Origin of the sequence: Dyella sp. 2YAF14 (assembly GCF_052114725.1) — a bacterium.
In the GTDB taxonomy this organism is placed as follows: Bacteria; Pseudomonadota; Gammaproteobacteria; order Xanthomonadales; family Rhodanobacteraceae; genus Dyella.
In genome coordinates this window covers 1-56,926 of record NZ_JBFRFH010000010.1, presented here as the reverse complement: position 1 = coordinate 56,926, position 56,926 = coordinate 1, and the positions used below count along the sequence as shown (strand labels likewise).

The 56,926-nt window shown below is 64.5% G+C and carries 48 protein-coding genes (1 of these 48 cut by a window edge); 24 read left to right on the top strand and 24 right to left on the bottom strand.

Features of this window, described 5'->3' with window-relative positions; genetic code table 11:
* Nucleotides 1–479, bottom strand: partial view of an alpha/beta fold hydrolase gene (locus AB4Y82_RS14585; RefSeq protein ID WP_441602863.1) — the 5' portion only. It extends 301 nt beyond the left edge of the window; 479 of the gene's 780 nt are visible here — the first part of the coding sequence; the start codon lies at nt 477–479; the stop codon falls past the left edge of the window.
* 721 nt (nt 480–1,200) lie between these two features.
* A complete protein-coding gene (locus tag AB4Y82_RS14580; protein WP_441602864.1) occupies nt 1,201–2,757 on the bottom strand; it encodes a S53 family peptidase in 1,557 nt (518 codons plus the stop codon).
* Nucleotides 2,758–2,944: 187 nt separating this feature from the next.
* Between AB4Y82_RS14580 and hemB the strand changes: the two genes are divergently transcribed.
* Complete coding sequence (gene hemB, locus AB4Y82_RS14575; protein ID WP_441602865.1) at nt 2,945–3,937, top strand: porphobilinogen synthase; 993 nt, start codon at nt 2,945–2,947, stop codon at nt 3,935–3,937.
* 565 nt (nt 3,938–4,502) lie between these two features.
* Here hemB and AB4Y82_RS14570 read toward each other — a convergent pair.
* The gene (locus AB4Y82_RS14570; protein ID WP_441602866.1) at nt 4,503–4,832 is read right to left on the bottom strand and encodes a hypothetical protein; all 330 of its coding nucleotides are present in this window, start codon (nt 4,830–4,832) and stop codon (nt 4,503–4,505) included.
* A 69-nt stretch (nt 4,833–4,901) separates the two neighbouring features.
* Here AB4Y82_RS14570 and soxR point away from each other — a divergent pair, with 69 nt between their 5' ends.
* Nucleotides 4,902–5,372: a redox-sensitive transcriptional activator SoxR gene (gene soxR / locus AB4Y82_RS14565; protein ID WP_441602867.1), complete on the top strand. Its 471-nt coding sequence runs from the start codon at nt 4,902–4,904 to the stop codon at nt 5,370–5,372.
* Here soxR and AB4Y82_RS14560 read toward each other — a convergent pair.
* Genes AB4Y82_RS14560 through AB4Y82_RS14550 form a run of 3 tightly spaced genes read right to left on the bottom strand, consistent with a single transcriptional unit; the run spans nt 5,369 to nt 6,462 of the window.
* A complete protein-coding gene (locus AB4Y82_RS14560; protein WP_441611429.1) occupies nt 5,369–5,749 on the bottom strand; it encodes a tautomerase family protein in 381 nt (126 codons plus the stop codon). The genes soxR and AB4Y82_RS14560 overlap by 4 nt on opposite strands.
* 21 nt (nt 5,750–5,770) lie before the next feature.
* The gene (locus AB4Y82_RS14555; RefSeq protein ID WP_441602920.1) at nt 5,771–6,307 is read right to left on the bottom strand and encodes a DUF4865 family protein; all 537 of its coding nucleotides are present in this window, start codon (nt 6,305–6,307) and stop codon (nt 5,771–5,773) included.
* 5 nt (nt 6,308–6,312) lie between these two features.
* Nucleotides 6,313–6,462 (bottom strand): hypothetical protein, encoded by a 150-nt coding sequence (locus AB4Y82_RS14550; protein WP_441602869.1) that lies wholly within the window; start codon nt 6,460–6,462, stop codon nt 6,313–6,315.
* A gap of 105 nt (nt 6,463–6,567) precedes the next feature.
* Between AB4Y82_RS14550 and AB4Y82_RS14545 the strand changes: the two genes are divergently transcribed.
* The 3 genes from AB4Y82_RS14545 to AB4Y82_RS14535 all read left to right on the top strand — a co-directional run bounded on the left by AB4Y82_RS14545 (nt 6,568) and on the right by AB4Y82_RS14535 (nt 10,740).
* Nucleotides 6,568–7,458: a LysR substrate-binding domain-containing protein gene (locus AB4Y82_RS14545; protein WP_441602870.1), complete on the top strand. Its 891-nt coding sequence runs from the start codon at nt 6,568–6,570 to the stop codon at nt 7,456–7,458.
* Between the two features lie 91 nt (nt 7,459–7,549).
* Entirely contained in the window at nt 7,550–9,394 is a 1,845-nt protein-coding gene (locus AB4Y82_RS14540; RefSeq protein ID WP_441611427.1) for a monovalent cation:proton antiporter-2 (CPA2) family protein, read from the top strand.
* A gap of 176 nt (nt 9,395–9,570) precedes the next feature.
* A complete protein-coding gene (locus tag AB4Y82_RS14535) occupies nt 9,571–10,740 on the top strand; it encodes a glycosyltransferase family 9 protein (protein WP_441611425.1) in 1,170 nt (389 codons plus the stop codon).
* On the opposite strand, the gene AB4Y82_RS14530 is transcribed toward AB4Y82_RS14535, so the two are convergent.
* Both AB4Y82_RS14530 and AB4Y82_RS14525 read right to left on the bottom strand, forming a co-directional pair.
* Nucleotides 10,659–14,123, bottom strand: a complete 3,465-nt coding sequence (locus AB4Y82_RS14530; RefSeq protein ID WP_441602873.1) for an ankyrin repeat domain-containing protein — start codon at nt 14,121–14,123, stop codon at nt 10,659–10,661. The genes AB4Y82_RS14535 and AB4Y82_RS14530 overlap by 82 nt on opposite strands.
* Nucleotides 14,124–14,194: 71 nt before the next feature.
* Nucleotides 14,195–14,497, bottom strand: coding sequence for a YcgL domain-containing protein (locus AB4Y82_RS14525; RefSeq protein WP_441602874.1), 303 nt, complete (start codon nt 14,495–14,497; stop codon nt 14,195–14,197).
* A 324-nt stretch (nt 14,498–14,821) separates the two neighbouring features.
* Between AB4Y82_RS14525 and AB4Y82_RS14520 the strand changes: the two genes are divergently transcribed.
* Nucleotides 14,822–16,261: an OmpP1/FadL family transporter gene (locus AB4Y82_RS14520; protein WP_441611423.1), complete on the top strand. Its 1,440-nt coding sequence runs from the start codon at nt 14,822–14,824 to the stop codon at nt 16,259–16,261.
* 210 nt (nt 16,262–16,471) lie between these two features.
* Here AB4Y82_RS14520 and AB4Y82_RS14515 read toward each other — a convergent pair whose 3' ends face one another.
* The 4 genes from AB4Y82_RS14515 to AB4Y82_RS14500 all read right to left on the bottom strand — a co-directional run bounded on the left by AB4Y82_RS14515 (nt 16,472) and on the right by AB4Y82_RS14500 (nt 22,820).
* Entirely contained in the window at nt 16,472–17,884 is a 1,413-nt protein-coding gene (locus tag AB4Y82_RS14515; RefSeq protein WP_441602876.1) for a coniferyl aldehyde dehydrogenase, read from the bottom strand.
* Nucleotides 17,885–17,900: 16 nt separating this feature from the next.
* A complete protein-coding gene (locus AB4Y82_RS14510; RefSeq protein WP_441602877.1) occupies nt 17,901–20,363 on the bottom strand; it encodes a TonB-dependent receptor in 2,463 nt (820 codons plus the stop codon).
* Nucleotides 20,364–20,424: 61 nt separating this feature from the next.
* On the bottom strand, nt 20,425–21,570 hold the full coding sequence (locus AB4Y82_RS14505) for an SO2930 family diheme c-type cytochrome (protein WP_441602878.1): 1,146 nt from the start codon (nt 21,568–21,570) through the stop codon (nt 20,425–20,427).
* An 11-nt stretch (nt 21,571–21,581) separates the two neighbouring features.
* Nucleotides 21,582–22,820: a parallel beta-helix domain-containing protein gene (locus tag AB4Y82_RS14500; RefSeq protein WP_441602879.1), complete on the bottom strand. Its 1,239-nt coding sequence runs from the start codon at nt 22,818–22,820 to the stop codon at nt 21,582–21,584.
* 297 nt (nt 22,821–23,117) lie between these two features.
* Here AB4Y82_RS14500 and AB4Y82_RS14495 point away from each other — a divergent pair, with 297 nt between their 5' ends.
* Nucleotides 23,118–23,549, top strand: a complete 432-nt coding sequence (locus AB4Y82_RS14495) for a tetratricopeptide repeat protein (RefSeq protein WP_441602888.1) — start codon at nt 23,118–23,120, stop codon at nt 23,547–23,549.
* Between the two features lie 77 nt (nt 23,550–23,626).
* Here the strand turns inward: AB4Y82_RS14495 and AB4Y82_RS14490 are convergent, their stop codons facing one another.
* Nucleotides 23,627–24,700 carry a LysR family transcriptional regulator gene (locus tag AB4Y82_RS14490; RefSeq protein ID WP_441602889.1) on the bottom strand — a complete coding sequence of 358 codons (1,074 nt, stop codon included), beginning with the start codon at nt 24,698–24,700 and terminating at the stop codon, nt 23,627–23,629.
* Nucleotides 24,701–25,024: 324 nt separating this feature from the next.
* Here AB4Y82_RS14490 and AB4Y82_RS14485 point away from each other — a divergent pair, with 324 nt between their 5' ends.
* Complete coding sequence (locus AB4Y82_RS14485) at nt 25,025–25,789, top strand: SDR family oxidoreductase (protein WP_441602890.1); 765 nt, start codon at nt 25,025–25,027, stop codon at nt 25,787–25,789.
* A 136-nt stretch (nt 25,790–25,925) separates the two neighbouring features.
* The gene (locus AB4Y82_RS14480) at nt 25,926–26,747 is read left to right on the top strand and encodes an alpha/beta fold hydrolase (RefSeq protein ID WP_441602891.1); all 822 of its coding nucleotides are present in this window, start codon (nt 25,926–25,928) and stop codon (nt 26,745–26,747) included.
* A gap of 51 nt (nt 26,748–26,798) precedes the next feature.
* Here the strand turns inward: AB4Y82_RS14480 and AB4Y82_RS14475 are convergent, their stop codons facing one another.
* Nucleotides 26,799–27,701: an RNA polymerase sigma-70 factor gene (locus tag AB4Y82_RS14475; RefSeq protein WP_441611422.1), complete on the bottom strand. Its 903-nt coding sequence runs from the start codon at nt 27,699–27,701 to the stop codon at nt 26,799–26,801.
* 388 nt (nt 27,702–28,089) lie between these two features.
* Between AB4Y82_RS14475 and AB4Y82_RS14470 the strand changes: the two genes are divergently transcribed.
* Nucleotides 28,090–28,971 (top strand): hypothetical protein, encoded by an 882-nt coding sequence (locus AB4Y82_RS14470; RefSeq protein ID WP_441602893.1) that lies wholly within the window; start codon nt 28,090–28,092, stop codon nt 28,969–28,971.
* A 139-nt stretch (nt 28,972–29,110) separates the two neighbouring features.
* On the opposite strand, the gene AB4Y82_RS14465 is transcribed toward AB4Y82_RS14470, so the two are convergent.
* The gene (locus AB4Y82_RS14465) at nt 29,111–29,887 is read right to left on the bottom strand and encodes an SDR family oxidoreductase (protein WP_441602894.1); all 777 of its coding nucleotides are present in this window, start codon (nt 29,885–29,887) and stop codon (nt 29,111–29,113) included.
* Nucleotides 29,888–30,270: 383 nt separating this feature from the next.
* Between AB4Y82_RS14465 and AB4Y82_RS14460 the strand changes: the two genes are divergently transcribed.
* Complete coding sequence (locus tag AB4Y82_RS14460) at nt 30,271–30,693, top strand: cupin domain-containing protein (RefSeq protein ID WP_441602895.1); 423 nt, start codon at nt 30,271–30,273, stop codon at nt 30,691–30,693.
* A gap of 33 nt (nt 30,694–30,726) precedes the next feature.
* Here the strand turns inward: AB4Y82_RS14460 and AB4Y82_RS14455 are convergent, their stop codons facing one another.
* From AB4Y82_RS14455 to AB4Y82_RS14435, 5 genes are all read right to left on the bottom strand, one after another.
* Complete coding sequence (locus AB4Y82_RS14455) at nt 30,727–33,312, bottom strand: ATP-binding protein (RefSeq protein WP_441602896.1); 2,586 nt, start codon at nt 33,310–33,312, stop codon at nt 30,727–30,729.
* Nucleotides 33,313–33,389: 77 nt separating this feature from the next.
* Nucleotides 33,390–33,740 carry a DUF4242 domain-containing protein gene (locus AB4Y82_RS14450; protein WP_441602897.1) on the bottom strand — a complete coding sequence of 117 codons (351 nt, stop codon included), beginning with the start codon at nt 33,738–33,740 and terminating at the stop codon, nt 33,390–33,392.
* A 316-nt stretch (nt 33,741–34,056) separates the two neighbouring features.
* Complete coding sequence (locus tag AB4Y82_RS14445; protein ID WP_441602898.1) at nt 34,057–35,343, bottom strand: c-type cytochrome; 1,287 nt, start codon at nt 35,341–35,343, stop codon at nt 34,057–34,059.
* Nucleotides 35,340–37,616 carry a molybdopterin cofactor-binding domain-containing protein gene (locus AB4Y82_RS14440; RefSeq protein ID WP_441602899.1) on the bottom strand — a complete coding sequence of 759 codons (2,277 nt, stop codon included), beginning with the start codon at nt 37,614–37,616 and terminating at the stop codon, nt 35,340–35,342. The genes AB4Y82_RS14445 and AB4Y82_RS14440 overlap by 4 nt, the downstream gene beginning before the upstream one ends.
* Before the next feature lie 41 nt (nt 37,617–37,657).
* Nucleotides 37,658–38,137: a (2Fe-2S)-binding protein gene (locus AB4Y82_RS14435; RefSeq protein ID WP_441602900.1), complete on the bottom strand. Its 480-nt coding sequence runs from the start codon at nt 38,135–38,137 to the stop codon at nt 37,658–37,660.
* Between the two features lie 211 nt (nt 38,138–38,348).
* On the opposite strand from AB4Y82_RS14435, the gene AB4Y82_RS14430 reads away from it, so the two are divergent.
* Together AB4Y82_RS14430 and AB4Y82_RS14425 are read left to right on the top strand one after the other, a co-directional pair.
* Nucleotides 38,349–39,446: an XdhC family protein gene (locus AB4Y82_RS14430; RefSeq protein WP_441602901.1), complete on the top strand. Its 1,098-nt coding sequence runs from the start codon at nt 38,349–38,351 to the stop codon at nt 39,444–39,446.
* Nucleotides 39,443–40,075, top strand: a complete 633-nt coding sequence (locus tag AB4Y82_RS14425) for a nucleotidyltransferase family protein (protein ID WP_441602902.1) — start codon at nt 39,443–39,445, stop codon at nt 40,073–40,075. The genes AB4Y82_RS14430 and AB4Y82_RS14425 overlap by 4 nt, the downstream gene beginning before the upstream one ends.
* Before the next feature lie 13 nt (nt 40,076–40,088).
* Here the strand turns inward: AB4Y82_RS14425 and AB4Y82_RS14420 are convergent, their stop codons facing one another.
* Nucleotides 40,089–41,165, bottom strand: a complete 1,077-nt coding sequence (locus tag AB4Y82_RS14420; RefSeq protein ID WP_441602903.1) for an AraC family transcriptional regulator — start codon at nt 41,163–41,165, stop codon at nt 40,089–40,091.
* A 129-nt stretch (nt 41,166–41,294) separates the two neighbouring features.
* On the opposite strand from AB4Y82_RS14420, the gene AB4Y82_RS14415 reads away from it, so the two are divergent.
* Together AB4Y82_RS14415 and AB4Y82_RS14410 are read left to right on the top strand one after the other, a co-directional pair.
* A complete protein-coding gene (locus tag AB4Y82_RS14415) occupies nt 41,295–42,101 on the top strand; it encodes an acid phosphatase (protein ID WP_441602904.1) in 807 nt (268 codons plus the stop codon).
* 61 nt (nt 42,102–42,162) lie between these two features.
* Nucleotides 42,163–43,632, top strand: coding sequence for a flavin-containing monooxygenase (locus tag AB4Y82_RS14410; RefSeq protein ID WP_441602905.1), 1,470 nt, complete (start codon nt 42,163–42,165; stop codon nt 43,630–43,632).
* Nucleotides 43,633–43,905: 273 nt separating this feature from the next.
* Here AB4Y82_RS14410 and AB4Y82_RS14405 read toward each other — a convergent pair whose 3' ends face one another.
* The gene (locus AB4Y82_RS14405) at nt 43,906–44,640 is read right to left on the bottom strand and encodes a TlpA family protein disulfide reductase (RefSeq protein ID WP_441602906.1); all 735 of its coding nucleotides are present in this window, start codon (nt 44,638–44,640) and stop codon (nt 43,906–43,908) included.
* 54 nt (nt 44,641–44,694) lie between these two features.
* Complete coding sequence (gene putA / locus AB4Y82_RS14400) at nt 44,695–47,850, bottom strand: bifunctional proline dehydrogenase/L-glutamate gamma-semialdehyde dehydrogenase PutA (protein WP_441602907.1); 3,156 nt, start codon at nt 47,848–47,850, stop codon at nt 44,695–44,697.
* 509 nt (nt 47,851–48,359) lie between these two features.
* On the opposite strand from putA, the gene AB4Y82_RS14395 reads away from it, so the two are divergent.
* The 5 genes from AB4Y82_RS14395 to AB4Y82_RS14375 all read left to right on the top strand — a co-directional run bounded on the left by AB4Y82_RS14395 (nt 48,360) and on the right by AB4Y82_RS14375 (nt 52,627).
* Nucleotides 48,360–48,800, top strand: coding sequence for a DUF2244 domain-containing protein (locus AB4Y82_RS14395; RefSeq protein ID WP_441602908.1), 441 nt, complete (start codon nt 48,360–48,362; stop codon nt 48,798–48,800).
* A 19-nt stretch (nt 48,801–48,819) separates the two neighbouring features.
* Nucleotides 48,820–49,794 carry a cytochrome c oxidase subunit II gene (gene coxB / locus AB4Y82_RS14390; RefSeq protein ID WP_441602909.1) on the top strand — a complete coding sequence of 325 codons (975 nt, stop codon included), beginning with the start codon at nt 48,820–48,822 and terminating at the stop codon, nt 49,792–49,794.
* A gap of 41 nt (nt 49,795–49,835) precedes the next feature.
* Nucleotides 49,836–51,452, top strand: coding sequence for a cytochrome c oxidase subunit I (gene ctaD, locus AB4Y82_RS14385; RefSeq protein ID WP_441602910.1), 1,617 nt, complete (start codon nt 49,836–49,838; stop codon nt 51,450–51,452).
* A gap of 50 nt (nt 51,453–51,502) precedes the next feature.
* On the top strand, nt 51,503–51,634 hold the full coding sequence (locus AB4Y82_RS14380) for a hypothetical protein (protein WP_275586833.1): 132 nt from the start codon (nt 51,503–51,505) through the stop codon (nt 51,632–51,634).
* A 105-nt stretch (nt 51,635–51,739) separates the two neighbouring features.
* Complete coding sequence (locus AB4Y82_RS14375) at nt 51,740–52,627, top strand: cytochrome c oxidase subunit 3 (RefSeq protein WP_441602911.1); 888 nt, start codon at nt 51,740–51,742, stop codon at nt 52,625–52,627.
* A gap of 388 nt (nt 52,628–53,015) precedes the next feature.
* Here AB4Y82_RS14375 and AB4Y82_RS14370 read toward each other — a convergent pair whose 3' ends face one another.
* Nucleotides 53,016–53,231, bottom strand: a complete 216-nt coding sequence (locus AB4Y82_RS14370) for a twin transmembrane helix small protein (protein ID WP_046971617.1) — start codon at nt 53,229–53,231, stop codon at nt 53,016–53,018.
* A 59-nt stretch (nt 53,232–53,290) separates the two neighbouring features.
* On the opposite strand from AB4Y82_RS14370, the gene AB4Y82_RS14365 reads away from it, so the two are divergent.
* From AB4Y82_RS14365 to cyoE, 4 genes are read left to right on the top strand one after another with little or no spacing between them, the layout of a single operon-like run.
* The gene (locus AB4Y82_RS14365; protein ID WP_441602912.1) at nt 53,291–54,028 is read left to right on the top strand and encodes an SURF1 family protein; all 738 of its coding nucleotides are present in this window, start codon (nt 53,291–53,293) and stop codon (nt 54,026–54,028) included.
* Nucleotides 54,025–54,594 carry a hypothetical protein gene (locus tag AB4Y82_RS14360; protein ID WP_441602913.1) on the top strand — a complete coding sequence of 190 codons (570 nt, stop codon included), beginning with the start codon at nt 54,025–54,027 and terminating at the stop codon, nt 54,592–54,594. Before AB4Y82_RS14365 ends, AB4Y82_RS14360 begins: the two co-directional genes overlap by 4 nt.
* Nucleotides 54,594–55,760, top strand: a complete 1,167-nt coding sequence (locus AB4Y82_RS14355) for a COX15/CtaA family protein (protein WP_441602914.1) — start codon at nt 54,594–54,596, stop codon at nt 55,758–55,760. The genes AB4Y82_RS14360 and AB4Y82_RS14355 overlap by 1 nt, the downstream gene beginning before the upstream one ends.
* The gene (gene cyoE, locus AB4Y82_RS14350; RefSeq protein ID WP_441602915.1) at nt 55,757–56,671 is read left to right on the top strand and encodes a heme o synthase; all 915 of its coding nucleotides are present in this window, start codon (nt 55,757–55,759) and stop codon (nt 56,669–56,671) included. Before AB4Y82_RS14355 ends, cyoE begins: the two co-directional genes overlap by 4 nt.
* Nucleotides 56,672–56,926: the final 255 nt, after the last annotated feature.

Here is a 56,926-nt window from a genome sequence, read left to right as displayed (position 1 = left end):
TTTCCTCCACCCAGCAGATGCAGGGAGCGCACCCAGGCGGGGCCGGGCCGGGCGGCTGCCAGGGCGGCGGCGTCCGCCATGTCGCGGGGTGGTACCGGGGCGGCTTCAATGATCAGGCGACGGATGCGCTCGGGCTGGCGAGTGGCCAGTTTCAGGGCCAGATGCCCGCCCAGCGAATGGCCGATAAGGTTGATGGCGCCCAGCCCGAGCGCATCGAGCAGGGCGCTCAAGTCCTCTTCGAAATCCATCAGCGAATAGGTGGGCGTCCACTGGCTGCGCCCGTGCCCGCGCAGGTCCGGGGCGATTACCCGGAAGCCCTGTCGCGCCAACGCTTCGGCGATGTACTCCCAGCTGCCGGACTGGCTCGCAAACGCGTGGATGAGTACCACTGGTTCGCCGCCCTCGTCACCGCACGAGCGATAGGCCAGCCGATGGCCGCGCAGCGGGAGGAAGCGATGCATCGACAGGCGGCTATCCAAGACATCCGGGCTCCACGGCGCGATGGTGGCAATGTCGCATGGCGACCGGCGATGCGGTAGCAGGAAAGTCGTTACTGGCTCGCTTCATATTGAGCTGGCTATGATCGGTCGGTCGACGGGGTGTCGGCAGCACAACATCGGTCAGGCCATGGAGAGGAATAGGGCGATGAAACAGCGAACGATTTTTGCGATGGGCTTGTGGGCTGGCGTTTTAATCGCGCCGGCATGGGCGCAGCAGGACACGCCGGCTCAGTCGGAGGCGCCCTACCATGAGCCCCTGAGCGCGGCGGCAAAGACACAAGCGCCTTCGGCGCCGACACTGGCAGCTCGCGCGTCGTTGCCAACCTTTGCAGTGCAGCCCACCGCGGCCCAGCGCGTCTCGCAGAACGCGATGACGTTTGCGGCCCTCACTGCTGTCTCGCTGGCAGCCCAAAAGCGGGGCAGCTTCCCGCCCCCTGCATCTGCGCCATCGCAGCCTTATCGCCCCGCTATGTCCGTGCCTGAGCCGGCAACCACCGAACGACTTTGCCCGCCCCTGGGTTCGCAGAACATGCCGGCGGCCTGCAACACCGACGCGATCGTGACGATGGAGCACCGCGGGCCCGGCGTAGCCGTCAAGCCCTGAGCACTTCAGTCGCTTGATCGGGACGCCGGTGACACTTCCAGCGAGTGCACTGGCGCGTTGCGCAACGTCGTGACTGCCGAGGTGTGATCACTGGCTTTACGTCGTGGGCGAGGTTCCGCTGCCCGTCTTCAGTTTGGCCAGTGCATCGAGCAGGGTCTGTCCCTTGGGCGTGCCCAGGCCCGTGCATGCATCCCACCCTTTGGCTGCCTTGAACTTGCCGTTGCTGCCCTGGGTGATGTCATGGAACGCGGCAAGTCCGATGCTGTAGAACGCCTCATGCGGATCGCCGATGTTCTGCCCCAGCTGCTGGTTGAAGCGCGCGATGAGGGCCGCCCACAGCGGCGCGACTGCGCTGGTGCCGCCGATCACCTCGTTCTGTCCGTCCACGCGCACCTGATAACCGGTATTGGGATCGGCGTCGCCCGCGACGTCCGGCGTGCCGCGCCCGACGAAGCCATTGGCGGCCTTGGGGACTTTCATCGCCTTCTGCCAGGCCGGCAGCGCAAAGCTCGCGCTGACGCCGCCACCGGTGGCGCCTTCGTTGGTGGCCAGTTCGTTCCACACGGTCTCGCTGGTGATCGCCGTGCCGCTGGCCACCAGCTTGGTGCCGCCGCAGGCGAGCGCATAAGGGCTGGAGGCAGGAAAGTCGACATGCGGCTTGCCATCGCTCTCGCCATCGGTAAAGCCGCTGTCGCCACAGGCGACGGTGACGGTAACGCCAAGCGCCGCGGCATCCTGCAGTGCGCTCTCCATGGCGTTGAGCGATGAGGCGGACCAGCTGTCTTCCGGGCCGCCCCAGCTGATCGAAATCACCGACGGCTGATGGGTGGCGTCGTGCGCGGCCTGCGAGATGGCTTCGTAGAATCCCTGGTCGGTATTGGGCGCAAAGTACACGTCGATGTTCGCGCCGGGCGCGAGCGCGCCAATCACTTCCACATCGAGCATGACCTCGCCGTCCGCATCGCCACCGGGCTGGCTGCTGCCGCCCTGCACGGATACCACGTTGACGGTGGGCGGCTTGATGCCCAGCGACTGCATGCATTGGGTGAAGTCGCTCTGCGTAAAACCGCCACCGAGTTCGATCACCGCCACGCTCTGGCCCGTGCCGTCGAGCTTCGCGGGAAACTGATACAGCGTGCCCAGTGCCACCGGCGTATAGGTTTGTGCGGGCTTGGCAGCGGGGCGACGGAAGTGCGGGCGCGCGATGGGTCGCTTGTCGAAGCCGAGCACCGCAATGACGCGGGACGAAATATCGCCGGGCAGCGACGGCGGCAGATGGCACCCCATCATCTCCGGGCCGCCATCGGGCATCTGATAACGCCCCAGTTGCACGCCGAACGCCTGTTGCAGCGCCTGCGGCGTGCCGCGCAGATGCATCACGCGACGATGCAGCTCGCAACTGGTTTCGGTGAGTCCGTGACCGCGTGCGAAATTGCGAATCGACTCGGCATCCGCCGGATCGGCGCCCCACTGCGCACCGAAATCCTCGCGCGGCACGGCGGCCTGGTGCGGCCACGCAGCGGGCGTCGGATGGTCGCCGCGGCGTCGCATCACCACCGTGATATCGATGGGATCCGTACCTTCATGCGGTCCCAGGTAACGGGCTTCATTGGCGAGCGGCCAGTGATGCTGCTGGACGGCGGGCGTACTCATGGTCTGACTCCTGCGGGGCGGCGGGCAGAGAGACTGCACTCTCAAATGTTGCAGCAGGGTGTTTGCGCGGCGGCGCGTTCATGCAGGGTGCGGTTTTGTCGTCTCATCGACCGCGTCAACCTGCCTTTCCCGGCGAACCCTCCAACAGGCGCTAAAATGGGCCGATGTCCTGCCCGAGAGTTCACCCATGAGCTATCCCGCTGTCCGCATGCGTCGCATGCGTCGCGATGCCTTCTCGCGTGCGCTGATGCGCGAGAACACCTTGCTGCCCACCGACCTGATCATGGTCGCCTTCATCATCGAAGGCGAAGGGCAGCGCGAACCGGTGCCGTCCATGCCGGGCGTGGAGCGATTGTCCATCGACGAACTGCTCAAGCTCGCCGGCGAGTGCGTGCGCCTGGGGATCCCGGCGCTGGCGCTGTTCCCGTCGCCCGGTGCCGCGGTGAAAACCGAAGATGCACGCGAAGCATGGAACCCGGACAGCCTGATGCAGCGCGCCACGCGTGCGCTCAAGGCCCAGTATCCGGAGCTCGGCCTGATCGGCGACGTGGCGCTCGATCCATACACCACGCACGGACAGGACGGCCTGATCGATGAGGACGGCTACGTGATGAACGAGCCCACCATCGAAGCGCTGATCAAGATGTCGCTGGCGCAGGCCGGGGCCGGCATGGATTTCGTGGCGCCCTCGGACATGATGGATGGCCGCATTGGTGCGATTCGCGATGCGCTGGAGGATGCCGGCCACATCCATACGCGCATCCTCGCCTATTCCGCCAAATACGCTTCGGCGTTCTACGGCCCGTTCCGCGACGCCGTGGGTTCGGCCGCCAATCTCGGCAAGGGCAACAAGCACACCTACCAGATGGATGTGGGCAACAGCGACGAAGCACTGCGCGAGATCGAGCTTGATATCCACGAGGGCGCGGATGCGGTGATGGTGAAGCCGGGCATGCCTTACCTCGACGTGTTGCGTCGGGTGAAGGATGCGTTTGGCATGCCGACGTTTGTGTATCAGGTGAGCGGTGAGTACGCGATGTTGAAGGCGGCTGCGCAGAATGGGTGGCTCGACGAGAAGGCTGTTGTGTTGGAGTCGTTGACGGCGTTCAAGAGGGCGGGGGCGGATGCGATCCTGACTTATTTTGCGGTGGATGCGGCGAGGTGGTTGAGGGGGGAGTGAGGGTTCTCGCTCGTTGTCCCGGCGCGCGCATTCACTAGCTCGTCATCCCGGCGCAGGCGGAGATCCAGAGCCTCGGTTTCTGGTTGTCGCGTTACCGCAAGGGTGCCGCCTACGCGGCGGGCGTTTCGATCGGCTGCCGCCGCTCGAGTCACTTTTCTTTTGCTGGCCCAAAAGAAAAGTAACCCAAAGAAAATGGCCTGATAACGCCCGCAGCATCGTGTTGGGATAAGCCCGAACGCTCGAGGCTCGCTGTCATGGAACAACCTCCGAGGGTACACAGCGGGTACTTCAAAGCGCTGCGCAACGCGCCCGAATCGCTGAGGACTCAAAGCGGGGCCTCGCTTCGCATCGGCTTTAGTCCCGTACATTGCGAACTGAGTACCGCGCCTGGCGCTTGTCTGTGGGAGCGCACCCTGTGCGCGACAAACCTACGGAGCGATCCACCGCACTTCTCCCTCTCCCCTCCGGGGAGAGGGTCGGGTGCTCGCGGGGGCATATCTATTCTTCGTTTCAATGCCGGCGATGTGAGTGCAAGAGATAGCAAGCGCCTCACTACGTCCACCCATCACACATGCCGATACGTCCCCAGATCCGCCTGCACCCCCAACTGCTGCATGAAAGCTGCGGGATCAAACCGCTCCTGCGCATAACGCGCCTGCATCACCGCTTTGGCGGCGGCGAAGTGGGATTCGTGGCTCCATTCCACCAGGGTCATCACATTGAACTCGCCGGCCAGGTCGGGTTGGGTGAGTACCAGGTTCTGGCGGCAGCCGGGGAGTTTGTCGAGCAGGCGCTGGGTGAGGTGCAGGCGTTCCATGAAGGCCGCTAGGGCTTTGGCGGGGACGTTGAAGCGGTCGATGCGGTAGATGGATCGACGGGCGGTCGGTGGGCTCATGGGTATGCCTCGCAATGAAGTGCGTGGCACTCTAGGACCTCAAGCTAACTTGAGGTCAAGAGGTGTCGCATGAGTGAGGGTGCGAAGCACGGGCTGCCGACCACGCTGGGCGTGGGGGAGGTTGCGCGTCGCAGTGGTGTAGCGGTCTCCACGTTGCACTTCTACGAGACGAAGGGACTGATCCGCAGCGAACGCTCGGTAGGCAATCAGCGGCGGTATGCGCGTGCGGTATTGCGGCGCGTGTCGTTCATTCGTGTCGCGCAGCGCGTGGGCATCTCCCTGGCCGATATTGCTGCTGCGCTGGCTGCGCTGCCGGCCGGCGAGGCGCCCAGCCGACGCGACTGGGCGCGCTTGTCCGCCCAATGGCGCGCGGAACTGGACGAGCGCATGGCGCAGCTGAGGAAACTGCGCGACACGCTCGACGACTGCATAGGCTGCGGCTGCCTGTCGATCGACCGCTGCCGCCTGCGCAATCCCGGCGATCGACTGGCCAGCGAAGGCGCCGGGCCACGGCGGCTGCTCGTCAAGCAACGAACTTAGGCGTATGGCGCCTCGCCGTTGCCGAACGACCAGTTCTCCTTGGCCGTTTCCAGCAGGTTGATGAAGACATCCTGCGGTCGCAGTCCGGGTTCCTTGCTGAGGAGCACCGCGGTGTACTTGTAGAACGCCTTTTTCTGCTCGACGGTGCGCGTGTTGTTGCAGGCGATCTGGATGATCACCAGGTCGTCGGTGCGCGCAATGCCGAGATAATTGGAGTCGTAGTCGAATTCGTCGGCGTCGTGCTGGTGCACCACGATGAAGCGGTCGTTCTGCGGCACGTTGAAGGATTCGATCATCGCGCGATAAATGCTGTTGCGAATGGCGGCGATGTGTTCTTTGGATTTGCCGCGGCGAAGCGAGACGCGTACGAGAGGCATGGGGGAATCTCCGGTGAAGGATCAGGGTTGTGATACGTGGCCAACGTCGTAGCGTTGGCCAGAGGTGTGGGCAGGAAGGCTCTCATCCCACAGGCGAAAGCTCACTCGCGTCCACGTGGTGGGCTCGAAGGCGCTGACGGCGGCGACGGCGCCGCGCTCGATATCACGCTGCAGCACGCTGCGTTGTTCCTCGCGCAGTGACTCGAGCGCGGCATAAGGCGCGATCGGCTGGATGTCGCGTGTAGCAAAGCGCGCATGCTCGGCCTCCGGCGAGAGATACACATCCCACACCGGCCACACGCGAATGGATGGCCAGCCGAAAGCCTTGGTGAGATTGGCGAAGCCCTCGCTGCCGAGAAAGCGTTGCATTGCCGCGCTGTCGCGCCACACGTAAAACGGCGCGTAGAGATTTTCATCCGACGACGGACCGCGCTCCGCGTGCAGATACGCCTTCAGCATCAGCCCCTCGAAGTGATCGAGCAGGTGCCCCTTGTCCGCGATGCGCTGCCGGACGATCGCCATGTCGTAGTCGGCGGGCAGGGTGAAGCTGTATTGCATCGCGATCACGAGTGAGCCTCCTCGTCTTTCAATTCGCGCAGTACCGCCGTGGCTGCAGGCCAGGCGGCATAGCAAGCCAGATGTGCCGTGAGCGTCCCGAGTTCGCCCGCCACATCGCCGAAGCTGCTTTGCCCGTGGCCGGAACGAATGCCCATGAACGACTCCTCGTGCGCTTGACGAAGCGAAGCCTAGGGCGGAGAGTACCGTCCTGAAAAGCGGAAAATATTGAATCAATAGTCCATAAAAACAGGATGATTGCCATGCGGCGGATCACCTTTGATCTCGATGTGCTGCGCACCTTCGTGACGGGCGTGGAGCTGGGCAGTTTTGCCCGCGCTGCTGACCGGCTGGGGCGCTCGACCTCGGCCGTCAGCGCGCAGCTGAAGAAACTGGAAGAGCAGGCCGGCACGCCGGTGCTGCGCAAATCCGGCCGCGGCATGGCGCTCACCGAGTCCGGCGAAACCATGCTTGCCTATGCGCGCCGCCTGCTCGAGCTCAATGACGAAGCCGCCGCCGCGCTGCACGGTGCAGAGCTGGAAGGTGCGGTGCGGCTGGGCCTGCAGGAAGATTTCGGCGAGAGCCTGCTCACTGACGTGCTGGGCCGTTTCGCCCGGGCGCATCCACGCGTGAAGGTGGAAGTGCGCATCGCGCGCAACGCTGAGCTGCTCGAGCGCGTGGGCTCGGGGCGTCTGGACCTAGCGCTGGCCTGGGAGGCCGGCATGACCACGCCTCATACCGAACGCATCGGCACCCTGCCGCTGCGCTGGATCGACGGCGCAGGTGCCGGCTCCAACTGGCCACGCGAGGACGGCGAGCCCTTGCCGCTGGTGATGCTGGACGCGCCCTGCATCATGCGGACCGCCGCCACCACGGCGCTGGACCGCGCGAATATCCCCTGGCGCATCGCCTTCACCAGCGCGAGCCTGGCGGGCACCTGGGCCGCCGTCGCGGCAGGGTTGGGCGTGTCATTGCGTACGCCCGCCGGACTCCCGGCCAGCGTGCGCGCCCTGCTGCCACACGAGACCACGCTGCCGTCGATGGGCGAATTGGGCTTGTGCCTGCACCGCGCCGAGGCCGAGTCGTCACCCGCCGTGGAGCGCCTTGCATCCATCATCACGCAACAATGGCAAGGCCTTTCGCTTGCTGCATAAGTCGTAGCGTTGATCGCTGACTTTCTCTTCAGGGGTCGGCTTACACAGCGTCAGCGTGGAATAATGCGATTCCCCCGAATGGAGCGCACGAGTGGATAGCCGCCATTTTCTGCAGACAGCGCTCGTATTCCTGCTGGCGACCGTCATCGCGGTGCCGCTGACCAAGCGCTTCCGCCTGGGTTCCGTGCTCGGGTATCTGCTGGCTGGCATCGTCATCGGTCCGCAGGAGCTGGGCCTGATCTCCGATACCGCGGGCGTGGCCACCATCTCCGAGTTCGGCGTGGTGCTGATGCTGTTCGTGATCGGCCTGGAGCTGTCGCCCCAGCGTCTGTGGGTGATGCGCAAGCAGGTGTTCGGCACGGGCCTGCTGCAGGTGCTGGCGACCAGCCTGGTGATCGGTGCGGCGGCGTACTACCTGTTTGGACTCACGGTGAATGCCGCCACCATCGTGGGCGGCAGCCTGGCATTGTCGTCCACCGCGTTCGGCTTGCAGATACTCGCCGAGCGCAAGGAAGCCGGTACGTCTTACGGGCGACAGGCGTTCGCCGTGCTGCTGTTCCAGGATCTGGCGGCGATTCCACTGATCGCGGCCGTGCCGCTGCTGGCCAGCGCATCGACCAAGCATGGTTTTGATGTCTACGCGGTGCTGCGCACGGTGGCTGCGATCGTGGCGGTAATGGTCGGTGGCCGCTATCTGTTGCGTCCGATCTTCCGCTTCGTGGCGAAGGTCGACAATGTCGAAGTGTCCACCGCCACCGCCTTGTTGGTCGTGATGGGCACAGCGTGGTTGATGGAGCTGGTGGGCGTGTCCGCCACGCTGGGTGCGTTCCTGGCCGGCGTGCTGCTGGCCGATTCCGAATACCGCCACGAACTGGAATCGCATCTCGAACCGTTCAAGGGCTTGCTGCTCGGCCTGTTCTTCATCAGCGTGGGCATGTCGATGGACCTGACCCTGCTGATCGAGCAGCCGATGCGCGTGTTCCTGCTGGTGCTGTTCCTGTTGTTGATCAAGGGCGCTCTGCTGTGGCCGCTGGGTCGCATCGTGGGCGGCCTGAATGGTCGCGATGCGCTGCGCCTGGCGGTGTTGCTGGCCTGCGGCGGCGAATTCGCGTTCGTGCTGCTCAAGCTCGCCGGCGAGCAAAACCTCATCACCACCGAGCAGCACAGCCTGCAGGTGCTGGCCATCACCTTGTCGATGGCCTTGACGCCACTGATGGTGGCCGTGCTCGGTCGCATGCTGTATCAGGCCAAGACCAAGAAAGAGCGCGAGTTCGACACCATCGTGGCCGACAAGCCGCGCGTGATCATTGCCGGCTACGGGCGCATGGGGCAGATCGTGGCGCGCATGTTGCGCGCGCAAGGCATTCCGTTCGTGGCGCTCGATCATTCGGTGGAGCAGATCGACCTGGTCCAGCGCTTTGGCAACTGGACCGACATCTTCTACGGCGATCCGGCGCGTCCGGAATTGCTGCGCGCCGCGCGGGCGGACCAGGCGGCGGTGTTTGTGCTCGCGGTGGACGATCCCGAGGCAAGCCTGCGCACGGCACGCGTGGTGCGTCGCATGTATCCGAGCCTGAAGATCATCGCGCGTGCGCGCAATCGCCAGCATGCGTGGCGACTGATGGATCTGGGCGTGGATTTGCCGGTGCGCGAAACGCTGTATTCCAGCTTGAAGATGACGCGCCAGACACTGGAAGCACTCGGCATGTCGCCGGAAATGGCGGCCGATCACGTCGAGCGTTTTCGTCGACAGGATGCCGAACTGCTCAAGCGCCAATACCTCGTCTACGACGACGATGCGCGCATTGTGCAGACCACGCGCGAAGCGCTGGTCGATCTGGAACAGCTGTTCCAGGCCGACGCTTCGCCCGAGGTCACGCGTGCCTTGGAGAAGCCCACCGATGCCAAGGCAAATGACGAAGATGTGACACGCTGACGTTGGGCTGACGGGATTTCTTGCGTGCCGTTATTGCACGTGACTGCATGCGAACTTGCGTCAAATCCGCAACTCATTTCGCCGCGCATCGGGAAAGATAGGCGCGCCTGAAGGTCGTGCCGTCGCGGGGCGGGCCGCCTGAGGGATCGGGCCTGCCCGACGTCGACCTGAATTGCATGGGCCAGCGTGCGCCACTTCATCCCGTCGTCATTCGATTCGGACGACTGGGCGACACCATTCTTTTGCAGCCACTGCTGCACAAGCTGCATCGCCGTTATGGCAGTGCATGCCGGCTCGTTTCGCTGGGCGAATGCTCGCGCGTGTTGTACGAGGGCCATGAAGACGTCGCCGAAGTGCGGAAGGTCGACAGCCAGTATGGTTCGCTCTGGCTCAATCCGCAGCGATTGCGCACGGCGTTCGCGTTGCGCGAACTGCGCGCGGCGCCGTTCTACATCTGCGAGCCGGATGTACGTAGGCGCACGAAGATAAGGCCGATGCTGGCGCTGGCCGGCATTGCGCCCGAGCATTGCGTGTTCATCGAAGACACGCCGTTTATCCAGGGCGATCATTGGATCGACTGGCTGATGCGGTTTGCGGATGAAACGCCAGCGGCCTTTCACGATGCCCTGTGTTCGTCGCATGCCCTACCTTGCGCGCCACGACTGGAGCCAACCGCCATAGAACTCGGTGAAGCGCAGTTGTGGCTGGCGCGGCGCAATCTGCACGGACGTCCGTTGGTACTGCTGCAACCCGCGAACAAGCGCACGATGCGCTGGAATGGCATACGCAAGCGCGAGGACGACGACAAGTCGTGGCCGGTGGAACGATGGGCTGCCTTGTGTCGCGCCATCGTCGAAGCCATGCCCGATGCGTGTGTGCTGTTGTGTGGTTCGGCGGCCGAGGCGGCTTATCTCGCCACGATTGGCGACGCGGCAGAGCATGCGCAGGTGATTGTCCCGCGCGAAGGACTGCCGCTCGGTCATTTGCGCGCGTTGCTGCATATCGCGCACAGCATGGTGTCGGTGGATACAGGGCCTGCGCATCTGGCAGCCGCGGTGGGTTGTCCGCTGGTCGTCCTGTTCGGCAACCGCTGGCCCTCCATGTGGACGCCGCGCAGCGCAACGGGCAGCGCGGTGCACGCCATTGGCGGATTGCCGGATGTGCCCAGCGTGGATCGCATCGGACTGGATGAAGTCGTGAGCGCGTGGCGGCAGTTGCCGCCACGCCCCGAGACGATGGCTCGTCGTCTGGTCGAAGAGGCGCTTCAGTCGGCCGGCTGGGCCGGCTGCCTCAACATCTGCCGCACGCTGGGAATGGCCGAGCCGCTGCGCGCCGCCAGTTCGTGAGCGATGTCGACATAGCCGATCGCACGCGCCACATCGGCCGGCGTGCGGCCGAAGGCATCCGCCGCCTGGCGATCGGCGCCACGCGCCAGCAGCACGCGTGCCGGCGCGAGCAGCGCATGCATGGCGCAGGAGTGCAGTGCGGTGACGCCACGCTGATCGGCGTGTTCGAGCGTGGCGCCGGCATCGAGCAGCACCGGCACCAGCGCGCCGATGTGCGTGGGATCGCAATCGCTGCCCGGACGCAGATGCGCGCCAAGCAACAGCAGCAAGGGCGTCTTGCCTTCCTTGTCGGCCAGGCTCACGTCGGCGCCGCGCTTGAGCAGTGCGTCGAACAGGCGGCGCGCACGCAGGCTGTCGTTGTGATCGAAGCCGTACTGTGCCGCCGCATGCAGCGGCGAGTGACCGCGCTCGTCCACGGCATTCACCTCGGCGCCGCCGTCGAGCAGTTGCTCGGCAAGATCGGGATAACCCATCGCGGCGGCAATCATCAGTGCGGTCGCTTCGCCCGGCAGGCGCTGGTCGACGGCCACGCCGTTCTGCAGCAGCAAGGCCACCAGTGCTTCGCGTCGCGCGCTGACGGCAGCGGCAAGCGGCGTCATGCCGTTGGTGGCGGCGAGCGTGGTGTCGGCACCCTTGTCGAGCAGCAGGGCGGCGACGTCGCGCTGGCCGGCGCCGCAGGCATGCAGCAACGCGGTGGCGCCCTGGTGATCGCGGGTGTCGACGGCAAAGCCCAGTTCGAGCAGGCGCTCGACCGCCGTGACCGCGCCGGCCTTGGCGGCGGCAGGCAGATCGTCCGCGCGCAGGGGACGCAGCGGGCGCGTCCAGTCGCCCCAATTCATCCAGCGCTCGATCGCCTCGTGCTCCAGCGCCAGGCCCAGCGGCGTTTCGCCATTGGCATCGATGGCTTCCGGATCGGCGCCATGCGCCACCAGCGAACGCACCAGCGGCAACGCGCGCTCGCCATGTTCCAGCGCGGCGAACAACGGCGTGCGGCCGCTGATATCGCGTGTATTCGGATCGCAGCCGCGTGCCAGCAAGGCTTGTAGCAAGGCCGCGTGGCCGTACGTGGCGGCAAGATGCACCGGCGTGCGTTCGCGTGCATCGGCACCGAAGGGATCGGCGCCGCGCTCGAGCATGGCCAGCGGCAAGGCCGCGCCCTGCGCGCTGTCTTCCAGGCGCAGCAAAGCCTGCGCGAGCAAGCCGGCGCCAGCGGGCGTAGCGCCGGCACTCAGCAGATCGTCGATGGCCTCGGTGGCGGCGGGCAGTTGCGGCAGCAAGGCGTCGAACAGGCGGCGTCCGAGCGGCGGCAGCGACGATTCGATGTTTTCCACGGTTTCAGCGTCGTCGACCAACTGGGGCTGCAAGCGTGCTTCGGGATCGAGCGCATGATCGAGCAGCCAACGGCGCGCGGCGCTCTGGCCGGCGCCGGCCAGATCCAGATAGAGCTGGGCGAGCTGCGACTGCGGCCACTCGCGCACGCGCTGGGTAAAGGTGGACACCACCGCCCAGTGGCCGAAACGCAGCGCGTCCAGCAGGTGCGCCGGCGTGTCCGCGCCTTCGGGCAACGCATCCATGCTCAGGCTGGCGGGCAGCGGCGTTTCCGGATCGAGCAGGGCGACCAGATCCCAGCGGCCCGCGGCAGCGGCGTAATCGAGCGCGCTGCGGCCATTGCTGCCGGCGGTCTTGGCTTCGGCGCCCAGGGCGAGCAGGGCGCGCACCACATCGGCGTGCGCCTGCGGCGACTGGCAGGCCAGGGTGAGCGCATCGCGACCATGACTGTCACGCAGGCGGGCGTCGGGCTGCGCTTCGGCAAGCAGCTTGACGATGCCTACGGCGCCGGCGCGTGCCGCTTCCATCAAGGCGGTGCTGCCGTGGCGATCCGTCAGGTTCACATCGGCGCCGGCGGCACGCAGCGTACGGGCAATCTGTTCGTGGCCTTCGGCCGAGGCAGCCATCAGGGCGCTGCGGTGGCGCGCATCCACGGCGTTGATGGCGGCGCGATGCTTGAGCAGCAGCTTCACGCCTTCGACGTCGTCGTCGGGCACGCCAGCGGCCGTCACCAGGGCGGGTTCGCCATCGGCGGGCGTGGGCTTGGCGCCGTGCTCCAGCAGGAACTTGGCCACCGGCCAGTTGGCGGCGCGGCAGGCCACGGCCAGCGGGCTGAGGCCGGCCTTGTTGAGCGCATTGATGACGGCGCCGGCGTCGAGCAGCATCGCGGCAACGATCGCCTCGCCGCTGAGCACCGCGCCATGCAGCGGCGTGTTGCCTTCCGCGTCGGTGGCCAGTGCGCTGCCGCCGTTGGCCAGCAGCGTCATCACCGCTTCGGCACGGCCATGCCAGCTGTCGCGGGTGGCGGCGAGCAGCGGCGTCAGGCCGCCGCTGGCGCGATTGACGTCGGCGCCCTTGGCGATCAGCGCGCGCAACAGGCGCATATCCGGCAGCAGGGCGGCGAGCATCAGCACCGGGCGCTGGTCGCGATCGCCCGGCGCAGGCGCCGTGTTCGGATCGGCGCCGGCTTCCACCAGGGCCAGGGCGCGCTCGATGTCGCCCTCGCGCGTGGCCATCAGCAAGGCATAAGCCTGCTCAGGCGTACCGGCGGTGCGTTCCTGCTCGGTGAGCGTCGGCGCAGGCTTGGGCGGCGGTGTCGGCGCCGGCGCATCGATCACGCCAGCGGCGGGCTGACGAGGGCGACGGCGTTCGCACAGCATGGCTCGCAGCGTACGGTTGGCGACGATCAGGCAGCCCAGCGGCATCAGAACCACGCCGTAGATCACCAGCGCCGCGGTGCGCAGCTCGGAAGGCAGCACGCCATACAGACCGGTGAGCGCGATGGCGATGAAGGCCAGCGCCAGCAGCGCAATCGCCGAAGGCAGGAAATGGGTAAAGAAGCGCTCTTCGCGTGACAAGTGGCGACCAAACGCCAGGCTGCGTGCCGTGGCGGTGAAGATCCACGAGCCGTCACTCTGGGCGGGATAAGCGTCGTCCCACACATAGACCAGGCCAAACGCCGGCCACAACCGCCACAGCGCCGCCAGCGCCACCACCAGCGCACCGGCCAGCAGCAAGGCCGCGCCGAGGCTGGGCGACTGGTTGAGCTTGAGCATCGGCCACGCCACCAGCAGGAACACCAGCACCACATAGCCGGTGAACATCACTAGGTAAGCCGCGCCACGGCGCAGCACGGTGCGGCCAAAACGCGGTTCCGGGTCGAAGCCGATCGCATGGCATACCGCCGCCATGGTCAGCGCATTGGCGACCAGCAGCGGAATCAGCGCGAGTGGATGGGCCCCGAAGGCGGCTATCGCTGCGGCGACCAGACCTGGAACGAACCAGGCGAGGGCTTGCAGAAACGGAGGCGGGCGACGCGTTTTTGAGTAGGCCATATGCGCGGAGTATAGGAATCGTGACGAGGCCAGAAGGTAATCCGGTGTTAACGGATACGGCGGCGTGCGCTTTAGTGATCGCGATCGTCGTGAGGATCGAGCGGCGCGCTGTTGTAGACAAGATGGTTGGCGGTGGCCAGCGTCTCGTTCGGCGGCAATTGCAGATGCCAACCCTGCGCGTCCAGATGCTTGATCACCTGAGCGGCGTCTTCATACGGCAGCTTGCGCTCGCCGGACAGTTCCACCTCGAGCACAAAGCGCAGGTCGCCAAGCATGAGGGCGAGCGACTCGGGCAGCCTCTCGAAATCGTCGCGGCGGCCCACCCACAGATAGGTATCGGGCTTGCGCTGGCTGGCGTAGACAAAACAGTGCATGGCGGCACCCGTCGGCAATCATGGGAGGGGCGCACCCGCGGGCGCGGTCTGAGAGATTAGCACCGCTTGTCACGCCACCGCGATTTTCCGCGTAGTCCCCTGTGCCAGACGCGTTACACCCCCTATCTTCGCCTATCGACGACGAACAGAGCGGATGAGCGGGTAATTCACGGGGAATTTTGCTGCAAGCGCACTTGTAAAGCTTGCGTTGTGTCGGCACAGTGCCGGCCAGGGGTGTCAAACGCGCGTATGAAAATCAAGCGTGGACGTCAAGCCCCTGCTACCACCCCGATGCCAGATCAACGATAAGCAGGAGCATTGCTGATGCAGATGTCATACCGTCAATTTTCACGTGCGGGTCGTCCGCTCACGCTCGCTGCGCTGAGCCTGGCGATCCTTGGGACGCTTGCTGCACCGCAGCGCGCCCATGCCAGTGCGTTCCAGCTGCATGAAGACAGCGCCGCCGCGATGGGTCGCGCCTATGCCGGTTCCGCCACTGCCGGTGGCGACGTGTCGGTGGTGGCCAACAACCCGGCCGCCATGAGCGACCTGAAGGGCACCTATTTCCAGGCTGACGTCACCGCCATCAATTTCGGCACCACCTTCAGTGGTTCCGCGCACGACGCGCTGGGTCGCCCGATCAGCGGCGGCAAAGGCGGCGACGCCGGCACCACCATGCCGGTCCCGGCTTTCTTCTTTGCCACCCAGCTGGGTGACAAGTGGCACGTGGGCGCGGGCTTCACCGTGCCGTTCGGCTTCCAGACCGAGTACGACCACAATTGGATCGGCCGCTACAACGCGCTCAAGTCCAAGTTCGAATCGCTCGACGGCACGCTGTCGCTGTCCTACGACGTGACCGACAACTTCGCCCTGGGCGTGAGCGGCATCGCGCAGAAGACCTCGGCCGAGCTGACCTCCGCCATCAACTACAACGCCGTGGGCCTGGGCCTGGTGAATCAGGCCGTGCAGGCGGGTGCGATTCCGCCGGCCACCGGCGCAGCACTGGCCCAGCAGGTCGGCGCCATCGTGCCGCCGGGTTCGGACGGCGTCGCCCGCATCAAGGGTGACGACTGGGCCTATGGCTGGCAGGTCGGCATGCTGTGGCGGATCACCTCGAACGACAAGTTCGCGCTGGACTACCGCTCCAAGATTTCGCACACCATCGAAGGCACGGCCAACTTCACCGTACCGTCCAACGTGCAGGCATTGCTGAGCAACCCGACCGTCGCCGCGCTGCTGGCCGGTGCGGGTGGCGTGCCGTTCACGCATACCGAAGGCACCGCGCCGTTCACCACGCCCGCCGTGGCGACCGCCAGCTACTGGCACCAGGAAGAGAAGTTCGGCCTGGGCGCCGACGTGGCCTGGACCAAGTGGGACGTGTTCAAGAACTTGAACGTGTACTACGCCAACCCGGCGCAGCCGACCACCACCGAGCCGTTCAACTGGCGCAACAGCTGGTACGTGTCCGTGGGCGGCGAGTACTACGTCAACGACAAGTTCACCGTGCGTGCGGGTCTCGCACTCGACACCACGCCGACCGTCACCGCCACCCGCGATCCGCGCGTGCCCGATGGCACCCGCCAGCTGGCCTCGTTCGGCGTCGGCTACAAGGTCAACGACCACTTCGTGCTGAACGCTTCGTACGCGCACATCTTCGTCAACAGCGCGCGCGTGAACGCCACCAGCGCCACCGGCGACGTGATCACCGGCGAGTCGGACGACTACGGCAACCTGCTGAGCCTGTCGGCGCAGTACAAGTTCTAATCGCGGTTCATCGCGAGCAACGGTTGCAAAAAAACTCCCCGCGAAAGCGGGGAGTTTTTTTATGGCGTCACGGGTGAAAACAAAACGCCACCTTGTGGGAGCGCACCCTGTGCGCGACTGGCCACATCGAAGCGCCAACGTACGGTGTGGCCGTCGCGCACAGGGTGCGCTCCCACAAAGGGGTTTTCGCCCATTGAGGTTTCGCGCGCTTCAGCCCACCCGCATCAACAACTTCAACATCCGCTTGAACTGCGCCCCGTACGGCGGATTGAGCATGCCGGTGCCGTTGAAGCGCGCCTGCCGGAAAATCGGCTTCATATGCGAAAACGTGCGGAAGCCTGCCTCGCCGTGATAGCCGCCGATGCCCGACGGGCCCACGCCGCCGAACGGCAGGCCATGCTGCGCGATGTGGTACAGCGTGTCGTTCACGGTGACGCCGCCGGCCTGCGTGCGCGTCAGCACCTCGTCGATGGTCGCGCTGTTCTGCTCGAACAGATACAACGCGAGCGGTTGCGCATGGCTGGCGACATAGCCGATCGCTTCGTCCAGCGAGTCGTATGGCATGACCGGAAGCAAGGGACCGAAGATCTCGTCCTGCATCACTGCCATGCCGTCGTTGACGTTGGTCAGCATCACCGGCGCCAGCAGGCGCTTGGCAGGGATGTCATGCGCGTCGCTCATCGGCTCCAGTGTCGCGCCCGCGGCCACGGCCTCGTCGCGCAACCTGCCCAGGCGTTCGTACTGGCGATCGGAGACGATCGAGGAGTACTGCTGCTGCAGGCGCAGATTGGGATACAGCTTGCCGACCATGTCGCGCGCGGCGCTCACGAACGCAGCCATCTGCGCACGCGGCACCAGCACATAGTCCGGCGCAATACAGGTCTGCCCCGCATTGACCAGCTTGCCGAACACGATGCGTTCGACGGCATGATCCAGCCGCGCACCGGGACCGACGATGGCAGGCGATTTGCCGCCCAGTTCCAGCGTCACCGGCGTGAGGTTGGCTGCCGCCGCGCGCATCACGTGATGGCCCACGGCAGTGGAGCCCGTGAACAGCAGATGGTCGAACGGTAGTGCCGAGAATGCCTGCGCCACTTCGGCGTCGCCGGTGACCACGGACACTTCGTCCGCGGAGAAATAGCGCGCCACCTGATCGGCAAACAACTGCGAGAAGCGCGGAGTGAATTCGCTCATCTTCAGCATCACGCGGTTGCCCGCGGTGAGTGCATCGATCAGCGGGCCCACGGCCAGGAACAGCGGATAGTTCCACGGCACGATGATGCCGACCACGCCACGCGGCTGCGGCAGCAGCGTGGTGCGCGCGGGCAGGAACACCAGATTGGCCAGCTTGCCGCGTGGCCGCATCCAGCGGCGGCCACGGCGTAGCGAGTGCTTCAGATTGGAGAGGCTGGGATACAGCTCCAGCAACTCGGTCTCTTCCGCCGGGCGATGGCCGAAATCGGCATCGATCGCTTCGGCAAACGCGCCGCGCTGCTCGTCGAGCATCTTCTCCAGGGTGCGCAATCGCGTGGCGCGAACGTCCCAGGGCGGCAACGGATCGCGCGACTGCGCTTCACGCATGCGCAGGAGGATGGAATGCAGTGACGAGCTGGGTTCTTTCATGGTCATCGGCTCACGGTCAGAACTTCGCGCGCAATTCCAAGCCCCACATGCGGGGCGGCGTGATGGAGGCGAACGGCGTGCCGAACACGGAGGTGCTGATATTGTTCACGCCGGTCACGTATCGCTTGTTGAACACATTGTTGCCGTACAGCGCCACGCCCCAACGGTCGCCCGGAGAGTGCCAGTCGATGCGTGCATCCGTGCGCTGCTCGCTGCTGCCGATCTTGAAGTTCGGGCTGATGTTGCAGGAGCCCTGATACTGCGAGTCGTCATTGCAGCGCGTTGCTCCACGATAACCCTGCGACAGATCGAACTCCAGGTCGCCGTTGGCCACGTTGCGCCAAGTGTAGGCCAGTGACAGCGCGCCGGAGAAGTACGGCGCGCCGGTGGGCTGGCCGCTGAGATCCACGCCGTCGGGCGCGGTGGCGCTGCGATACTTCGAATCGATATAAGCGCCCGCGAAATTGATGCGGAAACCTTCGATAGGCTGCCATTGCGCTTCCAGTTCCAGGCCCTTCGCTTCCTGGTTGCTGCTGTTGACCACATAGATCGGCAGGCCGGTCGCGGGGCTGTTCGGATCGAGCGCCAGCGACTGCATATTGTCGTAGCGGTAGTAGTAGACCGAGCCGTTGAGCAGCAGGTTCTGATCCGGGAACAGGCTCTTGATGCCGCCCTCGTAGTTGGTCACTTTTTCCGGCTGGAAAGTCGAGCCGGGCTGCACGCTGTTGTAGCCGCCAGCCTTGTAGCCGCGGGTGACGGAGACATAGCCCATCACGTCCGGCGTGAACTTGTAACTGGCCACCACGCGGGGGCTCCAGTTGTTCCAGGTGTTGCTGGCGTAGACCGGCGTGCCCACGGCGCTGGTGAAGATCACGTTCTGCTGGAACGCGTCCAGGGTGCCGGGCGGGAGGATGCCCAGGCCATACAGGCCGGCGATGGTGGCGTCGAAGGCGGGTGCACTGCGCGGCATGTTGTACCAGCTGAACTCCTTTTCATCGCGCGTGTAGCGCAGACCCGTGGTCACGTCGAACTTGTCGCTCACGTGCCAGATCACGTCGCCAAAGGCGGCGTAGGCCTTGAAGTTGCCGTCGTTGCTGATCGCCTCGTGCCACGGGTCGCCCAGCAGCGAGAACGGCAGCCCGAACGATGCAAGCATATTGCTGATATCGGTGAGCGGCGTGCCCACGCCCAGTACATTGTTGGCCAGCGTGTCGATGCTGTTGGTGTTGACGTTGGTCTCGCTGGTCTGGCGCGCCTGCTCCTGGTAGTAGCTGACGCCACCCACCCAATCCATCAGGTCGTTGTTGCCCGACAGCTTGAACTCCTGATACCAGCTGTTGTTGTGCTCGATGTTCGCCGTGTCCAGATAGGTCACGACATGGTTGGTGCCGTCGTAGTCGCCCAGGTTGAACGTGTCGAAACCGCGCCAGGCGGTGGTGGAAACGAAGTCGCCCCAGCCGAACGAATGATCGATCCGCAAGGTGGCGCCGTCGAAGCGCCGCGATTCGCGCCCACCGATGGCGTCGTTGTAGAGCGGCGCATGCAAGGGGTTGAGATAGTTGGCCGGATCGGCCGGGAACGGCGCGCGTTCATTGGTGTCGTTGGACAGCGGAATCAGGCCGATCGCAGGCTCGGGTGTCTGGTTGAGTTTCTCGTGATCCCACGACAGCAGCACGCGCGTATTGTCGGTGACGTTCCAGCGGAACACCGCGCGCGTGCCCCAATCGTTGTCGCCGCCGTACTGCTTGCCGGTGGCCGCGTCCCGGATCCAGCCGTCGCTCTGGTTGTCGAGCACGCTCAGGCGCAGCGCCATATCCTGGTTGATCGGGATGTTCACCAGCGCATCGGCGTATTTGCGGCCATCGTTGCCGACGCGCACGCGCGCATCGCCCTCGAATTTGTCGGTGGGTTCGTTGGTGACGATGGAGATGGCGCCAGCCGCCGCATTGCGGCCGAACAGCGTGCCCTGCGGGCCCTTCAGCACTTCGACGCGCGCAATATCGTTGAACGCGAGCAGCGCGCCGCCCGAGCGGGCAGCGTAGACGCCGTCGACGTAGACGCCCACCGACGGTTCCGTGCCGATGCCGAAGTTGCTGGTGGAGATGCCGCGCAACTCATACGTCGGCTGCGTCGGCTGGCTGGCGCTGATCACCAGGCCCGGTACGAAGATATCCATCTTGCTCAGATCGGTTGCTGCCAGCGTGTCGATCTGCTTGGCGGTGACGATCTCCATCGAAATCGGTACCGATTGCACTTCTTGCGTGCGGCTCTGCGCGGTCACGGTGACGTTACCCAATAGCTTGGCTTTCTCCGGATCGGCCTTGGTGCCGGCAGCGGGTTGGGCGCTGCTGCTGTCCTGCGGCGCGGGCGATACGTCGTCGCTCGCCCAGCTTTCGGTGGGCAATACACCTAGCACCAGGCTGCTCCCCAGCAGCAGGCGATGCAGGCACACGGACAACGGACGCGGACGCATGTTCATCAGCAGTTTCTCCCCTCGATATGAAAAAACCGCGGCCCGGAGGCCGCGGCACTGCTTGGTTTTAATGAATCGCGACGCAGCCCCCCGACTGCGCCGCAATCCATGCCTTGATCAATGCCACGCCTTCGCGGTGCACTGTGCTACGGCCCAGTTCCGGCATCATCACGCCCGGGTCGGCCGAATCCATCCGGTAGGGCAGGATGGATTCATCGGGCGAGCCGGGCACGACGTCGAACAGATGATCGCCCGTGCCACGTCCCGCCGCGACCGGCGGCTTGCAGATGCCGAGATGGCGGTCTTCGGGCGCGCTCACATCCAGCGTAAGGGCGGTGGTGTTGGCCGCGCCTTTGGGGTTGTGGCAGTGCCCGCAGTTGATATCCAGATAAGCGCGTGCCCGTGCGTCGAGCGATGCGCGCTCGTCCATCCAGTTCGCGTTGCGCGGCGTTTCTGTCGCTGCCGGCGCGCCGCTGAGGTAGCCGACCCTGGCGAGGTGCGCCAACTGGTTCTCGTCGCTGGCCGCGTAGTGATAGTCGCGATTGAGGTGACGTGCCTTCGGGCCGATCGGATGGATCTTGCGCGTCACCCAGTCCTGCGCGTGGCAGCTGGCGCACTGGCTTTCGTCGGGCACCACGTAGTTGAAGTCTTCGCGCGCATCGCTGTCGGCCACCAGGGTCAACGGAATCACGGCGCCGGTGCGCGCGAGCAGCGCGTCGCTCTGGTCGTCTTTCCAAACATAGGGAATGGCCGCCCAACCTGATTCGCGACGCACCAGGATGCGCGTCTCGATCAGATGGACGCGGGCCAGGTCCAGGCCTTCGCCGGAGAAATCGTGCGAGCTGTCGTACGTGCGCGCGACGTCGCCGAGCTTCCCGTCCGCGGCGCGCGGATAGTAGAAGGTCTTGCTGATGATGGTGCCGACCGGGAAATCGAAGGTATCGGTCGGGTCGTACTTGGCCGAGACCCCCTTGGGCATCCAGATCGTGCGCAGCTTGTGCGCGTAATCGGTGAACAGCGGCGTATTGAGGTCGTACGGCACGACGCCCTGGTTGAGCACCAGTGCGCCATCGCGCGCTTCCACCACATGCCAGTCGCTCAACTTGGGCGGGCGACCATCCGCCTGGAACGCCACCGGGTCCATACCCCGGTGGCAGGCAGTCAACAGCACCAATGCCAGCAACAGGCCGACATGCACGAACCACTTCATCATCTGCTGCAACCTCAGGCTTTCGGTTCCGGGTCAAGTACGACCGGCGGCAGCTTGGGCAGCGTGCACTGGTAGGGCTTGGTGTCGGTGCTGGGATTCTTGTAATCGTGCGGACCATCGGCGTTGATCACGCCCACGTCGCCGTTCTGGATGCAGAAGCGGTCGCTGTCGGGCGGCAAGCCGTTCACCAGTTTCGTCTGATCCACATAGCCGTCCCACAGGATGTCCGGGAACTTGCCGCTGAGGCCGAACACCGCGGTCTTCAAGGTCTTGAGCTTCAGTCCATCCGGCGAATCGCCGCCGCCCTTGAAGCGGTTGTCGTAGATGAAGATGCCCTTCGGGTAGGGGTTGTAATCGGCCGCCACACCCTTGGTGTTGTAGTAATTGGTGGAGAAATAGCTGGAGATGATGACGTTCGCCGTCTTGTTGTCGGCAATGTCGTTGTCGAAAATCTCCACCTTGTCGTTGGAGTTCACCACCACGCCCGAGCCGCGCGGCACGCTGGCCACCGCGGCGCCCTTGGCGGCGAAGTTGTCGGTGTTGTTGCCTATCGTCTTGTTCTTGAAGATGCGCGTGCTGTGGCCGGCCTGCGACAGGTTGGGCATGTTGAACACCAGGATGCCGCCGGTGTTGTTGGTGGCGGTGTTCTCATACACGTCGGCGTTCACCGAGTTTTCGATCTCGATGCCGGCCACGTTGAATTCGGCGCGATTGCGGCGAACCACGATGTTGTTGGACTGGCCCACGTAGATGCCGGCGTCGGAGGCGCCGATCACCACCGAGTCTTCCACCAGCACGTTCTGCGTCTTCACCGGATACAGGCCGTAGGCGCCGTTGGTGGTCTTGGGGCCGCCAGTCCATTCCACGCGCACGCCGCGGATGGTGATGTTCTTGCCCTGGTTGATCTTGAGCGCGTCACCCTTGGTGTCTTCCAGGGCGAGATTCTCGATGGTGAAGTCGTTGGCGTTGACCAGCAGGCCCTCGGGCCCAACCACCTGGCCCTTGAACGACAGCACGGTCTTGTCCATGCCGGCGCCCTTGATGGTGACGCCGTCGGTGCGCAGGCTCAGGCCACGCTGCAGGTGGTAGTGACCGGCCGGGATATCGATGACGCTGCCAGGCTTGGCATCCAGCAACTGCTGCTGCAACTTGGCCTCGAACGAGACGTCGCCGCTGCTCTGCGCGGTGGGTTCATCATGGTTGCAGGCCGCCAGGGCCAACGGTAGGGCGAGAATCAGGTAGATCTTGCGCATGGTCGCTTTCCTCCCCAGGAGCGCTGGCTGCGTGACAAGCCACTGTCCCGGAAACCGCCGCCCGGCAGGGAGGGGAGAACGGCCGTCGAAGGGGGGCAAATCGGCCAGTGTGACGATCGTTTGAAAATCGTCGCTGTTGGGGGAGCGCTCCGTGCAGCGGGTTGATGGTCAGGCCGCCGCGGTTTGCATGTGCCTGCACCAACGATGGCGAATGGGGTGTCACCCGAGGAACGAGCTGGTGGCCATCCTGGTTACCATCTATTTTTTGCCTGTTGGCACCTGACAAGGGGCAGTACCGTGGCAACGAAAGACGCCAACGCGAAGAAAAAATGGGAGGCCGCGCGCGCCGAGCAGATGGCCCGGTCGTTTCTGGAGTCGGCGTGTTATCTGGATGACCTGGGCGAACTCAGGCAGTCGATATCGCTTTTGAAACGGGCGGCGTCGATGGGCAACATCGAGGCTCAGGTGAATCTCGGCGTTGCTTTGGCATTCGGCACTGGCATCAAAGCCGACCTGGAAGCATCGCGCCGGTGGCTCAAGCGGGCTGCCAGCCAGGGCAGCCCTCAAGCGGCCTATAACCTTGGCGTCGTTTATCGAAAGCATCGCGATCTGAGATGGGCCAAATATTGGTTTCAGCGCTCTCTTGAGCTCGGGGACGAGGACGCGCAAGAGGCCTTGGATCAAATCAGGATGACCCAAACAGGGGCGCAAGGTCCCCGGAAACGGTGATCGCTCTTCACTGAGGGCGCGCGTCTGTTTTTCTGGATTTGCACGTGGCGCCAACAGGGCTGGCGAGCTTTGTCACACTACGGCGAGGTTCTGCGGGCACCCTGGTAAACCGGCAGGGTGACGACATCGGCGAGGGCGTGAATCGGCTCGTTCGCGGCTGTCGCCGGTGGCGAAATGCCTGCCACGTATTGAAGGTCGAGTGCGCGGATCGCCTCGGTGACATAATCGATGAATACGCGGATCCGCGCCGGCAGATGCTGCCTGCTCAGGTAGCACAGGTAATGGCCGCGATCATCGGGGGCGTAGGACTCAAGGCAGGGGACCAGCCGCCCCTCGCGCAAATGGTCGGCGACTTGATAGCCGGCGAGTTGCGCCATGCCGACGCCGTCGAGCACGCTCTGCAGCACCAGCCCGACGTCGTTGAACGTACAGATCGATGGCGGCGCCAGCTTGCGCCGCTGACCGTCCACGTTGAACTCCCAATCGGCGATACGCCCTGACGCGGTGCGGAAGTTGATGCAGGTGTGGTTGGCCAGATCGTCCACACCCTGCGGCGCACCATGTCGCCGCAGATAGGCAGGCGAGGCGCAGACCAGCATCTGCATGGGAACCAGCCGCTTGGCGACGATCTGGCTGTCCTCGAGTTGGCCATCGCGGATGGCGACGTCGACGCGGTCGGTGGTGAAGTCGGTCGGACGGTCGTCGAGCAGCAGATCCAGCGTTATCTCGGGATAGCGGGCGCGAAAATCCGCCAGCAAGGGCGCCACGATCTGGCGTCCAAAGCCCATCGAGGCGCTGATGCGCAGATGTCCGCGCGGAGGCCCTGAACGCAGTTCGCGCATATCCTCAAGCGCCTGCACGATGCGCTGCACGCCCGGGTGGCAGTTTTCGTAAAACAGCTCGCCCTCGCGGGTCAGCGAGGTGCTGCGCGTGGTGCGAAGAAACAGCCTCGCGTTGAGCTGGGCCTCGAGCTTGCGGACACTGCGGCTGACCGCCGAGCGCCCGATGCCCAGGCGATCGGCCGCACGCGCGAAGCTCCCTTCGGCTGCCACGGCAATAAAGGCAACGACACCGGCATAACTCGCCGTGAAGCTGCACGCCAGCGTATCGGTGACATCGCCCTGCGGCTTGCCATCATGGTTGAGTGTCATAGGCGCGATACCTGCTGGTTTTCAAGCTGATGAGCGGACGGTGGCTCGCAGAGAGCCGCCATCGGCTCTCCCCGTACGGTCTAGTCGTATGGGGCGGCGCTGTTGTGACAGGAGCGGCGGGGCGGGGCCCTTCGCTTCACGGCGCACGCCACCCAAGGGACATAACATTGGTGCGTGACCGGCCATTAGATGTGTACCCCCATGCACCTACTGACGCCGACTCGCGTCACCTAGCATCGGCGAACAAGCGGCCGCGGTATCGCCTGCCGTTCCTGCGCATACCGCACCCGACCACGTTTAGACGGACGACAGTCGAGGTTCCTCATGAAAATCGTTGTGATCGGCGGCAATGGCCTGGTGGGACGAAACGTCGTTCGACGGCTCCGGGCTGGCGGACACGACGTCACGGCGGCTTCGCGCTCGACCGGCGTGGATATCGTCACCGGGGTGGGCGTTGACGAGGTGCTGGTCGGCGCCGACGTGGTGGTCGATGTCAGCAATTCGCCGAAGCTCGAGGGCGATGCTCCGCTGGCGTTTTTCCAGACCGCGGGAGTCAATCTGCTGCGTGCGGAAGCCGCGGCGGGCGTGAAGCACCATGTGTCGCTGTCGGTAGTGGGCACCGATCGCCTCGTCGATAGTCCGTATTTCGTGGGCAAGGCGATTCAGGAGGCGATGATCCAGCGCTCTGGCATCCCCTACACCATCTTGCACGCGACGCAGTTCTACGAGTTTCTTCTGCGCATCGTCGAGCTGAGCGTGTATGAGCAGGAGCTCAGTTTGTCGCCCGCTTATATCCAGCCGGTTGCCTCAGCCGACGTCGCCGTCGCGATGGCCGAACTTGCCGTACAGCCTGCGCGCAACCGCATGATCGAAATGGCGGGTCCCGATCGCGTGCGGCTTTCCGAAATCATCCAGCGCTTTCTCACCGAGATCGAAGCGCCGTATGACGTGGTCACCGATCCGCTTGCGCCGTACTTCGGTGCAACGCTGAAAGAGGACTCGCTGCTTCCACACGACGGCGCCCACCTGTGCACCACGAGTTTCCCTGCCTGGATCCATCAGTCCGAATACTGCGGCGCCGACTGGTAGTGAAAGACGGCACGCGTCGCGACCAATACGTCGCGATTGATGCCAGGCAAGCAACACCGCAGCGCTCTTGGCGTATCTACCGATGCTTGATCCCGTTGCCTAATCTGCAGGCTGACGAAGCACGGGAATACGCGCGATGAGCACCATCACCACGAAAGACGGTACGCAGATCTATTACAAGGATTGGGGCAGCGGCCCCGTCGTCACCTTCTCGCACGGATGGCCATTGAATGCCGATGCATGGGATGGGCAGATGCTCTTCCTGGCGCAGAACGGCTATCGCGTGATCGCACATGATCGCCGGGGCCACGGGCGTTCCAGCCAGTCGTCGCAGGGCAACGACATGAATGGCTATGCGGACGATCTCGCGGAACTGTTCGAAGCTCTCGATCTGCGCGACGTGACCATGGTCGGTCACTCCACCGGCGGCGGCGAAGTGGCGCGCTATATCGGCCGACACGGCACAGGGCGTGTAGCCAAGGCTGTTTTGATCGGCGCAGTTCCACCGGTCATGCTGCAGAGCCCGACGAATCCGGAAGGCCTGCCCTTGAATGTATTCGATGGCCTGCGCAGCGCCCTGCAGCGCGACCGTTCGCAGTTCTTCAAGGATTTCGCGCTGCCGTTCTACGGCGCCAACCGCCCCGGCGCGCAGGTCTCGCACGGTGTGCTGCTGCAGTTCTGGCAGTGGAGCATGCAGTCGGGGTTGAAGAATGCCTACGAGTGCATCAAGGCCTTTTCCGAAACCGACTTCACCGAGGATCTGGCCAGGATCGACGTGCCCACGCTGATCATGCACGGTGAGGACGACCAGATCGTGCCCATCGCGGCCTCGGCGCTGAAATCGGTGCACATGATCGAGGGCGCGCGCGGCATCTACTATCCGGGCGCACCGCATGGCATGACCACCACCCATCAGGATCAGGTCAACGCGGATCTGCTGGCTTTCCTCAAGCTCTGATCGTTGCCGTGGGCCAGGCCGGCGGTAGGTCGTCGACGATCATGCCGCCGGTCAGGCTCGTGCTGAGGAAAACAGCGGGACGCCAAGTTCGGACGCGATGCGCGCCAGCTTGTCCGGATTGCGCTGAACGAGTACGCGGACAATGCGGTCGCCGTCGGTTTCCACGGTTTGTACCGACTCCAGTGCGTCATGGATGTAGCGCAGCACGCTGAGCTCGCCATTGATCGAGGCCAGGTCGATGCGAAGTGCGCTCTTGTAGCGCAGATTGGATGCATAGAAGAGCTGCGCGATGCGCTGACCGCCAAGCAGCGGCCTGGGGAAACTGGTTTCCCTGCCGCCACCGTCGCCGATCAGTTCGGCCTGGTCGGCCAGCATCGCCTTCAGCAGCTTGAACTGTCCCAGTGAGAGTGCCTGCGCGAATCGTTCCACGATGCGACCGTGTGCCTCGGGCGATACGGCGTACTTGGGCTCTCCCTCGCGCAGCTGGGTCTTGGCCCGATGCACGATCTGGCGCGCGGCCGCTTCGTTCTTGTCGATCGTTTCGGCGATGTCGGCGTAGCCCACGTCGAAGATCTCGTGCAACAGAAACGCTGCGCGCGCTTCTGGCGAGAGGCGCTCGAGCATCGACAGCAGCGCCACGGAAACCTCGCCGTGACGTTCGTGGATCTGTTCGGGGGTGGCCGGGCCATCGCTCAGGATCGGCTCGGGCAGCCAAAGGCCGACATAGTGCTCACGCCGGGCCTTCAAGGAGCGCAACCTGTCGATCGCCACGCGCGTGGTGGCAGTCACCAGCCATGCTTCAACGTTGTTGACGGCCGCCTGATCGGTGCCGTGCCAGCGCAGCCACACATCCTGGACGACATCTTCGGCGTCGGCTACGGAGCCGAGCATGCTGTATGCAATCGCCTGCAAGCGGGGACGAAGACGATAGAAAGTGGCGTTGGCGTCGTTCACAGCAATGAGTGCCGAGCTGGCCCTTTTGACGTGGTAAACCCGAGTCACTGCGCGGCGCAAAGGGCGGCATATCGCGCAACGTCATGCCGGCCACGGGGATCGGAGGCCAGTATGCCGTATTTCGCTGGCTCCCAGCATCGGACTTCAGTCATAGCTCAACGCATGCCCGTGGCAAACACGAAGCATTGATGAGGGCGTCGATATCATGTGACGGGTGTCGCTGGCCATCGACGGCCAAGACGGATCTCTGCGCTGGATCAGCAGCAGTCCCCATGCACTGGTTCCGGCAGGGAAACACGGTAAGCCCCTCCAGCTACCTGCGATGCATCGGCCGCGTGAGGCATGATGCACGCGCCGGTGGCGCATACGAAAACGTTCGGGATAAGCCATGTCACAAATCAAACGAATTCTGCTGCAGACGACGATCCCTTACGCCGCCGACGATTGGCATATCGGTCGCTTCAGCCTGTTGCACGCGTATCTGGCCGGTCTGCGCAGCGACGACGGATCGCCGCTGTTCGAGGTCAGTGCGCGCGATCGGGATGCGCTCGGCAAGCCCGATAGCGTGCTGTCGCAACTGGACACTTCGGACATCGATGAGTTGTGGCTGTTCGCGGTCGACACCGGCGACGGGCTGACCACCGAGGACTGTGCGGCGATCGGACGCTTCCGCCAGCGTGGAGGCGGCATGCTGGTGGCACGCGATCATATGGACCTGGGCAGCTCGGTATGCACCCTGGGCGGCGTCGGTGCGGCGCACTTCTTCCATTCCAAGAATCAGGATCCCGATGCGTCGCGGCATCAGATCGACGACACCGTCACCACCAATATTTCCTGGCCCAATTATCACTCCGGCTCGAACGGCGACTTCCAGACCATCGAACCGAGTGAACCCATCCATCCCGTGCTGGCCGATCCGGCATCGCCGACGGGCGCGATCCGCTACTTGCCTTCGCATCCTCACGAAGGCGCGGTGGGCAAGCCTGAGCACGACGACACGGCGCGTGTCATTGCGACGGGGCGCAGCGCCGTCAGCGGACGATCGTTCAATCTGGCTGTGGCGTTTGAGCCATCGCAGTCCGGTGGCCCCGCCATGGCGCAATCGACCTTCCATCATTTTGCCGACTACAACTGGGATCCCTCCAAAGGCTCGCCGAGCTTTGTCAGCGAGCCACCCGGCAGTGGGCTTGCTCATTCGACCGATGCGCAGCAATCGATCAGACAATACATGAAGAACCTGGCCCAGTGGCTGGCTGGACGGATGCCTTAGCAGTTCATCGTTCGCGGTGCCCTTGCTGCTACTGCGTTGCGCGCCAGGTGCAACGGCGCCTTCATGCTGTCGTGTCCAGCCGATGACAACATGAAGGCGCACCACTCATTCGAGCAAGACATCGGCAGCAAGCCGATACTCAGCCTGCCGCTCCCTGCTTGGCGTAGATCGAGCGCGCAAACCACGTCTTGAAGTCCTGTTTGCCCAGCCGTGCGCCGTCGCCCGGCAGCAAGGTGCCCGGCTCCAGCACGGCACCGAAGTAGGGCGCCTTGGGATCGGCGATGACCTTGCGCGTATCGCCGATCGCCGTGAGGAAGCGCTGCACCCACTCCGCCATCGGCGCCTTGTCGGGGCCGCCAATTTCCACGATGCCGTTGGCCGGCGCGGCGAGCACGACGTCGGTGACGGCATCGGCCACGTCATCGGAGGCAATCGGCTGCATCAGCCCGCTGGAAATATGCAGCTCCTGTCCCTTGGTGCCGTCGCCGGCGATGCCGTTGAGGAATTCGAAGAACTGGGTGGAGTGGATGATGGTGTAGGGAACACCAGCAGCGCGTATCCCTTCCTCCTGGGCCACCTTGGCGCGGATATAGCCGCTGGCCGCAAAGGCGGGACGCCCGGTGCCCACTACCGACAAGGCTACGTGATACTTCACGCCTGCCTTTTTCTCGGCGGCGGCAAGGTTGCGTTGGGAGGTCTGGAAGAAATCCATCACCGCCTTGTCTTCGAACGAGGGCGAGTTGGACAGATCCACCACCACGTCCGTGCCCGCCATGGCCGCATCCAGGCCTTCGCCGGTAAGCGCATTGACACCCGTGGACGGCGCCGCGGGTACCGCCTCGTGACCGTGTTTGCGCAAGCGCTCGACGACCTTGCTGCCGATCAGTCCGGTACCACCGAGTACGACGATTTTCATGGGAATCCTCCAGTTTGCGTTGACGCCAATGGCGCCTCTTGGGTTGAGCTCAGGCGTGGCTGTCGGGTGTCGATAAACCGCTCGCGGATTCACCATGTTGAAGCGGCGCATGGATCGGTACGGTCATCAAGCCGCAGGTCGATAGCCATACTCGGGTAGGCGCGAAGCTGCCGTCTTCGTCCCCGGCACAAGGCGTGCGACACAGCCAGCCTCTCTCGATAGACGTTTCAGCGACGTCGCCTGTGACAGCATCGGAAGACTGATGCGCACAAGGCAACACGGCGAGCCTGCCAAGGTATCTAGTGGCAGCGCTGCATCGTACTTAGGCTGGGCTCCGGAGTGGCCCTACGCCGGCCACTTGCGCCATTCAAGAGGAAACCTCCATGCGCATGTTCAACACCTTAGGCCTGCTGTGCCTGCTCGCTTGCCCCGCCGTCATTACCCAACAAGCCTTCGCCCAGAGCTCTCCCGCCGCACCGCAGGCGCAGGTCTCGGACCTGATGACCAAGGCGCTCAAGGACTACCCGGGCAAGGAAGGCAAGATGATCCTTGTCACCTATCCGCCGGGTTCGGTGGATCCCGTCCATCGCCACTTTGCGCATGCCTTCGTCTATGTGCTTGAAGGCTCCATCGTGATGAGCCTGAATGGCGGCAAGGAAGTGACGCTGGGGCCGGGCCAGACCTTTTACGAAGGGCCGGAGGACAAACACACGGTGGGCCGCAACGCCAGCACGACGCAGCCGGCGAAGTTCGTGGTGTTTCTGCTGAAGGACCAGAACAAGCCAATACTCACGCCGGTGCAGTGAGTTCCCGCCGAGCTGAAGGGCTGATCGCGTCGCTCAGTGCGTCTCGCCCAGCCCCAGCCGGCCCGCCTGCGCCACCGCCTCGCCCCGCGAACGCGCGTCGAGCTTGCGCAGCACGGCGGACACATGGTGTTCGACGGTTTTCTCCGAGCGTGCGATGCGTCCGGCGATTTCGGTGTTGGACAGGCCCTGGGTGAGCAGGTCGAGGATCTGCAGTTCGCGCAGGGTGAGTCCGGCAGGGTTCGCCGAGGTGCTGGCACGCGGGCCGCGCGTGACGCCGCGCATGCCGGCGCGGCACAGCCAGTCGCGGCAACGCCGAAGGCTGGCCGTGGCTTTGAGTGACTCGAGTGTGGCCAGGCCTTCGGCGATGCCATGCTCGTCGCCCTCGAGCAAAGCCAGCGCGCGCTCGTAAGGGCAGCCCATGCCCTGCCAGGCCATGGCCGCTTGCTGCCACTGGCCATCGCGCTGCCACGCATAGTTGGCTTCGATCTCGCCCGGGCTCGAGCCGCCCAGCCCCATCCATCGACGCCAGAACAGCAGTTCGCCCAGCGCGCGCGGATCGCCCAACTCTTCGGCCAGTCGGATGGTCTCGCGCACGAAGGGGTCGTCGCCGGTCTCGTCGCCCGCCAGCCACGCGGCTTCAGCACGCGCTGAGGCTACCGGCGCGAGACGCTGCAGTTCGCCGGTGGCCCACGCCAGTTCGGTGACTTCTTCCAGCGCGGCGGCAGCACCGGGATCGCCCCGGCGCAAGCGGATCCGTGCCAGCACGGTGAGTGCGGGGATGCGCGTCACCGGCGTCACGTCGCTGCGCGTCAGCAATTGACTGGCGAGCTGGCCGGCGGCATCCCAGCGGCCCAATTCAAAATCGACGCGGGTCTGCAAGGCCACCACGTATTGCGACCATGAATCGAGATCGCGGTCGGAGAAATACACGGCGGCCTGACTGATATACCACTGGGCATCGGGATAATTGCGCGTGGTGACCGAGCTGCTGGTGAGGTTGGCGTAGGCGCGCGCCACGTGTTCGCCATAGCCGTGTTCGGTGGCGATGGCCAGACTGCGCTTGAGCATCTCCCGGCCATCGGGATGACCGTGCACGGCGCGCGCGGTGCCGACATTGTTCAAGGCATGCGCCAGCACTTCCGTGTTGCCTTGCTGCTCGGCCATCTCGATCGCGCGCTTGCCCCAGGCCACCGCTTCGGCGGTGCGATGCGACAGCATGCGCATCTGCGATCGATTGCTGAACGCCCATGCCAGCTCTTCGTCGGCATGGATGGACTCCAGCAACTGCGCGGCGCGATTGCCGTAGACCTCCGCTTCGGCATTGCGCCCGGCAAACCAATACATGCGCGATAGCCAGCGCAGCAAATGGCCTTCCTGGCGGTCGTCGCCCAGCTTCTGCCAGATCGCCAGCGCGGCCTCGTTGGAGTCGATGGCGCAGTCGATCTGGCTGGTGAGATAACACTGATAGGCGTGCCGCTCGAGCAGGTCGGCCCGCTCCTCGTCGGCCAGCCCGCCTGCATGCGGCAGCGCCTTGCCGTAGAGCCAGGCGGCATCGCAGTGCGCGCCATGCGCGGCGGCGTCGTCCGCGGCCTTGGGTGCGTACTTCATCACCGCCGCGCAGTCGCCTGCGCCGGCGGCGTGATGCACCAGGCGCGCGACGGCGACGCCATCCCCCAGCGTCTCCAGATGATGCAGCAGGCGTGCGTGCAACGCGGTCGCCACCGGCGCGGGCAGCGCCTGCTCCATCGAGATGCGCGCCAGTTCATGGCGCCACGCATAACTGCCGCCTTCGGCCACCAGCAATCCGGACGCGAGCGCGCCAGCCACGACTTCGTCGCTGGGTGCGAGCAGCGCCTCCACCAGCGAGACTTCGATGCGCGCCGGCACGATGGCGGCCAGATCCAGCAACTCGCGCACGGCCGGTGACTGCCGTCCTGCGCGAGCCAGCACGGCGTCGCGCACGGAGGCGGGCAAACCTTCCGCCGACAACGCTTCGGTGACAAAGAATGGATTGCCGGCGGTGGCTGCGAACAAACCTTCGGACGGATGGCCGGTGCGCCGCGCCATGTCCACTACGGCCGCCTCCGTCAGCGGCAACAAGGGCACGCGCACGGCGACTTCGCTCGGCAGGTCGCCGCACAGCATGCGCAGCGGATGCCGTGCGTCGAGTTCATCATCGCGATAGGTGAGCACCAACAGCGCACGCACACGTTCGATGCGCCGCGCCAGGTATTTCACCAGATCCAGCGTGGCGGCATCGGCCCAGTGCAGGTCTTCGAGCACCACCAGGGTGGTGCCATCGAGCTCCTGCAGATCGGTGAGCACCGAGGCAAATAGTTCCGCGCGACGGCCTTCGCGTCCGAGCAGATTGCGCGTCTTGCTGGTGAAGGCGTCGGCGATGTCGTAGAACGGCCCGAGCGGGCGGGGCGAAAACAACGCTTCGCACCCGCCGATCAGGACACGCCCATCGCTGTGAGTCGAAGCCAGGCATCGCGCCAGAGACGTCTTGCCGATGCCTGCTTCGCCATACACCAGTGCGGTGCGGCCTGAGCCTTGTCGCGCGAGCTCGAGAGCATCCCGAAGCCGCCGCAGGGCGTAGTCACGCTCGACCAGTTCCAACCTGCCATCCTCAACGCTGGATCAACGTTCGCACCGACCGGGGGGAGGGTGGGCGAAACCTGCATGGCGTCGTTCCGTCAGAGGAAATAGCGGAACGGTCGCCACGGTGCTCTATAAACCGTACGCGTCGCCGATGCACGACTGGCTCCCGCCATACTCAAATAGAAATAGGGGTTGAGTACGGAGATTTCGGTGATCTGATCTACAGGGAGCTCGTTACGGCGGGCCACCTGGCGAATCGCCTCGGGCGTGGGAGCATCGTAGACGCAAAAGGTCCGGGTCTTGTCCTCGCTGACGTATGAGTGCAGCCAGGTGACGCCTTCCTGGGCATTGGTATTGACGATCTCGACGCACTTGGCGGCGCCGCTGGCGTTGGTGGGCAGGGAAAGGCCGTTCGGGAAATAACGTTCGACGATATAGCGCGGCATGACATTGTCCTCGTAAGAATCGCGGCTTGGGCTCAAGCGGCGATCACAGGCTACGAGTTGGCATGCGCTGCAACATCGGGAGTTTCCCCCAATTTGCGCGGAGCCTCCCCTCATTTTGCGCGACCGGTGTTATCGCGGGTGTTTCATTGAAGCAACGATTTAGGGGGTCGATGGTCGCAATGCGAACTGCGACATGTGAGCTAAACGCAGTTTGCGCGAATGCGCAAAGTACGCCTTTTGGTCGATGCTGTTCCCGTCGAATTCGCTGTCACGACATAGAGAAACGTGGCGATCATGCCGCGTCGTTGCAACGACTTCACCGCCGCTTGGCCACGTCCTCTGCGCTCAGCGTGCCCTGCTGTCCACCGAAATGACTGACCACATAGTTCGACAGCGCAGCCACTTCGGCATCGGAATACGCACGACCAAACGAAGGCATGAACACCTCCTGGCCGCCGACATGCAGCGACGAGCCATTGAGGATGATCTGGGTGAGATTGGTGGCGTGCGGATCGCGCACCGAACGCAGCCCGGTGAGCATTGCGTAGTTGGTCTGGCGACCCTGGCCGCTTTCCAGATGGCAACCGGCGCAGGCGCCGACGAACAGTTGTTCGCCTGGGCTCGCCGTGGCGGCGGTCGCTGTGGGCGCCGCTGCAGCCGCGACTGGCGGCGCACCGCCTTGTTGGGGTTTCACATCGCGCAGATACGCAACCAGCGCGGCAAGATCCGAAGGCGTCAGGTGTTGCAGGCTGTAGCCCACCACTTCACCCATCGGCCCGGATGCGGTGCCGCGTCCTGCCGCATGCCCTTTGGAGAAGTAATCGATCAGCTCCTGGTCGCTCCATGCACCAATGCCATGCTCTTTGTCCGAGGTGATGTTGTAAGCCTGCCAGCCCTGCAGCTCGGCACCGGCCAATGCCTTGCTGCTGTTCATGGCGAAACCGACGTTGCGCGGCGTGTGGCATTCGCCGCAATGGCCTAGCGCCGTGGCGAGATACGCGCCGCGATTCCACGCTTCGGGCTTGCCTTGTTCGGGCTGGAAGCGATCCTTCTTGAGAAAGACGGCATTCCACAAACTCAAGGTCCAGCGCTGGTTGAACGGGAAGGACAGCTCGTTGGGCCGCGCCGGTGCATGCACGACCGGCAGGCTGGCAAGATAGGCCCGGATGGCGACGATGTCGTCTCGGCTCAAGGCCGTGTACGAGGTATAGGGGAAGGCGGGATACAGCGGCCGCCCTTGCTTGTCGACGCCGGCATGCAGTGCACGCACGAATTCGTCGTCGCTCCAGTCGCCGATGCCGGTTTCCTTGTCGGCGGTGATGTTGGACGAGTAGATGGTGCCGAATGGCAACTTGAACGCCACGCCGCCGGCAAACGGCTGGCCACCCGGTGCGGTATGGCAGCCCTCGCAATCGGCCGCGCGCGTGAGGTATTCGCCGCGCGCCATGGTGGCGGGGAGATCCGCCGGCACGCCCGCGCCCTGGGGCTGGGTGGCCTGTTCGTTGCCGCCATGGGTGACCGTGATCAGCGCGTACGCGGTGAACACGATGGCGATCAGCACGACGACGCCGACGATCGTTCCGATGATGCGCCCGATTTTCATGTGACTATCCCCGGCTGCTCAGCGACGCCACCCGGCGTGGATGGTGCAGGGTTCGCTGCCGACAGCACCGACTTGAGTGCGTTCTTGTCCTGCACCAGCGCCGAGCGATCGATCGGCAACGTGCGCAGACGCACGCCGGTTGCCGCAAAAATCGCGTTGGCCAGGCTGGGCATCGCCATCACCGTGCCGGTTTCGCCGATGCCGCCCGGTGTTTCCTTGCTGGGTATCAGGTACACCTCGATCGGCGGTGTCTGATTGAGGCGAAGCACGCGATAGTCGTTGAAGTTGCGCTGCTCTACGGCGCCGTCCTTCAAGGTGATGCCGCTGTACAGCGCTCCGCTCCAGCCGAAAATCACGCCACCCTCGATCTGCGCTTCGACGGTATTGGGGTTGATCACGGTGCCGCAGTCGACCACGGCCACCGCTCGCTTCAAGATCACTTCGCCCTGTGGCGTTACTTCGACGTCGGTGATCACGCACAGATAGCTGCCGAACGGTGCGGCCAAGGCGATGCCGCGGCCATGCCGTGCCGGCACGGTTTCGCGTCCCCAGCCAGATTTTTCGGCGGCCAGTTCCAGCACGGCTTTGGCGCGTGGGTTGTCAGCAAGGATTTCGCGCCGATAAGCCATCGGGTCCTTGCCCGCCGCATGCGCCAGCTCGTCGATGAAGCTTTCAACGACGAACACATTGTGGGTCGGCCCGACGCCGCGCCACCAGCCAATCGGTATCCCATTGGGCATGTCGTGTCGAACCCAGTCCACGCGCATATTGGGGATCTGGTAGGGAATGTCGGCGGCGCATTCGACCAGGTCCGAATCAAGGCCGTTCTTGCCCATCGCCCCGGGAGCGAACGTCGCCAGGATCGACGGGCCGGTGGTGCGATCCGTCCACGCGATCGGGTGCCCTTTATCGTCAAGCGTTGCGGAGATGCGATCGTAGTAGGCCGGCCGATAGCGATCCTGCGTAATGTCTTCTTCGCGCGTCCAGATGATCTTGACCGGATAGTCCACCGCGCGCGCAATCGCCACCGCCTGGCCGACGGAGTCTTCGAACAAGCGCCGGCCGAAGCCGCCGCCCATGTATTGGTTGTGGACCTGGATGCTCTCGGCAGGCAGGCCGGTGACTTTCATCGCCACGTCGACACAGCGTGCCGGTACCTGCGTGCCGACCCAGATGTCGCAGCCATCGGGGCGGACATGCACCGTGGTGTTGATCGGCTCCATCGTCGCGTGTGCCAGCAGCGGCAGCTGATACGTTGCGGAAACCACTTTCCCCTGGACCTTGTCCACCTGGCCTACTTCGCGTCCCAGGATGGGCGTGCCATGTTCGGACGCGTTGGCAAGATCCTTGTACAGCTGCTCCGTGCTGTAGCCGGCACCGGCACCTTTGTTCCACTGGATGGTGAGCGCTTCGAGGCCTTGCTTGGCCGCCCAGAAGTGTTCGCCGATCACCGCGACGGCGTTGTCGATCTTCACCACCTTGAGCACACCAGGTATTGCCAGTGCGCGCTTATCGTCCACCGATGCCAGCGTGCCGCCGAAGGTGGGGCAGGCCTGCACGGTGGCGACCTTCATGCCGGGCACGCGGATATCGATGCCGAACGGCAATGTGCCGTCGACCTTGGCCGGCGTGTCCACTCGGCGCAACGATTTGCCGATGAGTTGAAAGTCCTTGGGATCCTTCAGGGTCGGCTTGGTGGGCGGCGTCACGCTCGCGGCGGCATCAGCGAGCTCGCCGTAGCGCAGCGTGCGTCCGCTCGCCGTGTGCGTGACCACGCCGCGCGCCGCCGTGCACTGCGACGGATCCACTTTCCAGCGCTGCGCCGCGGCTGTCACGAGCATGGCCCGCGCGGCAGCGCCGGCATCGCGCAAGGTGGTCCAGCAGAAACGGATGGTGGTTGAGCCGCCGGTTGCCTGGTCACCGAGCAAGGGATTGGAATACAGCTTGCGATTGGGCGGTGCATGCTCGACGGTGATCTGATCGAGGCCGACATCGAGTTCTTCGGCCAGCAACGTGGCCTGCCCGGTATACGCACCTTGGCCCATCTCGATGCAAGGCATCACCAGTTGCACGCTGCCGTCGGTGTTCACGCGGACAAACGCGTTCGGCGCGAACTGCGGATGATCCGGCTCGAGGCGCGCGCCTTGTGTATATCCCCAAACCCGGCTGGCACCGCCCAGCCACATGAAGGCCACCACCAGTCCGCCCCGCTTGATCAGCTCGCGGCGTTCCGGGTTCGGCAACTCCAACTCGTTATCTACGCGTAGCATCATGGTGAACTCTCGGCAGTCAGCAGTGAACGGAGTGGCCGAACTCAGACGATCGTTTGCGGCAGCGTCAATTGGCCGGTGGCCGCCTGTTTGATGGCAGCGCGGATGCGCACATAGGTGCCGCATCGGCAGATATTGCCGGACATGGCCGCATCGATATCCGCGTCGGTGGGCGTGGGCTTTTCAGCCAGCAACGCCGCGGCCGACATGATCTGCCCGGTCTGGCAATAGCCGCACTGCGCCACCTCGATACCCAGCCATGCCTGTTGCACGCGCTTGCCCAGGTCGGTGGCGTTGAGTCCTTCGATGGTGGTGATCTTCTTGCCGACGGCACCGGTCACCGGCAGCACGCAGGAGCGCACGGCCTGGCCATCCAGATGCACGGTGCAGGCGCCGCATTGCGCCATGCCGCAACCGAACTTGGTGCCATTGAGTCCCAGCACATCACGCAACACCCACAGCAGCGGCATGTCCTCAGGTACGTCGACCTGGGTGTCCTGGCCGTTGATGGAAAGGACGATCATCGGGCTCTCCTTGACGAGACGAGTTCACCGTATTGGGCAACACGCTGGACCACAGGCGGTGACAAGGTCGCGCGGCGCTTGGACGCGACGATGTTCCTCCCGCCGAACGAAAGATCAAGTGAAGGGAGATCCTGCGATCAAGCGTCTATGCACTGGCAGACTACACCGGCTTTGACGCAGCATCGACGTGCCGCGTTGCTGACTTCACGCCATGAATGTCGCCCAGGAATTCGATTCGCTCTACCGCGCCGCCAAGGCGTTGAAGCTCGATCGGGGCACGGGCGAGGCTGCCCTGGTCACCATCACCCGCACGCGCGGTTCCACCTTCCGCCGCGCCGGCGCAAGCATGCTGGTGCATCGCGACGGCAGCATGGTCTGCGAACTCTCGGGCGGCTGCCCGCAGCGTGATATCGTGCTGCGCGCGCAACATGCCATGGATTACGCCGAGGCCGCGCTGGTGGCCTACGGTCGCGACAGCAATTACGACGTGATGATTGAAACCGGCTGCGGCGGCGAGCTCGAAGTGCTGATCGAACCGTGGCACGAAGCGGGCGACCTGCAGTTCCTCGATGCCATCGCCGAGCTGCATGCCAGGCGCATGCCCGGCGTCATGGCCTCGCTGTTCGCGGTGGATGGCGGCGCGATTGCACGTCGTCCCCTGCGTCTGGTTCGCGGCAGCGGCAGCCTGTGGACCAACATCGGGCAGGCTGCACTCATGCAGCAGGTTCTTGCGAACCTGACCACGCAGGCCGTCGCTTCGGGCAGTGCCGTCACGCGCCAGGTGGACAACGAAGGGCAGCGCTACGACGCACTGCTGGAAACGCTGCGGCCGCCGCATGCGTTATTAATCGTGGGTGATAGCGCCGGTGCGGAGCTACTGGCTCAGCTCGGCCATCAACTGGGCTGGCGCACGACCATGGTGAGTACGCGCGAAGTCGCCGATCGCGCGCCCGATGGCGTGCAGCGCGTCTACAAAACTCCCGCAGCCCTGCTCACGGACCTGGTACTGGACCCGCAGACCTCGGTGGTGGTCATGACCCATCGGCTGGAGCTTGACCTAGCGTATGTCGCGCCTCTGCTGGCAACGCCGGTGCGCTATATCGGCGTGATCGGCTCGCGCCAGCGTGCGGGTCAGGTACGAGCGGCCTTCCCGCAGGCCGACGACAGGCTGCATGTTCCAGCGGGCCTCGATGTCGGCTCAGAGACGCCGCAGGAAATCGCACTGGCCATCGCCGCGGAGATACTGGCTCTGCGCAACGGTCGCAGCGGTGGCTCGCTGGTGCATACGCAGACGTCCATACACCCGTGACCGCGACGACGGTTCCAACGGCAGCGGTGATCCTCGCGGCGGGGGAAGCCCGTCGCTATGGCAGCCCCAAACAGCTGCTCTCCATCGACGGCGTACCGATGGTCAGGCGCATCGCCGGCAACGTGCTGGCGGCCGGATTGAGTCCGGTCATGGTGGTCGTCGGTTCGCGAGCGGAGCGGGTGGTCGACTGCCTCAATCAAATGGCCGTCCATACGGTGGAAAACGCCCAGTGGGCCAGCGGCATGGGCAGCTCCATCGCGTCCGGCGTCAAGGCGCTGATGATGCAAGCGGCGCCGCTTCAATCGGTCATGGTGATGCTGGCTGATCAACCCGCCATCCGCGTTGTGGATCTGGAGCGCATGCTTGCAAGGCATGCGCAGTCGCCAGATCGCATCCTCGCCTGCCAGCACGAGGGTCGATTCAGTCCGCCATGCATTTTCCCCTGGAGCCATGCGGGCGAGCTTGCAGCGCTGGATGGTGCGAAGGGTGCACACGTGCTGCTGGAAAGGCACGCAGCCCTGGTCGATGGCTTCCACTTGCCCGCGGCGTTCTTCGACATCGATACGCCCGAAGACTACGCCGCGTGGGAAGCGCAGCGCGGCATGAACCCGATGGATGCATCCAGCTGACGCAGCCGGAATCTCAGGCAGCGTGCTGGCGCGCGCTGCGTGGCGGCATGCCGGTCCAGCGCTTGAACGCGCGACGGAACTCGCGCGGATCGCTGAAGCCGATTTCCAAACCGATTTCGGCCACGCTGAGCGAACCGCCGTGCAGCAATTCCAGCGCGCGTTCGGCGCGCACGCGGTCGTGGATTTCACGGAATACCCGACCGCCTTCGGCCAGCCGGCGGCGCAGCGAGCGTTCGCTCATATTGAGCATGCGCGCCACATCCGGCAGACGCGGTTGATGGCGCAAGTGACTGCGCAGCAGGCGTTCCACCGATGCGACCACTTCTTGCTGCGGCCCTTCGATATCGTGCTGCTGCGTGCACAAGGCCAGCGCCTGTTGCGCCGTCAGCGGGTTGTGCGAGGGCAGCGGATGTTCCAGCCATTGCGCCGCGATCACCACGCGATTGTGGCGTGCGCCAAACAGCAGCTCGCACTGGAAGAAATCCGCATAGTCCTGCACGTGCGCCGGACGCGGATAGGTCAGCTCCAGTCGCAGCGGACGAAACCCGGGACCGGCCAGCTCGCGCGCGATCGCCAGCGAGCTGGCAAACAATTCCTCGCACAGGAAAGGCAGCAGCGGCGCGTCATTGAAGCGCGGCCACACCGCCAGCGCCACTTCGCGCGGACCCACCACTTCGAAACTCACGTCGACCAGGCTGCCGCTCACCCGATGATGGGCGATGCCCACTTTCATGGCGTCGCCGAAGGTGGCCGAGGTCATCATGGCCAGTCCGAGCAGGCCAAAGCTGCCCAGCGTCTCACCGCGTCCCACCGCCAAGCCCAGGCCCGGCTCGCCGGTGGCCTGCAGCGCGCGACGGATCACCGAATGCGCCTGCCGGTAGGAAACGCGCAGGGTAGGGTCGTTCAATTGCTCGCGGGTCAGCCCCGAGCCGGCGAACCAGCCGTCGCAGCGTTGTCCACGCGACAGGGCCAGCTGGGTCAGGTGCACCAGGATGTTCGGTGGCGTTTCGGCCACCGTGTAGCGCGCGTCGGCGCCCAGTGGCGCCGCAGCGGCATCGTCGGTGACCTGGCTGACGACAGCGGACGTCATGAAACGTGGCTCCCACCCCTGAGAGCGCCGGATGATCCGGCGTGATCGCTTGATCTATATCATGGCCTCGCCGCCAACGCCTTATGCAATGCACAAGGCCGGCGTCGCCGCTGCCCGGGGAGAACGCCGATGAACACGCTTTTGCTTGCCTGCCGCCGCGCCGCCTGGCTGGCCCTGCTGCCGCTGGCGGCCTGCGCCCCGGTGCAAACCCCGGTGGCCAAGGTGTCGCCTGCCGGCGCCCGTTCGGTGGCCACCTCGCTGCAGACGGCCGAGCTGCTGCCGGCTGCGCCCAAGGCCGGCACGCCCCGCTACGAGGCCGACCGCCAGATCTTCCTGGCCACCCGCAAACTGCAGGACTCACCGCGCTGGCTGCTGGCACAGCAGGACGTGGACTACGCCACTCCCAAGCTGATGGGCGATTTCAGCTGCGCCATGGGCGTGCCGCTGGACGCGGCGCGGCTGCCCAAGCTCACGGCGCTGGTGGATGCGACCAGCAATGCTGCCGATGCCTCGACCGCGCCGGCCAAGAAAGCCAATCAGCGCCAGCGGCCGTTCCTGATCGACCAGGGCGCGACCTGCCAGTCCACCGTGCAGATTTCGCACAGCTTCGACTATCCCTCCGGCCATGCCACGCGCGGTTGGGCGGTGGGCCTGGTGCTGGCCGAGCTGGCGCCCGATCGCGCGACCGAGCTGCTGCTGCGATCCCGCTCCTACGGCGACAGCCGCGTGGTCTGCGGCGTGCACAATCTCAGTGCGATCGAGGCGGGCGCGATGAATGGCGCTGCCGTCGTTGCCGTCCTGCACGCATCCCCAGCGTTCCAGTCCAGCCTTGCCGACGCCAGGCAGGAATTGGACGCCTACCGCCAGGCCAACCCCAGCACGACCAGCCCCCAGTGTTCCGCGCAAAAGGCCTTGATCGAGCCCACACCGTACTGAGCACGCGAGGCGGCGTAAGCTGCCCACCTGGATCGCTGCGACATGCCACGGAGACGAGTGCATGGATCAGGAGGCTGGCTCCACGTTCGACGTGTTGATCATCGGTGCCGGTCTGTCCGGCATCGGCATGGCCTGCCATCTCGCCATGGATCATCCGCAGCTGCGCGTGGCGCTGATCGAACGGCGCGCCGCGATGGGCGGCACCTGGGATTTGTTCCGCTATCCCGGCGTGCGCTCGGACTCGGACATGTTCACCTTCGGCTACGCCTTTCGCCCCTGGCATGCGCTGGATGTGATGGCCGACGGCGATGCCATCCGCAACTACGTCATCGACACCGCGCGCGAATACGGCGTGCACGACAAGATTCACTACGGCTTGAAAGTGCTCGCCTCCTCATGGTCAAGCGCACAGCGCCTGTGGCGCGTGCAGGTGCTCGACGAGTCGCGCGGCGAAACGCGCGACTTCACCAGCCGTTTCCTCATCGTCTGCACCGGCTACTACAACTACGATCGCGGCTACCTGCCGGCGTTTCCCGGCGTGGATAGATTCCAGGGCCAGTGCGTGCATCCGCAGCAGTGGCCGTCCGGGCTGGATTATCGCGACAAGCGCGTGGTGGTGATCGGCAGTGGCGCAACGGCGGTCACGCTGGTGCCGGCGATGGCGGGAGACGCCGCACACGTGACGATGCTGCAGCGCTCGCCCAGCTACATCCTGTCGTTGCCGCGCTACGACAAGATCTCCGCGGTGCTGCAAAGCTTTCTGCCGAAGTCGCTGGTGTTTCGCATGGCGCGACAGCGGAATATTTTTCTCACGCGGCTTATCTACAAGGCCGCGCGACGCTGGCCGGAAAAAGTGCGCGCATTCCTGGTCTCCGGTGTGCGGCGCCAGCTGGGCGAGGGTGCCGACATGCGGCACTTCACGCCCGTCTATGAGCCGTGGGACCAGCGCTTGTGCGTGGTGCCGGACGGCGACCTGTTTGCCGCGATCAGGAGCGGCAAGGCCTCCGTCGTCACCGATGGCATCGCCACGTTCACGGAGCGCGGCATCCAGTTGGCATCGGGTGAGCATATGGATGCCGATATCGTCATCACGGCCACCGGGCTCAACATGCAGACGCTCGGCGGCATGAAGCTCGACGTGGACGGACAGCCGCGCGTGATGGGCGATCTGGTCACCTACAAAGGCGTGCTGCTGCAGGACACGCCCAACTTCGCCTGCATCTTTGGCTATACCAATGCGCCGTGGACGCTCAAGGCAGATCTTGCGGCGAAATACGTGTGCCGCCTGCTTGCCTATATGCGCGAATGTGGCGCGGAAGTGGTGACGCCGCGTGCGCCGGACGATGAGCGACAGGGCGAATCGATCATGGCTACGCTTACCTCCGGCTATGTGCAGCGTGGTGCGCCGGTGTTGCCCAAGCAGGGGCGTGAGCTGCCCTGGCGGGTGTCGAACAACTACGAGCGCGATTGCGAGATGCTGCTCAAGCAGCCGGTGGCGGATGGGGCGTTGGAGATGGTGACGGTGCGATAGCTTCTTGTGGGAGCGCACCCTGTGCGCGACAACCTCACGGAGCGATACCGACACGGCGCCGCAGTCGCGCACAGGGAAAACCGATTGAACAACTATGAGCGCGATTGCGAGATGTTGATCAGGCAGTCGGTGGCGGATGAGGCGTTGGAGCTGGTGACGGCGCCATAGCTTGTTGTGGGAGCGCACCCTGTGCGCGACAACCTAACGGAGCGATACCGGCACGGCGCCGCCGTCGCGCACAGGGTGCGCTCCCACAGGGGAGAACCTAGCGCATTAAGGACGCTGCACCGCCTTCTTCCACTGCATCACCCACCCTGTGAGATCCGCAAACTGCTTGTCCTGCCCCTCGCGCATCGACATGCCTACCGCCGCACCCGCCACGCGACCCGACGGATCGATCAACATCAGGGTCGGATAAATGCTCACGCCCAGCGTATCGATCAACGCCTGCCCGTCGTGCAGCACCGGCCAGCTCAAACCACGATCGGCCACGAACTGGCGCGCCGTGGCAGCGTCTTCATAGGTGATGGCGACAAAATTCATGTCAGCGTTCGCGTGCGCATAAGCATTGAGCACCGGCACTTCGGCAATGCACGGCGCACATTCGGCGAAGAAGAAACTCACCAGCGTGTAGCGACCGCGCAAATCGCTGAGCCGCTGCGTATTGCCTTTGAGCGACGGCAACTCGAACGGCGGGAAGGCACTGCCGCGCCCAAACGAAAAGCGACCCGCGCCCGTGCTCGTGCCCGGCGGCCGCAAGCGCAGCATCGCGGCATTGGCCTTGCTGTCCATCGTGCTGCTGTAACTGCGGCCCTGGCCGAGCTGCTGCGCGAACGCGGCATAGCTCAGCGGCTTGCCGGCAGCGTCGAGGTAATGGACGTCGGGTGAGGGACCCAGCTGCAAGGTGGCGACGAAGCCTTGCTCACTGCTCCGCGACTCCGCTGCGTGCAGCGGGAAGAACATAAGCGCAAGGGCGAACAGACCAAACAATCGCGAAGCATGCCGCATGCGGGCTCCCTTCGAACAAGTGGGCCGGCGCAGTTGCGCCGGCCCGTAGTGCGCTTACTCGCCGATGGTGAGCAGCGAGGCGTTGCCGCCAGCGGCGGTGGTGTTGATGGTGAGCGTGCGCTCGCCGGCAAAACGCAGCAGGTAGTGCGGGCCGCCGGCCTTCGGGCCGGTGCCCGACAGGCCTTCGCCGCCGAACGGCTGCACGCCGACCACCGCGCCGATCTGGTTGCGGTTGACGTAGCAGTTGCCCACGCGCGCACGGCTCTGGATGAACTCCACCGTGTCGTCGATGCGGCTGTGGATGCCCAGCGTGAGGCCGTAACCGGTGGCGTTGATCTGGTCCACCACGTTCGGCAGCTCGTCGGCCTTCCAGCGGATCACGTGCAGCACCGGACCGAAGATCTCGCGGGTCAGCGTGGCCAGGCCCGGGATTTCATAAGCACGCGGCGCGAAGAACGTACCGTTGCCGGTGGTGGCCGGATCGAGTGTGACCTCGCCGATCTTCTTCGCTTCCTTGTCCATGCGCGCGGCGTGGTCGACCAGGATCTTCTTCGCATCCTCGTCGATCACCGGGCCCACGTCGGTCGACAGCTGGCCCGGATCGCCCACCTTCAGCTCGGCCATCGCGCCGGCAAGCATGGCGTTGACCTTGTCGGCGATGTCTTCCTGCACGAACAGCACGCGCGCGGCGGAGCAGCGCTGGCCGGCGGACTGGAACGCCGAGGAGATCACGTCCTTGACGATCTGTTCCGGCAACGCGGAAGAGTCGGCGATCATCGCGTTCTGGCCGCCGGTTTCGGCGATCAGCGCGGCAATCGGCGCATTGCGTGCAGCAAGGGCGCGGTTGATTGCCCACGCGGTTTCCGTCGAGCCAGTGAACGCCACGCCAGACACGCGCGGATCGCGCGTCAACGCGGCACCAACCGTGGCGCCATCGCCCGGCAGATACTGCAGCACGTCGGCCGGAACGCCAGCGTCATGCAGCAGCTTCACGGCGACGTAGCCGATCAGGCTGGTCTGCTCGGCGGGCTTGGCGATCACGCTGTTGCCGGCGGCGAGTGCGGCGCTCACCTGGCCAAGGAAAATCGCCAGCGGGAAGTTCCACGGGCTGATGCAGACGAACACGCCGCGGCCATTCAAGAACAGCTGGTTGCTCTCGCCGGTGGGACCGGGCAACTGTTCCGGATGGCCAAACAGGCGGCGCGCCATGGTCGCGTAGTAACGCAGGAAGTCGGCCGCCTCGCGGATTTCGGCAATGGCGTCGGGCAGGCTCTTGCCCGCTTCGCGCACGCACAGTGCGATGAATTCGCCGCGACGCGCTTCGAGCTGCTCGGCGGCGTGCTCGAGAATCGCCGCGCGGCTGGCAGCCGGCAGACGATCCCACGCGTGATGCGCGCTCACCGCATTGGCCAGCGCCTTGTCGACCGTCGCGCTATCGGCGGTGACATAGCTGCCCACCACCTGGCGACGATCGGCCGGGTTGGTCACCTGCACGGTGGCGCCGGTGCTCTTGGCGCCCGGCACCAGCGGCTCGGCGTTCCACGGACCGCTCTTGCTCTGGATCGCCTCGGCGAGGGCCTTCAGTTCGTTGTCGTTGGAGAAGTTGACGCCCATGGAATTCTTCCGCAGTTCACCGTAGAGATTCACCGGCAGGGGGATGCGCGGGTGAGGGATGGAGGCAAAGGAGCGCACGGTCTCGCAGGGATCGGCGACCAGTTCGCGCACCGGCAGCGTTTCGTCGACCACGCGGTTGACGAAGCTGGTGTTGGCGCCGTTTTCGAGCAGGCGGCGCACCAGGTAGGGCAGCAAGTCTTCATGCGTGCCCACCGGCGCGTACACGCGGCACGGCACGTTGAGATTCTGCTTGCCGATCACTTCGGCATAGAGGTCCGTGCCCATGCCGTGCAGGCGCTGGTATTCGTACGGACGGTTCTGCGCCAGGTGATGCACCGCGGCGATGGTGTGCGCGTTGTGCGTGGCGAACTGCGGGTAGATCAGCGCCACGCCGGCGTCGAACAGCTTGCGTGCGCACGCCAGGTACGACACGTCGGTGTTCGGCTTGCGCGTATACACCGGATAACCGGCAAGACCGTTTTCCTGCGCGCGCTTCACTTCCGCGTCCCAGTACGCGCCCTTGACCAGGCGCACATACCAGCGACGGCCACTGGCGCGTGCCGTTTCGATCAGCCAGTCGATCACGAACGGGGTGCGCTTGGCATAGGCCTGCACGACGATGCCGAGGCCGTTCCAGCCTTCCAGCGACGGATGTGCGAACACGTCGCCGAGAATATCCAGCGACAGTTCCAGACGATCGGCTTCTTCCGCATCGACGGACAGCGCGATGCCGTTCTTCATCGCCAGCTGCGACAGTTCCAGCAGCTTGGCGGTGAGGTCGCGGCGGGCGATATCGCGCTTGGCCACTTCGTAGCGCGGATGCAGCGCGGAGAGCTTCACCGAGATCGACGGCGCATCCGTGTGGTTGGCGAACGGACCGCGCGAACCGATCGCGGCGATGGCGTTGCGGTAGTCCTGCTGATAACGCTCGGCGGTTTCGCTGGTGAGCGCCGATTCGCCCAGCATGTCGTAGGAATAGCGATAGACCGCATATTCCTTCTGCGCGCAACGATCCAGCGCCTCGCCGATGGTGCGGCCCATCACGAACTGGTGGCCCATGATGCGCATGGCCTGGCGCACGGCGAGGCGGATCGCCGGTTCACCCGCGCGACCCACCAGGCGACGCAGCGCGCCGGTGAAATCGTGGCGCGTCTCTTCCGACAGCGTGACCAGCTTGCCGGTAAGCATCAGGCCCCAGGTCGACACGTTGACGAACAACGACTCGCTCTGGCCCAGGTGCTTCTTCCAGTTCGCATCGCCCAGCTTGTCGCGGATCAGCTTGTCGGCGGTGGTCTTGTCGGGAATGCGCAGCAGCGCCTCGGCCACGCACATCAGCAGCACGCCTTCTTCCGACGACAAGTCGTACTGGCGCATGAAGGATTCGACGGCGCTCTGGTCCTTGGCGCGTACGCGCACCCGGGTGACCAGTTCGGCGGCCAGGTCGATCACCTTTTCGCGCTCGACCGGCGGCAGGGTGGCCTGGGCCAGCAGGTCGTTGACCGCTTCGGTCTCGTCGCGCAGCCAGTTGGCGGTGATGCGCGCGCGTGCCGGCTCGACAGCGGTCGGCAATTCGGGGCTGAGAATAGGTTGTGTCACAGGGTTTTAGCCGAAACGTGATGGGGCGGGGAATCGCGGGATTGTACGCGTGGGGGCATACGCACGCGACCGTACGTGGTGCTGCGGTGCGGTAGGCGGGCGCCGACACCTTATATATGGGCGGGATTGGCGGTTGGGTAGTAGGCGGGGGCGAGGAGTGAGGGCGTGAAGACCAGCCACCCGGACCTGACGTACGGTCGTGCGACCCATGGGATCTCACGCGAGGCGTGTGGCAAACCGTCGCACCCGGTGCGCGGCGTCAGGTCGCCAGCGTGGGCGCCGTCGTCGCGCCGTCTCTATCCCCATGACAATCCACGCAAACGCGCTGAGATCAAGCTGACACAATGATCAGTGCGCACATCCTTGCGCATTCATCCCTGCTTCAAATCAAGCACATGCGTCATTCTTGCTCCCCGACGCGGTCGCGGCCTATCATGCTTGGGTTCCAGGCACGCCGGGTTCTCATGATCGTGCTTCGACCAGCAGCAGCCGGCTTGCCGTGCGCAACGATGTGGCTCAAGCCCAATCGTGCACTGAGCCGTCGCGACCTGCGTCGATTGATCGGAGTTCTGGCGGCGCTGGCGCTGACGACGGCCGTGTTGGGAGCATGGCAGGGGAATGTCTTCGCTCCTTTGTTTGCACTGGTCGAGTCCTCCGCGGTGGCTTTCGCCCTTGGCGTAGCCTGGCGGGCCGGCGACCGCAGCGAACGCATCACCCTCGACGAGTCGTCGCTGGAGGTGCAATCCCTGCCAGGTCGTCGCAGTGCGCGCTTTCCCACGTATTGGGTGCGCGTGAAACTGCGGTCCGGTCAGGGGAGGGCGCGTCTGCTGCTGACGTCGCACGGACGCGAGCTGGAAATCGGTAGCTTTCTCGGGGAAGAGGAGCGTGCCGAGCTGTCAAGGAAACTCATGGTGTTGCTGGCGGAGCTCAACCAACAGCAGCGCAGGTAGGTTCAACAAAGGTGCAAACATGACATCTGGCGGCATCAAGCCTGGCAGCATCAAGCGAGCAGTAGCGGCAAGCGCGCTCTTCGCTCTCACCATGTTCGGCGGCGTGGCCCTGGCCAATCCGCAGCCAGGGCAGTTGAACATGACCCGCGGCGCGTCGACCTGGTCGCCCGAGGCTTACTTCCTTAACAACGTTGCCCTCGGCGTTTGCGTCGTGATCGGCATCCTTGTGTTCGGCGCGATGTTCATCGCGATGTTCCGCTTCCGCAAATCGCGCGGCGCGGTCGCCGAAAAGTGGTCGCACAACACGACGCTCGAGATCGTGTGGACCACCATCCCCGTGATCATTCTCATCGTGCTGGCCTATCTCGCCACGGGCGGCCTGCGCACCTTCGCCGACACCACCGGTTCGGAGATGACCGTCAAGGTCACCGGTTACCAGTGGAAGTGGCGTTACGACTATGTCGAATACAAGGGCAAGGCGATCGACAAGGTCGGCTTCATGTCCAAGCTCGATCGCGAGAGCGACGAGACGCGCCAGCTGCATTCGGGCCTGGACCCGAACGCGGTGAAGGTCGACGGTTACAACACCTACCTGATCAATGTGGACAAGCCGCTGGTGGTGCCGGTGGGCACCAAGATCCGCTTCGTGATCACCGCCGGCGACGTGATCCACTCCTGGTGGGTGCCGGCGCTGGGCTGGAAGATGGACGCCATCCCGGGCATCGTCAACGCCGCCTGGACCAACATCATCGAGCCGGGTGTGTATCGCGGCCAGTGCGCCGAGCTGTGCGGCCAGGATCACGGCTTCATGCCGATCGTGGTGCAGGCCTTGCCGAAGGCCGAATTCGAAAAATGGCTGGCCGATCAGCAGGCCGAGGCGAACAAGCCGCAGCAGCCGGCGCAGCCTGCCGCTCCGGCGGCAGCTTCCACCGCTGCCGCGCCCGCCACGGCGCAGGCAACCGACGCACCTGCTTCCCAGGGCCACCAGGGCTAATCGCCCATCACAGCATTCGTATTTAGGTAGAGGTGCAAGGCATGGCCCACGCAGCTACACACGATCACCACGACGACCATCACGGCGCGCCGAAGAATTTCTTCGTGCGCTGGTGCATGTCCACCAACCACAAGGACATCGGCACGCTGTACCTGGTGTTCTCGTTGCTGATGTTCTTCATCGGCGGCAGCTTCGCGATGGTGATCCGCGCGGAATTGTTCAAGCCCGGCCTGCAGCTGGTGCAGCCGTACTTCTTCAACGAAATGACCACCATGCATGCGCTGGTCATGATCTTCGGCGCGGTGATGCCGGCCTTCGTGGGCCTGGGCAACTGGATGATCCCGCTGATGATCGGTGCGCCGGATATGGCGTTGCCGCGCATGAACAACCTGTCGTTCTGGATCTTGCCGTTCGCCTTCTCGCTGCTGCTGTCCACGCTGTTCCTGCCCGGCGGTGGCCCGGCCGGCGGCTGGACCATGTACCCGCCGCTGTCGCTGCAGGGTGACTCGGTCGCCTACCTGGTGTTCGCCGTGCACTTGATGGGTATCAGCTCCATCATGGGCGCGATCAACATCATCGCGACCATCCTCAACATGCGCGCGCCGGGCATGGATCTGCTGAAGATGCCGGTGTTCGTGTGGAGCTGGCTCATCACCGCCTTCCTGCTGATCGCCGTGATGCCGGTGCTCGCCGGTGCGGTGACCATGCTGCTCACCGACAAGTACTTCGGCACCAGCTTCTTCAATGCGGCTGGTGGCGGCGACCCGGTGCTGTTCCAGCACATCTTCTGGTTCTTCGGCCACCCCGAGGTCTACATCATGATCTTGCCGGCCTTTGGCCTGGTCTCCGAGATCATCCCGACCTTCGCGCGCAAGCCGATCTTTGGCTACAAGGCGATGGTGTTCGCCATTGCCTCCATCGCGTTCCTGTCGTTCATCGTGTGGGCGCACCACATGTTCGCAGTGGGTCTGCCGCTGGGCGGCGAAATCTTCTTCATGTACGCCACCATGCTGATCGCGGTGCCGACCGGCGTGAAGGTGTTCAACTGGGTCAGCACCATGTGGGGCGGCTCGATGACCTTCGAAACGCCGATGCTGTTTGCCATCGCGTTCGTCATCCTGTTCACCATCGGCGGCTTCTCCGGCTTGATGCTCGCGCTCGCGCCGGCTGACTTCCAGTATCACGACACCTACTTCGTGGTGGCCCACTTCCACTACGTGCTGGTGACCGGTGCCATCTTCGCGATCATCGCGGGCGCCTACTACTGGCTGCCGAAGTGGACCGGCCACATGTATTCGGAAACGTGGGGCAAGATCCACTTCTGGAACAGCGTGATCTGGGTGAACGTGTTGTTCTTCCCGCAGCACTTCCTGGGCCTGGCCGGCATGCCGCGCCGCATCCCCGATTACAACGTTGCGTTTGCCAACTTCAACATGATCAGCTCGATCGGCGGCTTCCTGTTCGGCGCCTCGCAGTTGATCTTCCTCGGCGTGATCGTGCACGCGGTGTGGTTCTCCAAGAAGAAGGCACCCGATCGCGTGTGGGAAGGCGCCAAGGGCCTGGAGTGGACGCTGCCGTCGCCGGCGCCGTATCACACGTTCGATGTGCCGCCGGTCATCCATGATGACGAACTGGCACACGGTCACGTCGAAGATTGATCCAAGCATTGCCGCTCCGGTGTCGCGCCGGAGCGGAAGGAAGCGAAGCGATGAACCAGCCGTCCATGACAACGATCGAGCAAGCCCGCAAGAAAGGTGTGCGACTCACCGTCACGGTGGTTGGCACCATCGCCTTTGCGATCTTCGTGCTCTCGTTGTTGCAGGGGCTGAAGTACTCCTGACGCAACCGCCGTATTCCTCCGCGGTGCCGAGCGGCATCACGGGTTGCAGCCCGGGCGACCATTGCGCGGGCGGAAGTAGACAGAGCATTCCATAGGGATCTCAGCATGGCCCAGCAAGAAGGCGTTTATTTCGTTCCATCCAAGAGCCAGTGGCCGATCGTGGCTGCGGTGGTCATGTTCGTCACCGTGCTCGGTGCCGCGCATTGGCTGAACGCTCCCCCGGGTGAAGCGGGCTTTGGCAAGACGATGCTCACCATCGGCTTCATCGGCATCCTGCTGATGTTCTTCGGATGGTTCCGCTCGGTGATCCGCGAATCGCTGGCGGGCAGCTACAACAACCAGGTGGACCGCTCGTTCCGCATGGGCATGATGTGGTTCATCTTCTCCGAGGTGATGTTCTTCGGCGCCTTCTTCGGTGCGCTGTTCTACGCCCGCATGTTCGCGGTGCCGTGGCTCGGCGGCGAAGGCCATGGCGTGCTGACCCACCAGTTCCTGTGGAGCGACTACGCCGCTTCGTGGGGCGCCGGTGGCGGCGGTGGTCCGGAGCGCATCGGCGGCAATTTCGAGACGGTGCTGCCCTGGGGCCTGCCGCTGCTCAACACGCTGATCCTGCTGTCCTCGAGCGTCACGGTGACCATTGCTCACCATGCGCTGAAGGCCGGCCAGCGCGCCAAGATCCTGTGGTTCCTCGGCTTCACCGTGCTGCTGGGCTCCACCTTCCTGTGGTTCCAGGCGCACGAGTACATCGAAGCCTATAAGGAGCTCAACCTCACGCTGCAGAGCGGCGTCTACGGTTCGACCTTCTTCATGCTCACCGGCTTCCACGGCATGCACGTGACGCTGGGCACCATCATGCTGGCCATCATCTGGCTGCGCGTGGCCAAGGGTCACTTCACCAAGGAACACCACTTCGCGTTCGAAGCGGTGGCCTGGTATTGGCACTTTGTGGACGTGGTGTGGCTGGGCCTGTTCATGTTCGTCTACATCCTCTGAGACGCTGGCGCGTCGCAGCGGCCAAAAAGCCCGCCGAAAGGCGGGCTTTTTGTTGGGGGGATCACACCCTCTACGCCCCTTTGTAGGAGCGCACTTGTGCGCGACCGCAGAGCCCCGTCGTCTCCGCTCCGTAGGGTGGTCGCGCACAAGTGCGCTCCTACAAGGGGATCGCAACGCCTCGCCGCCTCCGCTCCGCCGGGTGGTCGCGCACAAGTGCGCTCCTACAAGGGGATCGCAACGCCCCGCCGCCTCCGCTCCGTGGGGTGGTCGCGCACAAGTGCGCTCCTACAAGGGGACCGCTGCCCCCCAAACCAAAGGCCCGCCAATGGCGGGCCTTCGATGGAACCAGATGTCGCAGCGGAGCGCTGCCGACCGCGGGAAGCTACAATTACTGGCCCACGCCGTGCGGGTGGAGCCAGCCCATCCAGATGCCGAACACGACCATCAGGATGAGCAGCACCGACAACCCGATGCGACGCGTCAGCGCCCACACCGTGCGCTTGCTGCCTTCCTTGTCGGTCATCATGAAGTACAGGGCCTGACCAAGATTGAACAACACCACCAGCAGCAGAATCACCAGCGCATATTTGTAGATGGTTTCCACGTGATTGGTCCGAACGTTTTTGACATCCGCAGTATAGCGGTCGTGCACGGCGCCACCGCGTGAAGTGGCTGCGCCGTCCATCCTGGTTCGCACTGCTGCTCACAGCGGTGAGTGCCTTGCTGTTCATACGTTTGGGCGTGTGGCAGCTGCATCGCGCGGACGAGAAAGAGCAGATTCTGCGACGGTATGCCACAGCGGAAACCGCGGCTCCGCGCGACTTTGCCGCAGTGGCCTCAAATCCCCCCATCGATGCGTTTGCCCGCGTCAACGTGCAGGGCAGCTACCTCGCCGATCGCATCTATCTGCTCGACAATCCCAAGCATGACCAGCGCGGCGGTGTGGAAGTCTATGCGCCTTTCCGTCCGCGCAACGGCGATCGTCTGTTGCTGGTCGATCTGGGATTTCTTCCGGGCAACGGCACGCATCAGGCGCCGCAATTACCACCGTTGCCCGCCGGCCCGCTGGAGCTGCACGGCCTGTATGTGCCCGCGCCCGGCGTTGGTTTTGAAATGGGCGGCAATGCCCTCGCCCTGCAGAAGAGCTGGCCAAAGACCACGGTTTATCTCGAGCTTCCCCAGGTGGCGGCCGATCTTGGCGCTACGCTGTATCCGCAGGTGCTCGCGCTCGACGCGGAGCCTGCATCCATCTACGTGCGCGAACACACCATCGATTTCTCCTCGATGCCGCCCGCGCGCCACCGTGCCTATGCATTCCAGTGGTTCACCTTCGCCGTGGCGGTGGTGGTGATCCTGCTGGTGCTGCATCGTCGTCGTCCTTCCCGACCGGACCAGTCATGAATACACCCGATCCCGCCGCACTGCGCGCAAGCCGACGAAAACTGCTGTTGATCATGCTGGTGTTTGCCGCGCCGATCGTGGCGGCCATGCTGCTCACCTTCGCGGGCTGGCAGCCCTCGGGCAAGGCCAATGGCCTTGCCGTGATGCCGCAGCGCAATTTCGCCACCGAGCAGGTGCCGGTGTCGCTCACCAATGGCGACACCTGGGCGTGGCGCGCGAAGGAACCGCAGCTCACCCTGGTCGCCCTGGCCGGTCCAGGATGCGCCGAGAAATGCATGGACGTACTGACCAAGATGGCCGCGGCGCGCCTCACGCTCAACCAGAATGCACCGCGCCTGCGCCTGCTCTACGTCGGCAAGCCGCCGGCAGATGCTGCTGCCACGGGGATGACGAACTACTGGAAGCTCGGTCAGGATTCGATGGGCGCGCTGGCTCCCTTCGCACCGACCACGCCGGACAGCGTCAATGCACTGTTGGTGGAATCGGACGGCACCGCGTTGTCGTTCTATCCCGCAGGCTTTGATCCCACCGGCTTGCGCAAGGATCTGCAGAAGGTGATCCGCTGATGACGTCCCGTTCGATCAGGGTGCTGCGCGGGCTGGCCTTGCTCGCTGCCGTGTTCGCCTTTGGCGTGGTGATGTTCGGCGCGTTCGTGCGTCTGTCCAATGCCGGGCTGTCTTGCCCGGACTGGCCGACTTGCTACGGCCGCGCGGCATGGCCGGAACAGCAGCACGAGATCGCGCAGGCGAATCAGGCTTTCCCTGATCGTCCCTACGAAACGCACAAGGCGTGGCGCGAGCAGGTGCATCGCTTTCTTGCCGGTACGCTGGGGACGCTGGTGTTTGCGCTGGCCTTGATCGCCAGCTGGCGTCGCCCATGGGCGCGCTATGCGGTGATTGTCGGCGCGCTATGCGCGGCGATCGGCGTTGGCATGTATATCAAGGGCGAGCATCACTGGTCCTTGCTGGTATCGCTGTTCGCGATCGGGCTGCCCTTGATCGCGGCGATCGGGCTTGATCGTCCGGGCGCGTGGCGCATCAGCGTGCTCGCGCTTTCCGTGGTGGTGTTCCAGGCCATGCTCGGCATGTGGACGGTGACGCTGCTGTTGAAGCCCATCGTGGTGATGGGCCATCTGATGGGCGGCATCACCACCTTCGCCTTGCTGGCCTATGCGGCACTGCGTTTCGCTGGCGTGGGTGCCAACGACGACCGTCACGCGGCGCTGCGCAAGACCGTGATCGTCGGCATTGTCCTGCTGCTCGCGCAGATCGCGCTGGGCGGCTGGACCTCGTCCAACTATGCCGCGCTCGCCTGTGGCACGGATTTCCCCAAATGCCTCGGGCAGTGGATGCCGCCCACCGATTTCCAGCAGGGTTTTGTGCTGTGGCGCGGCATCGGCGTGAACTATGAAGGCGGTGTGCTCGACATGGCGGCGCGCAGCGCCATCCAGATTGCGCATCGCATCGGCGCACTGGTGGTATTTTGCTACCTCGCCTGGCTCTCGCACCGGGTGTCGCGTCGCGGCCTGCGTTCGCTGGGCGTGGCGATCGCGGTGGTGTTGCTGACCCAGGTACTGCTGGGCATCAGCAACGTGCGCTTCGGGCTGCCGCTGCCGGTGGCGACGCTGCACAATGGCGTGGCGGCGCTGCTCCTGTTTACCTTGCTGGCCACGCTGGCGCGCACGCAAAAGCGTCGCGAGGACGCGATGTTTGTTTCCCACGGATACCGATGACGATGAGCAGCCGTTTCCATGAGTACCTGGAACTGACCAAGCCGCGCGTAGTCGCGCTGCTGGTGTTCTGCGCCGTGATCGGCATGTTCCTCGCCGTGCCCGGCATTCCGCCGTGGCGTGCGCTGGTGTTCGGCACGCTGGGCATCTGGATGGCCTCGGGTTCCGCTGCAGCCTTCAATCACCTGATCGATCAGCGCATCGACAAAGTGATGGCGCGCACCGCCCATCGCCCTCTGGCCACCGGTCAGCTGAAGCCCAAGCAGGTGCTGACCTTTGCGCTCGCGCTAGGTGCAGTGTCGATGTTGATCCTGGTGTTCCTGGTCAATCCGCTGACCGCGCTGCTCACCTTCGGCGGTTTGATCGGCTACGCGGTGATCTATACGGCCTACCTCAAGCGCGCCACGCCGCAGAACATCGTGATCGGTGGCCTGGCCGGTGCGATTCCGCCGGTGCTGGGTTGGACGGCCGTCACGGGTGCGCTGCATCCGTTTGCGCTGCAGCTGTGCCTGATCATCTTCGTGTGGACGCCGCCGCATTTCTGGGCGCTGGCGATCTTCCGCCGCGACGATTACTCCCGCGCGCAGGTACCGATGCTGCCAGTCACGCATGGCGTGGTGTTCACGCGTTGGCACGTGCTGTTCTACACGATCCTGCTGGTGCTGGTGACGCTGTTGCCGGCGCTCACGGGTTATAGCGGGATGGTTTATCTGGGCGGTGCGGTGGTGTTGGGCTTGGGCTTTCTTTATTACGCGATCCGTTTGCTCAATCCGCCGGATGAGTTTTTCGCGATGAAGGTGTTCAACTATTCCATCGTGTATCTGATGGCGTTGTTTGCGTTTTTGTTGGTGGATCATTGGGTGATGGAGCCGCTGGTGCAGCACCAGGGTGTGGTGTTTGAGCGTTCGCTCTAAGTAGGTTTCGTTCGATCGGCATTCCGGCGCAGGCCGCCCCTTTGGTCGTCATCCCGGCGTAGGCCGGGATCCAGGAGCGATATCGCCTGGTTTTCACGTCGAGGCCAGGGTGCCGCCTACGCGGCGGGCGTTTCGAACGGCTGCCGCCGCTCGAGTCACTTTTCTTTTGCTGGCCCAAAAGATCCCTCGGGACTAGCTTCGCGTCGAAAGTAACCCAAAGAAAATGGCCTGATAACGCCCGCAGCATCGTGCGTG

Excerpts from the sequence above, each read along its gene's own strand:
- AB4Y82_RS14480 (WP_441602891.1), top strand. The coding sequence starts at position 25,926 with ATGAGCACCATCACCACGAAAGACGGTACGCAGATCTATTACAAGGAT.
- AB4Y82_RS14545 (WP_441602870.1), top strand. The coding sequence starts at position 6,568 with ATGCGGCGGATCACCTTTGATCTCGATGTGCTGCGCACCTTCGTGACG.
- AB4Y82_RS14450 (WP_441602897.1), bottom strand. The coding sequence starts at position 33,740 with ATGCCGCGCTATATCGTCGAACGTTATTTCCCGAACGGCCTTTCCCTG.
- AB4Y82_RS14515 (WP_441602876.1), bottom strand. The coding sequence starts at position 17,884 with ATGAAAGAACCCAGCTCGTCACTGCATTCCATCCTCCTGCGCATGCGT.
- coxB (WP_441602909.1), top strand. The coding sequence starts at position 48,820 with ATGACATCTGGCGGCATCAAGCCTGGCAGCATCAAGCGAGCAGTAGCG.
- AB4Y82_RS14440 (WP_441602899.1), bottom strand. The coding sequence starts at position 37,616 with ATGATGCTACGCGTAGATAACGAGTTGGAGTTGCCGAACCCGGAACGC.
- AB4Y82_RS14430 (WP_441602901.1), top strand. The coding sequence starts at position 38,349 with ATGAATGTCGCCCAGGAATTCGATTCGCTCTACCGCGCCGCCAAGGCG.
- AB4Y82_RS14395 (WP_441602908.1), top strand. The coding sequence starts at position 48,360 with ATGTGGCTCAAGCCCAATCGTGCACTGAGCCGTCGCGACCTGCGTCGA.
- AB4Y82_RS14555 (WP_441602920.1), bottom strand. The coding sequence starts at position 6,307 with ATGCAATACAGCTTCACCCTGCCCGCCGACTACGACATGGCGATCGTC.
- AB4Y82_RS14500 (WP_441602879.1), bottom strand. The coding sequence starts at position 22,820 with ATGCGCAAGATCTACCTGATTCTCGCCCTACCGTTGGCCCTGGCGGCC.
- AB4Y82_RS14550 (WP_441602869.1), bottom strand. The coding sequence starts at position 6,462 with ATGGGCATTCGTTCCGGCCACGGGCAAAGCAGCTTCGGCGATGTGGCG.
- AB4Y82_RS14420 (WP_441602903.1), bottom strand. The coding sequence starts at position 41,165 with ATGACGTCCGCTGTCGTCAGCCAGGTCACCGACGATGCCGCTGCGGCG.
- AB4Y82_RS14355 (WP_441602914.1), top strand. The coding sequence starts at position 54,594 with ATGACGTCCCGTTCGATCAGGGTGCTGCGCGGGCTGGCCTTGCTCGCT.
- AB4Y82_RS14380 (WP_275586833.1), top strand. The coding sequence starts at position 51,503 with ATGAACCAGCCGTCCATGACAACGATCGAGCAAGCCCGCAAGAAAGGT.
- AB4Y82_RS14460 (WP_441602895.1), top strand. The coding sequence starts at position 30,271 with ATGCGCATGTTCAACACCTTAGGCCTGCTGTGCCTGCTCGCTTGCCCC.
- AB4Y82_RS14405 (WP_441602906.1), bottom strand. The coding sequence starts at position 44,640 with ATGCGGCATGCTTCGCGATTGTTTGGTCTGTTCGCCCTTGCGCTTATG.
- soxR (WP_441602867.1), top strand. The coding sequence starts at position 4,902 with ATGAGTGAGGGTGCGAAGCACGGGCTGCCGACCACGCTGGGCGTGGGG.
- AB4Y82_RS14570 (WP_441602866.1), bottom strand. The coding sequence starts at position 4,832 with ATGAGCCCACCGACCGCCCGTCGATCCATCTACCGCATCGACCGCTTC.
- AB4Y82_RS14360 (WP_441602913.1), top strand. The coding sequence starts at position 54,025 with ATGAATACACCCGATCCCGCCGCACTGCGCGCAAGCCGACGAAAACTG.
- AB4Y82_RS14470 (WP_441602893.1), top strand. The coding sequence starts at position 28,090 with ATGTCACAAATCAAACGAATTCTGCTGCAGACGACGATCCCTTACGCC.
- AB4Y82_RS14375 (WP_441602911.1), top strand. The coding sequence starts at position 51,740 with ATGGCCCAGCAAGAAGGCGTTTATTTCGTTCCATCCAAGAGCCAGTGG.
- ctaD (WP_441602910.1), top strand. The coding sequence starts at position 49,836 with ATGGCCCACGCAGCTACACACGATCACCACGACGACCATCACGGCGCG.
- AB4Y82_RS14525 (WP_441602874.1), bottom strand. The coding sequence starts at position 14,497 with ATGCACTGTTTTGTCTACGCCAGCCAGCGCAAGCCCGATACCTATCTG.
- AB4Y82_RS14505 (WP_441602878.1), bottom strand. The coding sequence starts at position 21,570 with ATGATGAAGTGGTTCGTGCATGTCGGCCTGTTGCTGGCATTGGTGCTG.
- AB4Y82_RS14445 (WP_441602898.1), bottom strand. The coding sequence starts at position 35,343 with ATGAAAATCGGGCGCATCATCGGAACGATCGTCGGCGTCGTCGTGCTG.
- hemB (WP_441602865.1), top strand. The coding sequence starts at position 2,945 with ATGAGCTATCCCGCTGTCCGCATGCGTCGCATGCGTCGCGATGCCTTC.
- AB4Y82_RS14490 (WP_441602889.1), bottom strand. The coding sequence starts at position 24,700 with ATGACACTCAACCATGATGGCAAGCCGCAGGGCGATGTCACCGATACG.
- AB4Y82_RS14485 (WP_441602890.1), top strand. The coding sequence starts at position 25,025 with ATGAAAATCGTTGTGATCGGCGGCAATGGCCTGGTGGGACGAAACGTC.
- cyoE (WP_441602915.1), top strand. The coding sequence starts at position 55,757 with ATGACGATGAGCAGCCGTTTCCATGAGTACCTGGAACTGACCAAGCCG.
- AB4Y82_RS14415 (WP_441602904.1), top strand. The coding sequence starts at position 41,295 with ATGAACACGCTTTTGCTTGCCTGCCGCCGCGCCGCCTGGCTGGCCCTG.
- AB4Y82_RS14520 (WP_441611423.1), top strand. The coding sequence starts at position 14,822 with ATGCAGATGTCATACCGTCAATTTTCACGTGCGGGTCGTCCGCTCACG.
- AB4Y82_RS14580 (WP_441602864.1), bottom strand. The coding sequence starts at position 2,757 with ATGAGTACGCCCGCCGTCCAGCAGCATCACTGGCCGCTCGCCAATGAA.
- AB4Y82_RS14435 (WP_441602900.1), bottom strand. The coding sequence starts at position 38,137 with ATGATCGTCCTTTCCATCAACGGCCAGGACACCCAGGTCGACGTACCT.
- AB4Y82_RS14510 (WP_441602877.1), bottom strand. The coding sequence starts at position 20,363 with ATGAACATGCGTCCGCGTCCGTTGTCCGTGTGCCTGCATCGCCTGCTG.
- AB4Y82_RS14410 (WP_441602905.1), top strand. The coding sequence starts at position 42,163 with ATGGATCAGGAGGCTGGCTCCACGTTCGACGTGTTGATCATCGGTGCC.
- AB4Y82_RS14465 (WP_441602894.1), bottom strand. The coding sequence starts at position 29,887 with ATGAAAATCGTCGTACTCGGTGGTACCGGACTGATCGGCAGCAAGGTC.
- AB4Y82_RS14560 (WP_441611429.1), bottom strand. The coding sequence starts at position 5,749 with ATGCCTCTCGTACGCGTCTCGCTTCGCCGCGGCAAATCCAAAGAACAC.
- AB4Y82_RS14530 (WP_441602873.1), bottom strand. The coding sequence starts at position 14,123 with ATGGCCTACTCAAAAACGCGTCGCCCGCCTCCGTTTCTGCAAGCCCTC.
- AB4Y82_RS14535 (WP_441611425.1), top strand. The coding sequence starts at position 9,571 with ATGGGCCAGCGTGCGCCACTTCATCCCGTCGTCATTCGATTCGGACGA.